The sequence below is a fragment of the Kitasatospora sp. NPDC048298 genome (assembly GCF_043201465.1).
Lineage (GTDB): Bacteria > Actinomycetota > Actinomycetes > Streptomycetales > Streptomycetaceae > Kitasatospora.
In genome coordinates this window covers 1-42234 of sequence record NZ_JBICYZ010000084.1, presented here as the reverse complement: position 1 = coordinate 42234, position 42234 = coordinate 1, and the positions used below count along the sequence as shown (strand labels likewise).

The window sequence follows — 42234 nt, the reverse complement described above, 5'->3', positions numbered from 1 at the left end:
GTGGAGCGGATGATGCGGGACGCGAAGATCACGCAGATCTACGAGGGGACCAACCAGGTCCAGCGGATCGTGATGGCCCGCAACCTCCCGTAACCGTCCCTGACCTGCTCCTACGGCCCCCGACCGCCCGTCCGCGGTCGGGGGCCGTATGTCGTCCGGCATCGAACCGTCCTGGACGCGGCGCCCGTGCCGGTGTCATAAATGATCGTCAATTCATGGGCAGCACGCGACGATTGCGAGTGATCGACGATCATGGGCAGCACTCCCGAGCAGGACCCCGCCGGCAAGGTCTGGCTGATCACCGGCGCCAACTCCGGCTTCGGCCGGGCGATCGCGAAGGTCGCGCTGGCGGCCGGCGACACCGTCGTGGCGGCCGTCCGGCGCCCCGAGACGCTGGAGGTGGCGGCCACCCGGCACCCCGGCAAGCTGTTCCCGGTCCGGCTGGACGTCACCGACCAGGAGCGGATCCCGGTCGTCGTCGAGGAGACCGTCCGGCAGCACGGCCGGATCGACGTCCTGGTGAACAACGCCGGGCGCGGGCTGATCGGCGCCGTCGAGGAGTCCACCGACCGCGAGCTGCGGGACCTGATGGAGCTGCACTTCTTCGGCCCGGCCGCCCTCACCCGGGCCGTGCTGCCGCACCTGCGGGCCCAGGGCTCGGGCGCGGTGGTGCAGATGAGCAGCATGGGCGGCCGCTTCAGCTTCCCCGGCGTGGGCGCCTACTCGGCCACCAAGTTCGCCCTGGAGGGGCTGTCCGAGGCGCTGGCCAAGGAGGTGGCCGGCTTCGGGGTCAAGGTGCTGATCGTCGAGCCCGGCGCGTTCCGCACCGGCTTCGCGGGCGGCGACGCGCTCGCCCACTCCACCCCGATCGAGGCGTACGACCCGATCGTCGGCCCGGTCCGCAGCGGGCTGCCGGACTCCGACGGCAAGCAGGCCGGGGATCCGGTGAAGGCCGCCGAGGCGATCCTGGCCGCGCTGGCCGCCGAGCGGACCCCGCTGCGGCTCGCGCTCGGCGGCGACGCGGTGGACGGCGTCCTCGGCACCCTCGACGAGGCGCGGCGGGAGACCGAGGCCTGGGCGGAGGTCGGCCGAGGCACCGACTTCCCGGCCGGGCAGTAGCCCCGGGCGGTAGCCCCGCCCGGCGGGGCGCCCGGAAAACCGTGCGACGGCGGGCGGCCGTGATCTCTAGGCTGCCCGCCATGCCGATCATGCCGCCCGCGCTCAGCCTGGCTCCCATCACCCCCGAGAACATCGACGCCGCCCTCGCGCTGCGGGTCCGCCCCGGCCAGGAGGGCCTGGTGGCGCCGGTGGTGAAGTCGCTGGCCGAGGCGTACGCGTACGGGGAGACGGCCTGGCCCCGGCTGATCCTGGACGGCGGGCGGCCGGTCGGCTTCGTGATGGCCTTCTTCGACATCACCTTCCACCCGGACCGCCCCGGCGACCTCCCCCGCTCCGGCCTGTGGCGGCTGCTGGTCGACGCCGAGCGGCAGCGCGGCGGCTACGGCCGTTTCGCCGTCGAGCAGGTCTGCGCGGAGATCCGCCGCCGCGGCGGCACCCGGGCGACGGTCACCTACCACCCCGGTCCGGACGGCCCGGCGGAGTTCTACGCCCGCCTCGGCTTCCGGCCGACCGGGGAGACCAGCGGCGACCAGGCCGTCGCCGAGCGGGACCTCCCGCCGCTCGGCTGAGGGCTCCTACGCGGCCTCGGAGGGGGCCGCCGGCTGCGCGGAGGCGGTCGGCGGCTTCCCGGCGGCGGTCGCGATCACCTCGTCCAGCACCTCGCGGGAGCGCATCAGGTCGTTGATCGTCCGGTCGATCCGTTCGCGCTGCGCGGTGAGCTCCTCGACCAGCAGCGGGGTGGCGATCTCGTTCGGGCCGCCGTCGGAGTCCCGCATGCAGGGGAGGATCTTGTAGATGGTCCGGCTGTGCAGTCCGGCCGCGAACAGCTCCTGGATGTGCACCACCCGGTCGACGGCGGCCTCCGGGTACTCCCGGTGCCCGCCCTCGGTGCGGCGGGCGGCCAGCAGGCCCTGCTGCTCGTAGTAGCGCAGCGAGCGCTCGCTCACACCCGTCCGCCGGGCCAGTTCACCGATCCGCATGCCGTCCACCCCGCCGCCCCGGTCGCCGTGCCGCGCCAAGTCCTGGATCCGGCAACGATGTTAACCTCCGCGGCGCCGGCCCGGTGGGGCGCGGGAGCCGGACCGCGCGACCGGGTGGCGCGGCCGCGCGCGGCCCCGCCCGGCCGGGGGTGCCGAGCGCCGATCAGGTGATCGTGCCATCATCGCCTGCATGTCTTCCAACGTTTTCTTCGACATCACGATCAACGACAAGCCGGCCGGCCGGATCGTCTTCAAGCTGTTCGACGAGGTCGTCCCCAAGACCGCCAAGAACTTCCGCGAGCTGGCCACCGGCCAGCACGGCTTCGGCTACGAGGGCTCCGGCTTCCACCGCGTGATCCCGGCCTTCATGCTCCAGGGCGGTGACTTCACCAACCACAACGGCACCGGCGGCAAGAGCATCTACGGCGAGAAGTTCGCGGACGAGAACTTCCAGCTCAAGCACGACCGCCCGGGCCTGCTGTCGATGGCCAACGCCGGCCGCAACACCAACGGCTCGCAGTTCTTCGTCACCACCATCGTCACCGACTGGCTGGACGGCAAGCACGTCGTCTTCGGCGAGGTCGTCGAGGGCATGGACCTGGTCAAGAAGATCGAGGGCCTCGGCTCGCAGAGCGGCCGCACCTCGGCCAAGATCACCATCGCCAAGTCCGGCGTGGTCGGCGACGTCAAGTAACGACCGCCGCCACCTGGCACGCACCGCCCCGGAGCGGGGCGTCGGAGAGTTCCGGCGCCCCGCTCCGGGGCGGTTTCGTATCCGTCCGGGTGTCCGGTCGCGCACCCGGTCCGATGCCCGCCGGTGCGGCCGGTCGCGGTGGGGCGGGCAGGGTAGCCCGGAGCGCCGCGCTCCGGGCCGGAACCGGGCAATCGGGTGGCCGTCCTCGGCCGGGGCCCTACGCTCGATTCGGACGCGGCCCCATCCGCGGCCGAACTCGACTCAGCGGCAAGGTGGTTGACCGATGATGGAGCAGGGCGCCGACGACGGCGAGGTGACCTACGAACAGGTGACGGTGGTCTCCCTGGTCGGCTGCGATCCGGTCGGCCCGGCGCGGTTCGCCGTCCGGGTCGTCCGCGAGGGCATGACCGTCAAGCGGGTGGCGGGCTACTGGGTGCGCTGGGACGAGCGGTGGGGCCCGGAGGAGGTCCGCCACCATTCCCGCTGGGTCGCGGACGAGGAGTACGTGCATCCGGACACCGGCAGCCTGGACGGCACCCTCGCGGTCATGGTCGCCGCGTACTGGACGGACCCGGCGGGCGCCCTCCCGCGCCGCCCGGGCACCGAGACCGTGGTGACCTTCCGGCCGGGCGAGACCGAGCACGAACTGGTGCTGGAGCAGCCGGCCCCGACCGCCCAGGTGACCGCCCCGCTCCGCCCGGCCGCGCTGTCGGTGCAGCTGACCCACGCGAGGTGGCTGAGCGGCGACGGGCAGCCGATCCACTACGGCTTCGCGGGCGCCACCGAGGCGGCCGGCGGCGAGGGGGAGTGGCTGGTCCGCTTCCCGGAGTGCGGCACCGGCCTGCTGCCGTTCGTCTGATCAGGTCCGCTCGGGAGGGGTCCGCCCGTCCGGGAGTGGGTCCGTCCGTCCGGGAGGGCGCCGGCCCGCTCAGGAGTGGCTCGGGGCGGGCTGGGCCGGCACCGGCGACGGCCCCCAGTCGCCCGCCCGCATCCCCACCTTCCGGGCCGGTGCGCCGGCCCAGATCTCCCCGGGCCCGGTCGAGCGGGTGAGTACCGCGTTGGCCCCGACGACGGTGCCCGCGCCGACGGTCAGCACGCCCTGTTTGCAGACCACCTTGGCGCCCGCGCACAGCACCGCCCCGTCCTCGACCACCACCCGCCGCATCGCGCTCTCCTCCTGCGGCACCCACGGGTCGGCCCGGCCGATGGTCACGCCGTTGTAGAGCGTCACGCCGGCGCCGAGGGTGGTGTACGGGTGCAGCACGGTGCCGAAGCCGCGGTGGTAGACGAGCAGCCCGGGCCCGATCTCGCAGGCGGCGGGCACCTCCATCCCGTAGAGCGCGAGCGCCTCCTGGACCAGGCGGCCCAGGAGGCGGTGGCGACGGTGGCGGATCAGTGCGGTGACGAGTGACATCCACCCATTGTGGTGGCTCGGTCACACGAGGTGGCCGACTACTTGAACTCCGGGACCGCGGTGTCGTTCTTGAAGGCGTCGAAGAGCTGCTTGGACTTGTTGGTGTCCCACAGCACGGCGGACTCGCCGGTCTTGGTCCGGAAGTCCGGGTTGCCGATCGGCACGGTCAGCGACTTGCCGTCGCCGCCGTTGACGTCCTTCATGGCGAGGAAGAGCGAGCCGAGGTCGGTCAGCCCGCAGTCCTCGTCGACGATCAGGGTGCCGAGCGCCGAGTCGACCAGCGGGTAGAAGGTGAACGGGTTCATCAGGTTGCCGGGCGAGGCGGCCTGGTGGGCCAGGGCACCGAGGAACTTCTGCTGGTTGCGCATCCGGCCGAGGTCCTGGTCGGCCATCTGGTGGCGCTGGCGGACGAAGGCCAGGGCCTGCTTGCCGCTGAGGGTCTGGTCGCCGGCCTTCAGGTCGAGGCCGGAGTCCTTGTCCTTGACGTCCTGGTCGATGTGCATCTCGACGCCGCCGATCGAGTCGACGATGCCGACGAAGCCGCCGAAGCCGATCTCGGCGTAGTGGTCGATCCGCAGGCCGGTGGTCTGCTCGACGGTCTGGACCAGCAGCCGGCCGCCGCCGTTGCCGAAGGCCGAGTTGATCTTCGCGGTGGTGCCCTTGACCGGCTTGCCGTTGCTGCCGGGGTGCTCGGGGATCGGCACCCAGGAGTCGCGCGGGATGCTCATCAGGGTGTTCCCGTTGTCCCCGACGTGCAGGATCATCATCGAGTCGCTGCGCTTGCCCTCGGTGTCGTGGCCGGTGTGCAGGTCGTCCTGCTCGGCGTCGGTGAGGCCCTGGCGGCTGTCGGAGCCGACGATCAGCCAGTTGGTGCCCTTGCCCGCGGCCGGGCGGCCGGGGTAGTCGGCGAGCACGTTCTCGTGGTTGAGCTTGGAGTCCGCCCAGAACCAGGTGGAGACGGCGGTCACCATGACGGCGATCAGCAGGCCGAAGACCGACCACTTCACGATCCGCCGCCGCGGCCAGCGCCGGGCCTGGGCGCCGGACGGGCGGCTGCCGCCGGGCCCGCCCGGACCGCCGGGACGACCGGCACCGCCCGGACCGCCGGGACCGGGACGACCCGGACCACCGGAACCATCGGGACCGCCGGGACCGCCGTGGCCTCCGGGCCCGCCCGGACGGCCGCCGGGACCGCCGGCCCCCTGCGGCGGGACCCCGCCGAGTCGGGACGGCCCGGGCTGCCCCGGCTGTCGCGGCGCGGCCGCCCCGGGCCCGCGCGGGTTCAGCGAGGGCGGCAGCGGCCGTTCACCGGCGCCGCGTCCGCCGTTGCCGCCGTTCGGGTTCCCGCCGCCCCCCGGGCGGCCCTCCTGCCACGTGTTCATGCCGACGAGGATGCCCGACCCGGGTCGGGCTGACTCCCCCCGGGGGGTCCGCCAGGCCTCTTGTAGCAGTTTTGATGCACGTACCGGATCGTTCCGCCGTAACGTCCGGACACCCGGCGTTCCGGCTGCTGAAACGTTTCTTGACCGGCTCGAACGCGGCGTGTTTGCATTCCTGGCATGGATCAGCGTTGGGCACTCACGCGTCGGCGGCACGTCGACCTGCGGCGCGGTGTGGCCTGTTCGCTCTGTCGCGGCTGACGCTCGCCCCGCTGTAACGATCCGCGCGCTCGCGTTCCCCGCGCGCTCGCGTCTCCCGTACGTCCGCGTTCCCCGCACGTCCGCCGACGTAGCGGCCCCGGTGCCGCCCCGGCACCGCTTCTCCCGGTCCCGGCCCCGCCGCAGCGCGGTCCCCACCGCACCACGCCCTGCCGCCCCGCGCCGCCCCGCTTCCAGCCAGAGGTGAACCCATGGCCGTCGTCCTGTCCGTTTCCGGCTCCCCGTCCGCCACCTCCCGCACCACCCGCCTGCTGCGCCACGTCGACGCGCGGCTGGCGGAGCGCGGCCACCGGGTCGTCCCCTTCGAGGCCCGCGGCCTGCCCGCGCACGCGCTGCTGTCGGGCGACTTCGACCACCCCGACATCGTCGCCGTCACCGAGCTGTTCGCCCGCGCCGACGGCGTCGTCATCGGCACCCCCGTCTACAAGGCCGCCTACTCGGGCCTGCTGAAGGCCCTGCTGGACGTGCTCCCGCAGTACGCGCTGGCCGGCAAGGCCGTCCTGCCGCTCGCCACCGGCGGCTCGCCCGCGCACGTCCTCGCGGTGGACTACGCGCTGCGTCCGGTGCTCAGCTCGATGGGCGCCGACCACATCACCCAGGGCTGGTTCGTGCTCGACCGCCACATCACCGCCCGGGAGGACGGCACGACCCTGGTGGAGCGCGAGACCGAGGCGCTGCTGGCCCCGGTCGTGGCGGGCTTCGCCGCGGCCCTGGAGCGGCTGGCCGCACCCGCGCTGGCGGGCTGACGCCCCGTCGCCGCGGCCCGTACGGGGCGTCCCCGAGACGGGCCGCGGCGACCCCTAGGGGGATGCGCTCCGGGGCCCGTAGAACCTTGGTTGAGAGGGGTCATTCCGGCGGATGACGAGCCGTCCGCCGCCGACTCCTAACGTGGTTCTCACATCCCCGCCCGTCAGGAAGCGGCCCGGCCATGCCGGGTCCGGTGGCCGGCTCCACCGGGAGGGTGGTGCCAACTCCAGGTCGAGGACTACCGCCTGCGCCATGTCGCGCGGCGGGCGGGCCCGCGAGGCTGGGGGCCAACGGGTGAGCGCATCTTCTGAGGAGACTCCAGTGACGACGGCACCAGCAGCCGTGTACGACCCCCAGCTTCCCGGCGGAGCGTCCGCCGTCGCCGCGTCGGCCCGTCAGGTCACCAAGGCGTACGGCTCGGGCGAGACCAGGGTGACCGCGCTCGACGCGGTCGACGTCGACATCCAGCGCGGCCGGTTCACCGCGATCATGGGCCCCTCGGGCTCCGGCAAGTCCACCCTGATGCACTGCCTGGCGGGCCTGGACACGGTCAGCACGGGGCGGATCTGGATCGGCGACACCGAGATCACCGGCCTCAGGGACAAGCAGCTCACCAGGCTCCGGCGCGACAAGATCGGCTTCATCTTCCAGGCGTTCAACCTGCTGCCCACGCTGACCGCGCTGGAGAACATCACGCTCCCGATGGACATCGCCGGGCGCAGACCCGACCGGGCCTGGCTGGACCAGGTGGTGGAGACGGTCGGCCTGTCCGGCCGGCTCAAGCACCGCCCGACCCAGCTCTCCGGCGGCCAGCAGCAGCGCGTCGCGGTGGCCCGGGCGCTGGCCGCCCGCCCCGAGATCATCTTCGGCGACGAGCCCACCGGGAACCTGGACTCCCGCTCCGGCGCCGAGGTGCTGACCTTCCTGCGCCGCTCGGTGGACGAGCTGGGCCAGACCATCGTGATGGTCACCCACGACCCGGTCGCCGCCGGCTACGCGGACCGCGTGCTCTTCCTCGCCGACGGCGTGATCGTGGACGAGATGTACGCGCCCACCGCCGACTCCGTCCTCGAACGCATGCGCCGTTTCGACGGCAAGCGCACCAGCTGAGCGGCGGGGCGACACCATCATGCTGCTCAAGACCTCACTGCGGAGCTTCTTCGCCCACAAGGGCCGGATGGCGCTCTCGCTCGTCGCCGTCGTGCTGTCGGTGGCCTTCGTCTCCGGCACCCTGGTCTTCTCCAACACGGCCACCGGCACCTTCGACAAGCTCTTCGCCGCGACCGCCTCCGACATCTCGGTCCAGCCGCCCAAGCCCTCCGACGACGAGATGCAGGCCGCCGTCAAGCCGCCGACCGTCCCGGTCGCGCTGGAACAGCGGGTCGCCGGGCTGCCCGGGGTGAAGCGCGCGGTCGGCCAGGTCCTGGTCGAGAACGCCGTGCTGATCAACCCGGCCACCAACAAGCTGGTCGGCCCGACCACCGGCGCGCCCACCCTGCTCGGCAACTGGATCGACACCCCGAGCAACCCGGTGAAGATCACCTCGGGCCGCACCCCGAGCGGCCCGACCGAGCTGGTGCTGGACGCGGACACCGCGAAGAAGGCCAAGCTCGGCCTCGGCGCCACCCTCAGGGTCGAGAACCCGCTCGGTCGGCAGGACTTCACCATCGTCGGCATCGCCACCTTCACCACCACCAACCCGGGCGCGGCGCTCGGTTTCCTGGACACCCCGACCGCCCAGCGCACGCTGCTCGGCGAGCAGGCCTTCACCACCGTCGAGGCGTACGGTGACGGCAGCCGCGGCGACGACCGGCTCAAGGCGGACGCGCTGGCCGGGCTCGGCTCCGGCTACCAGGTGAAGACGGCGGCCGAGCAGAAGGCCGACCGCAGCGAGCAGGTCGGCAAGGGCCTCGGCTTCATGAAGTACGCGATGCTCGGCTTCGCCTTCGTCTCGGCGATCGTCGGCGCCTTCCTGATCGTCAACACCTTCTCGATGCTGGTCGCCCAGCGCACCCGGGAGATCGGCCTGCTGCGCGCCATCGGCGGCAGCCGGCGGCAGGTCAACCGCTCGGTGCTGGTCGAGGCGCTGATCCTGGGCGTGCTCGGCTCGACCCTCGGGGTCGCGGCCGGCCTGGGCGTGGCGGTCGGCCTGATCAAGCTGATGACCGCGATCGGCATGGACCTCGAGGCGGCCGACCTGCAGATCGGGCCGGACGTGTTCGTCGCGGGGTACGCGCTGGGCATCGTGGTCACCCTGGCCGCGGCCTGGCTCCCGGCCCGCCGGGCGAGCCGGATCTCGCCGATGGCCGCGCTGCGCGACCACGGCACCCCGGCCGAGTCCCGGGGCAACCTGGTCCGCACCGTCCTCGGCCTGCTGCTGACGGCGGGCGGCGGCGCGGTGCTGGTGCTCGGCGCGGGGGCGGAGAAGGCCGCCACCGGCGGCCGGTACCTGGGCCTCGGCGTGGTGCTCACCCTGGTCGGCTTCGTGGTGCTCGGCCCGCTGCTGGCCTCGGCCGTCGTCCGGGTGCTCGGCGCGCTGCTGCCGGCGCTGTTCGGCCCGTCCGGCCGGCTCGCCCAGCGCAACGCGATGCGCAACCCGCGCCGCACCGGCGCCACCGCCGCCGCGCTGATGATCGGCCTGGCGCTGGTGATCGCCTCCGCGGTGTTCAGCTCCTCGGCCGTCACCTCGACCAGCGCGCAGATCGACAAGTCGGTGGGCGCGGACTACATCGTCTCCGGCGGCCGCACCGCGATCACCCCCGAGATGATGGACGCGGTCAAACGGACCCAGGGCATCGACCACATCACCATCCAGCGGTCCTTCTTCTCCGCGAAGGTCCGGCTGTCGGACGGGCAGCAGGCGAAGACCCAGCTCAGCGCCGTGCCGCCGGCCTTCTTCGGCACCGACTTCCGGCCGACCGTCGACTCCGGCGCGGTGGACTCGCTCCAGCGCGGCCAGCTGGCGATCGGCGCCGCCTTCGCCAAGGACCACGGCCTGAAGGTCGGCGACCAGGTCACCGTCGACTACGGCCAGGGCCGCACCCAGGCGCTGCCGGTCGGCGCGGTCCTCGGCAAGGGCGAACTGTTCGGCGACGGCTCCTTCGTGGCCATGGACACCATGGAGAAGGCCGTCCCGGCCGCCGAGCAGCCGCCGGTGCGGACCTTCTTCGCCAAGGCCTCCTCCGGCGCCGACGTCGAGAAGACGCTCACCGCGCTGGAGGACGGGCTCAAGGAGTACCCGCAGCTGACCATCAAGGACCGGGCCGGCTACAAGGAGCTCGCCCAGTCCCAGATCAACACCCTGCTGTACCTGATCTACGGGCTGGTCGCGCTGTCCATCACGGTCGCGGTGCTCGGCGTCGTCAACACCCTGGCGCTGTCGGTGGTCGAGCGGACCCGCGAGATCGGCCTGCTGCGGGCGATCGGGCTCTCCCGCCGCCAGCTGCGCCGGATGATCCGGCTGGAGTCCGTGGTGATCGCGGTGTTCGGCGCGGTCCTCGGCACCGGGCTGGGCCTCGCCTGGGGCGTCACCGCCCAGCGGGTGCTGCGGGACCAGGGCCTCGGGACGCTCTCCGTCCCGACCGCCACGGTGGCGATCACGCTGGTCGCCTCGGTGCTGATCGGCCTGTTCGCCGCCCTCGTCCCGGCCTTCCGGGCCGGACGGATGAACGTCCTCGCGGCCATCGCGACGGACTGACCCGGCGCCGGCGGGCGCCGGGTCCGGAGCACGGGGGAAACGGGGCGGTCCCACGGGGGAACGGGGGACGGGGACGCCCACGGGGGAAACGGGGGCACGGGGGAGCTCACGGGGGAAACGGGGGCACGGGGGACCGGGGCCGGGTGCGCGACAGCACCCGGCCCCGGTGCCGTTCCCCGCCCCCGTCCTCGCCCCCGCAGGGCGGCTCCGCCCGAGCGGCGTCCGGTCTCCGGAGGGCTGAGATGATCGTCCGATGTTCCCCTCGGACGCCCCGTCCCTCCCCAGCGCCGCGCCCCTCACCGGCGCGGCCGCCGCCCGCTGGCGAGCCGCCCGGACCGCCTGGCGGCTGGACGGCCGCTGGCTCGCGCTGGTGCCGCTCGGGTTCGTGATCCTGGCGAGCGTGGTGGAACCGGACGTGGGCCGGTGCAACGCCCAGAACATCTGCCGGGACACCTGGGGTTCGGGGCTGGCCGCCTGGTCGGCGCTGGCCGAGATCGTCCTGCTGGCCACCAGGGCCAGGATCCGGGTGTTCGTCCCGCCGGTCGTCCTGGCCCTGCTCTGGTACCTCCCGGAGGGTCTGGTCACCCCGCTCGCCCGCTGGTCGGCGGTGCTGGTCCACGTGCTGCTCGCCGCCGTCCTGCTCGGCGCCGAGGCCAGCCGCCGCCGCGCCCGCCAGCAGCTGGACGAGCTGATGGCCCCGCCCGTCCCCTACCCCTGGGCGGCCGCCGGCGCGCCCTCGCCCGTCCACCCGGACGGCCCACCCGTGCTGCGCCGCGCCCTCGGCGTCCTGCTGCTGGTGGTCGCCGCGGCCTTCCCGGTGTACGGCCTCTGGGCGCAGGCCCGGGAGACCGCCGCCGCCGACCTGGCCACCCGGGTGACCGGCACCGTGGACGGGGAGGACCGGGACGGTGTGCTCACCGTCCGCTTCCAGCCGCCCGGCGGCGGCCCCGAGCGCACCGCCGACCTGGACGTCTGGTGGCAGCACCGCCCCCGCTCCGGCGATCCCGTCCCGCTGCTGGTGAACGGCGAGTCGGTGCGCGCCCTCGGCGACGACTACGAGGTCTCCGGCCAGCTGGCCGCCGGCGGCCTGATCGCCCTGCCCGGCCTGGTGCTGCTCGGCTCGGCCGCCGCGGCGAGCGCCCGCCGGAGCAGGCCCGCCTTCGTCGGCGCCGCCCCCGCGCTCGCCGTACGGGTGCGCGCCGACGCCCGCGGCGACCTGCTGGTGCTGCCGCTGGACGGCCCGCCGGACGGCCCCGGGCTCTGGCGGCTGGTCGAACGCGACCGCTACCGCTGGGCCCGCGCCGCCGCCCCGGACGGCGAGTCCCCGGCCTGGGTGCCCGAGCACCGGGCGACCGAGGACGAGGAGGACGACTACCCCGACCCCGTCCTCGACCACGACGAGGACGAGGAGGAGGACGAGGACGAGGAACTGTTCGACCGGGCGACCCCGGCCGAGGCCGCCGAGTGGCTGGCCCGGGCCGGGCGCAGCGTGCCCGCCGTGCTCTACGTCGGCCCCGACGGCCCCGACCACCAGCTCCTCGTCCGCCCCGGCCTGCTGGACGGCGACCCGCACTGGGTGGCGGCCGTGGTCGCCCCCGCCGCCCGGGCCCCGCGCCTCGGCCGGCGCTCCGGGCGCTACCGCGAGCGCGAGCTCGCCGTCGCCGCGCTGACCGCCGAGACGGTCGCCGCCGCCCCCGAACCCGGTCCGGACACCGAGCCACTCGCCGCCCGCCGCTGGGAGATGCCGCTGCCGCTGCGGGCGGCGGCCGGGCCGCTGGCGGCGCTGCTGGTCGCCGCCGCCGTCGTGCTGCTCGACGACGACGGCTGGTGGGAGGGGCTGCTGCGCCCGCTGTGGATCGGCTCGCTGGCGATCCTCGCCTGCGCCCAGGCGCTCTCCTGGCAGCTGGTGGCCGACCGCGACGGTCTGCGGGTGGCCACCGCGCTGCGCACCCGCGACTACCGGTGGTCGGAGATCACCGCGGCGGCGGTGCACCGGGACCTGCTCACCATCCGGGTGCGCGGCGGCCGGGAGTTCTCCTTCTTCAACCGCCCGACGGTCTGGCTGGCCGCGCTCTTCGGCGGCCGGTACGACCCGGCGGCGCTGGCCAGGACCGTCGCCACCGCCGCCCACCGCCCCGACCTGCGCCCGGCGCAGGCCCTGCCGGACCGCCTCGGCGGCCCCCAGCACCTGGTCAACCGGCTCGCGCTGACCGGTTACGCGGTGTTCACCGTCGCCCACTACGCACTCTGAACCCGCCCCGGACCGACACCGGATCCACACCGCTTCCGGCCCGCCTCCGAGGGGGAGTACGGTGTTCTTGATCACAGCGCCCGTGTCGCGCCGCGAGGCGTCCCGGAAGGCCCTGACCGGGACAAGACGGGGACGTGTCCGCACCGGTACGGTTGGCCCCGATGAACACCAAGGCTGCTGAGGAGCTGCCGGCTGTTTCCGTGATCATGCCGGTGCTCAACGAGGAACGTCACCTGCGCACGGCGGTCCGCCGCATCCTGGACCAGGAGTACCCCGGGCCGATGGAGGTGGTGATCGCCCTGGGGCCGTCCACCGACCGCACCGCGGAGATCGCGGCCGAGCTGGTGGCGGAGGACCCGCGGGTGCGGACGGTGGCGAACCCCACCGGCCGGACGCCGGCCGGGCTGAACGCCGCGATCCGGGGCTCCCGGCACCCGATAGTCGTGCGCGTGGACGGTCACGGCCTGCTCACGCCGGGCTACATCACCACGGCGGTCCGGCTGCTCGGCGAGATGGACGCGGCCAACGTCGGCGGCATCATGCACGCCGAGGGCGAGACCGAGTGGGAGCACGCGGTCGCCGCCGCGATGACCTCCAAGATCGGCGTCGGGAACGCGGCCTTCCACACCGGCGGCCTGGCCGGCCCGGCGGACACCGTCTACCTCGGGGTGTTCCGGCGCGAGGTGCTGGAGAAGCTCGGCGGCTACAACGAGGAGTTCATCCGCGCCCAGGACTGGGAGCTGAACTACCGGATCCGCCAGGACGGCGGACTGGTCTGGTTCACCCCGCAGCTCAAGGTGACGTACCGGCCCCGCCCCTCGGTGCGGGCGCTGGCCAAGCAGTACAAGGACTACGGCCGCTGGCGCCGGGTGGTCACCCGCTACCACCGCGGCTCGGTCAACATGCGCTACCTCGCCCCGCCGGCCGCGCTGGCCGCGGTCGTCCTCGGGGTGGCGCTCGGCGCCGCCGTCCACCCGGCCTTCCTCGCGGTGCCCGGCGCCTACCTGCTGGGCATCCTCGGCGGTGCGGCGGTCGAGGGCCGCGGCCTGTCGTTCAAGGCCAAGGCGCTGCTGCCGGTGGCCCTCGCGACCATGCACCTCAGCTGGGGCTTCGGCTTCCTGACCTCGCCGCGCTCGCTGGCCCGCAGAGTGATCGCCAGCGTCGGCCCGTCCGCCAAGGACGTGCTCTCGAAGGCCGGCTGACCCGCACACCGCCGACCCGCACACCCGCTGATTCGTTTCGCCACCCGCTCGTGACCGGCGTCGGCCCCGCTGCCGCCGGTGCGCAGGGCGGCAGTCGACGGCGGGGTCGGCCGGGGCCGGGACCGAGCCGGGCGCGGACCTCGACGAGCGGGCCGCCGCGGCCGGCGGTGCCCCTGGACCGCCGAGTGACAGTCCCCCCCGGACCGCGGCCGACAGTGCCCCCCCCGGACCGCGGAGCGGCAGCCGGAGCAGCACGGAACCCCCGTGCTCCGGCGGCTACTTGGCGCAGACGTCGGTGTCGTCCGCCTGCACCCGCTGGAGGTCCTCGGGCGCCTCGGTGGGCACCGCCGCCGGGCCGGTCGGGGCGGCCAGCACGTCCTTGCCGAGCACCAGCAGCAGCCCGCCCTTCGGGTCCGCCTTCTCGGCCGGCCGGACGGCGTCGCCGGGCAGGCCGAGGGCCGCGGCCAGGGCCTGGGCCTCGGCCTCCCGGCCGGACGGGTAGGACACCGTCGTGGTGTCGGCGGGCGGTGCGTCGCTGCCCACCGCGGCCTTGTCGTAGCCCTTCGTCCGGAGCTTCTCCACGGTCGGCCCGGACTGCCCGCGCGTGCCGCTGCCGTTGCGCACCGTCAGCTGGACGAGCTTGGCGGGGAGGGCCGGCGCGGCGGCCGTCGTGGTGGCCGGCGCGGTGGCGGCCGGGGCCTGCGGCGCGGGCGACGCGGCGTCGGTGGCCGGGGCCTCCGTGGCGGGCGGCGCGGCGGTCTCGGTCAGCGAGCGGTCGCCCGCGATCATCGCGAACAGCTGCCCGGCGTCCGGCTGCTTGAGGATCACCCGGTCGCTGTCCTTGGGGTCGTCCAGGACGGGCGCGGTGGTGAAGGTGATGTTCTTGGTGTCCACCTTGCTGATGTCCAGCGCGAGGTCCTTGAGCTTGTCCACGCTGCCGATGCCGGAGTCCACGGTGAGCGCCTTGGTGGCGGCGTCCGCGAGCTTGTAGAGCTTGCTCGGGCTGGTCAGGGTGTCGTCGCTCTTGATCTTGCGGATCATCGAGCTGATGAACTGCTGCTGGAGCGGGATCCGGGTGAGGTCGCCGCCCTGGCCGACCGCGTGCCGGGTGCGGACGAAGGCCAGCGCCTCGTCGCCCTGGACCACGTGCCGGCCCTTGGTCATCTTGAGGTGGGAGCCGGAGTCGTTGATGTCCTTGGCCGCGCAGACCTCGACCCCGCCGACGGCGGTGGAGAGGGTCTTCACCGCCTCGAAGTTGACCTGCACGAAGTGGTCGACCCGGACGCCGGTGGTCTTCTCGACGGTCTTCCAGGTGCAGCCCGCGTCGCGCCCCTCCTGGCCGAGGCTGTTGTTGAACTCGCTCCGGGTCGAGCCCGGGATCTTCTTCCCCTGGGCGTTCTGGCACTCCGGGATCGGCACCATCAGGTCGCGCGGGAGGCTGACCACCGTCGCGTTGGAGCGGTCCTTGGCGATGTGGAACAGCAGCGTGGTGTCGGCGTGCCCGGTGCTGCCCTCGTCGCCGTACTCGCGGCCGAGGCCCTCCCGGCTGTCCGTGCCGATCACCAGGACGTTCAGCGCGTCCCCGGCGGCCGCCGGGCGCTCGGACTCGTCGCCCAGCTGGACCTTGACCGAGGTCAGGTTGTCGTTGAAGTGCCGGTACAGGTAGTACGCCCCACCGCAGCCCGCCACCATCACCAGGGCGCCCGCCCCGGCCGTCCACTTGAGCGCCCGTCGGCGCCGGCTGCGCTTGGCGAGCGCGGCCGCCCGCCGCCGGCTGTCCCGGCGGCCCTCCGTGGTCGGTGCGGTCGATGCGGTCGGTGCGGTGGGTGCCTCGGCGGCCCGGCGGCGCTGCCGGGGGACGCCGGGGGGCGGCTCCACCCGGTACCGTCCGGCTTCCGGTTGCTCCTCGTGCACGGGGTTCCCTACCTTCGACCGGTCACGGCTACGGACCGCCCGCGCGGACAGGCCGATCCGGACACACTAGACGAGCCGAACGGAGGAGTCGTTCCCGGTGTGATCTCCGCCACGTTCCGGCAGTGCGGAGCCAAATACCGCTCGCGGCCGAGCAATTGCGGAAGCGTCCGGATCGGCGGGCGGGCCGGTCCAGGGTGCCGGGCTCAGTGCGGGGCGCAGGCGTCCACGTCGGCGGTGCGTCCTTCGAAGGTGGGTGCGGTGCTCGCCGAGGGTGACGTGTCCGCCAGCGCCGCCGCGTCGGCCGTCGGCGTCGTCCCGGTGCCCGCTCCCTGGCCCGGCGCCAGGGTGGGGCCCGTCCCCGCGGCCGGGCCCGGCGAGGACACGGACGCGGGCGGCCGTACGGCGACCTGCCGGTCGTCCCGCAGTGCCGCGAACAGCTGGCCGGTCTGCGGCTGCACGAACTCGTCCCGGTCCGAGTCGTAGTGGTACGGGCGGCGCGGCGCGGTCAGGAAGACCACGTCCGCCGAGGGGACACCGCGCAGGTCCTGGGTGAGGTCGTACAGCGCGCCGAGCGAGGACAGCCCGCCGTCCGCCCGGACGGAGGAGGTGGCGGCGTTCAGCACCGGCCACAGCTTCGCCGGGTTCAGCAGCACGCCCTGCGACTGCGCCTTGCGGATCAGCGAGGCCAGGAACTGCTGCTGGCGGCCCATGCGTTGGGTGTCGCTGCCGTCGCCCAGGCTCTCCCGGACCCGGACGTAGCCGAGCGCCTGCTCGCCGTGCAGGACCTGCCGGCCGGCGGGCAGGTCGAGCCGGGCGTCCTTGTCGTGGATCGGCTGCGGCACGCACACCTCGACCCCGCCGATCGAGTCCACCATCGTCTTGAAGCCGCTGAAGTCGAGGATCACGTAGTGGTCGATCCGGATGCCGCTCAACTGTTCGACCGTGCGGATCGAACAGGCCGGACCGCCCGTCTCGAAGGCCTGGTTGAACTGCATCAGCGCCGGTCGGCTGAGGGTGCCGTCCGGCTTCTCGCAGGCGGGCACGCCGACCATGACGTCGCGCGGGACGGAGACCGCCGTCGCGTGCTTCCGGTCGGCGGCCAGGTGCAGCAGGATCGTGGTGTCCGAGCGCTGGCTGCCGGCCTCGCCGCCGTACGAGCCGTTCGCGCCGGATCGGTCGTCGCTGCCGATCAGCAGGATGTTCTCGGCGCCCCGCGCCCCGGCGGTGCGGCTCGGCCGCTCGGCCTCCAGCTTGGCGAGCAGCCGGTCGGTGGCCGAGTCGGTGCGGATGTTGCCGTCCAGCTTGCGGTAGGCGATCCAGAGCAGCGCCCCGGTGGCGACCAGCAGGAACGCGACGGCGCCGGCGGTGATCATCAGCCACCGCCGGCGCTTGCGCGGGCGTTTCGTTCCGGCCGGAGGGGTGTCCGCCGACTGGCCCTCCTGAGCGGGGCCGTTCGTCGGGGGAGTGGCGGTCGGGGGGTGCTCGGTGTCGTCCTCGGCCATGGCAGCGATCCCTACCCGCCAGGCCCGGCCCGGGGGTTAGCCGAGGCGCAGTGTCACCCGTTCGGATTCCGTCCGCTTCTCCCACTGCCCGGCGTCCAGCCCCTGCGAGTTGCGGCACAGCACCACCGAGGCGCCGGCCGCCAGCGGCGCCAGCAGACCGGCCTCCAGACCGGACCAGTCGTCGAAGGACAGGGTTGACAGGACCCGGTCACCGGGCTTCAGGCCGAGCCGGACCGCGCCCTCCCGGGCCAGTGCCACGGTCTGCTCGCCCGTCAGCTTCAGGGGCAGTCCGTCCACCGCGGTCTCCAGGGCCGGCTCGTCCGGGGCGACGGGGGAGTACGGCGCGAAGCGGTCGCCCTGGCCGGGCACCTCGGCGGCGTAGTCGAGGAAGCCGTCCGGACGCTGCGGGAAGCGGCCGCCGAGCGGGCGCAGCGCGAGCGCGACCCGCTCGCCCTCGCACGCGTGGGCGACCTCCAGCCCGTCCGGGCCGCTGACCACCAGGTCGGCGGCGGCAGGGTCGCCGCCAGGCACCGCCGTCACCCCGACGGACCAGCAGGCCAGCAGCCACACGGCGCTCTGCCAGTGGGCGGGCAGCAGCAGGGCCGCCCGGTCGCCGGGACCGGCGTTCAGCTCGTCCTGGAGGAGGTTGGCGGTCTTGGCCACCCAGTTGTCGAAGGTGCGGGCGGACAGCTCCACCCGCTCGCCGGTGGCGTCGTCGTAGAAGGTGACCAGCGGGGCCGCGGGATCGACCGAAGGGGTGCCGCCGCGCAGGAATGCGTGCAGCAGCTCGACGGGGGTGCGGGCATCGGCAGCGAAAGGCGCAGTCATGGTGCGCCCCAGCCTACGGCCTTCGGGTGGGAGGCCGGGAGGGGCGGCCGAACGGGTGCGGAGCGGCGTGGCGGGCGGTCCGTTTTGCGGCGACGATCCGTTTCATGCGCCTTTCACTACCGGCCGCCCTGCTCGCCGGCTGCACCGCTGCCCTCCTCCTCCAACCCGCCGCCACCGCGACCCCCTCGCCCCCCTCGCCCGCCCCGCAACGCCACGACTTCGCCGGCGGCGGCTCGACCACCACGCTCCCGCTGCCCGCCGGGGCCGGACTCGCCCCGCGCGACACCCCGCCGTTCGAACTCCTCGGCCTCGGCTGGGACGGCCCGGCTGACGCGCTCGCCGGCGCGGTGGCCCAGGTCCGCACCCGGGACGCGGCCACCGGCCGCTGGAGCGACTGGCGCCGGCTGAAGGCCGACGCCGGGGACGGCCCCGACCACCCGGCGCACGGCGCCACCGCCCCGCTCTGGACCGGCCGCAGTGACGGCGTCGCGGTCGAACTGCGGCCCGGGCCCGCCGGAGTGCCGCCCGGGCTGCGGGTCGACCTGGTCGACCCGGGGCCCGGCGCCGCCTCCGCCGCCGTACGGACCCTGCCCGCGGAGCCGCCCGTGGGGTCCTCCGTCGGGCCGCCTAGCGTGCTCCTCACCGGCCAGGCCTCGCGTCCGGCGATCGTCACCCGGGCCGGCTGGGGCGCCGACGAGTCACTGCGCGGGAAGGACTTCGACTACACCGGCCCGGTCCGCGCGGTCTTCATCCACCACACCGACACCGCCACCGACTACGACTGCTCCGACGCACCCCGGATGATCCGGGCGATCTACCAGTACCACGTGAAGACCAACGGCTGGCGGGACATCGGCTACAACTTCCTGGTCGACCGCTGCGGCACCGTCTACGAGGGCCGGGCCGGCGGCGTCGAGCAGCCCGTCCACGGCGCCCACACCCTCGGCTTCAACACCGACACCTCCGGCGTCGCCGCGATCGGCACCTACGTCGACGACCAGCCGCCCCAGCCCCTCCTCGACGGCCTCGCCGCCATCTCCGCCTGGAAGCTCGGCCTCACCGGCCGCGCCACCGACGGCCGCACCAAGCTCACCTCAGGTTCCAGCTCCAGCCGCTACCCCCTGGGCACCGTCGTCGAGTTCGACGCCATCTCCGGCCACCGCGACGGCGTCGCCACCGAGTGCCCCGGTGACGCCCTCTACGCCCGCCTGCCCGACCTGCGCGCGGCCGGGGCCCGGCTCCAGGCCCGCTGACCCGCCGCTCTCCCCGTCCCCCTCCGCTTCCCGCGTCCCGCCCGGGGCGCGGGACCTTCGTGCCGCGCGGCGCCCGCCGGCGCCCCTCCGGGCCTGTCCGACCCCGCGCGTATCGTTCATATCCGGAGGCGACACAGGAGGCGACGGCGGTGGAGGCAGTACGGCGCTGGCGCCCGGGCTTCCCGCTGGACGTCGCCCGCACCCTGCTCCCGCTGCGCCGAGGCCCCGCCGACCCGGTGTACCGCAGCACCGGCGACGGCGCCGTCTGGCGCGCCTCCCGCACCCCGGCCGGTGTCGGCACCCTGCGGGTGCTGCCGCGTCCGGCCACCGGCGAGGTCGAGGCGAGCGCGTGGGGTCCGGGCGCGGACTGGCTCCTCGACCGCGTCCCCGCCCTGCTCGGCGCCGAGGACGCCCCGGAGTCGCTGGTCCTGCCGCCCGGTCCGCTGCGGGACGCCCAGCGCCGTACCGCCGGGGTCCGGCTGACCAGGACGGGGCTGGTGCTTGAGTCGCTGGTACCGGCGATCCTGGAGCAGAAGGTCACCACCGACGAGGCCTACCGCGCCTGGCGTACCCTGCTGCGGGACTTCGGCACCCCGGCGCCGGGCCCGGCCGAGGGCATGCGGGTGGCGCCGTCGGCCCGCGAGTGGGCGCTGGTGCCGAGCTGGGAGTGGCACCGGGCGGGCGTGGACCCGAAGCGCTCCGCGACGGTCATCCGCGCGGTCCGGCTGGCGCCGCGGCTGGAGGAGGCCTCGGCGATGGGCCACGAGGAGGCCTTCGCCCGTCTCACCGCCGTCCCCGGCATCGGGGTCTGGACGGCCGCCGAGACGCTGCAGCGCAGCAACGGCGACCCGGACGCGGTCTCGGTCGGGGACTTCCACCTGCCCAACCTGGTCGGCTGGGCCCTGGCCGGTCGCCCCCGCAGCGACGACGCCCAGATGCTCGCCCTGCTGGAGCCCTACCGCCCCCAGCGCCACCGGCTCTGCCGCCTCCTGCTGGCCGCCGGCGCCCGGGCCCCCCGCTACGGCCCCCGCCTGGCCCCCAACGACCACCGCCGCCGCTGAGCCGGTCCGCTTCCGCTGCGACAGGCCCTACCGCACCTCGATGAAGGCGTCGGCACTGCGCTCCGGGCGGGGCTTCGGGGGTTCGGCGGGGCGACCGACGGCGATGGCGCCCATCGGGTCCCAGCCATCCGGGAGGTCCAGGGCCGCTCGTACGGTGTCGCGGCAGAACATCGTGGACGAGACCCAGGCGGAGCCGTAGCCCTCGCCGGTGAGCGCGACGAGCAGGTTCTGCACGGCGGCGCCGGCCGAGACGGTGAACATCTCCCGTTCGGCGGTGGCCCGGCGCCGGTCGGGGTAGTCGTGCGAGCCGTCCGTCACCAGGCAGGGCACCACCAGGTACGGGGCGTCGCGCAGGACGTCGCCGCGGGCGGTGCGCCGGGCGATCCGTTCCTCGTCCCAGCCGTCGAGCTCGCGCAGGTCGCGCTGCCAGGCGGCGAGCATCGCGTCGAGCAGCCGCACCCGGGTGTCCGCCGACTCCAGCAGCACGAACCGCCACGGCGTGGTGTGGTGCGGGGCGGGCGCGGTGACGGCGGCGGCGACGGCCCGCCGGACGGCGCCCGGGTCGACCGGCTCCGCCGTGAAGGAGCGGACGGTGCGCCGCAGGGTGACGGCCTGGCGCAGCGCCTCGGAGGTGCCGAGCCGGAACATGTCGTCCGCGGAGGGCCGCACCAGCGGCCGGACGCCCTCGCCGTCCTCGGCGGTGACGAGGTGTCCGAGTCCGCGCACCACCGCCACCGGGACGCCGGTCGTCTTGCCCTTCACCAGGTCGGCGGCGGCGGCGAGTTCGTCGGCCGTCGCGATGACGGTCGACTCCAGCGTGTTGCCGTGGCCGTCGACGCGCCCCCGGTGGTCGTCCAGGACGCCGAGCCCGGCGGCGCCGATCGCGACGTCGGTCAGCCCGTCGCGCCAGGGCCGTCCGAAGGTGTCGGTGACGAGGACGGCGAGCCGGCGGCCGGTGAGCTGCCGGAGCCGGGCCCGCAGCGCCCTCGCGGAGGCGTCCGGGTCCTCGGGCAGCAGCAGCACGGTGCCGGGGGCGGTGTTGGAGGCGTCGACGCCGGCGGCGGCCATGACGAAGCCGTTGCGGTTCTCCACGATCCGGATCGGCCCGCGCCGGGCGACCAGCCGGACGCTCTCGGCGTCGATCGCGGCCTCGCGGTCGGCGGCGTGCAGCAGCCGGCCCTCGGCCTTGCTGACGATCTTCGAGGTGACCAGCAGGATGTCGCCGTCCTGGTACGTCCCCGCCTTGGCGATGAGCTCGCCCAGGTCCGCCCCGGCCGTGACCTCCGGGATGCCGTCGACTCCGAGGATCTCCAGCGTCACTTGCGCACCTGCTCCGCCAGGGCCAGCGCGGCGCGCGCCATCTCGGCGGTCGCCTCGACGTCGGTCATCAGCAGCGGGACGGCCCGGCAGGCGATCCCGCCGGCCTCGACGGCGGCCACCGAGGCCTGGTCCACGGTGTCCACCAGCCACCCGTCGATCAGGGCGGAGCCGTAGTTCAGCGCCACGGCGTCCGCGGTGGCCTCGACGCCGACCGCCGCGAGCACCTTGTCGGCCATGCCGCGCACCGGCGCCCCGCCGACGATCGGGGAGAGCCCGACCACCGGGGCGGGCGCGGCGGCCACGGCCTCCCGGATGCCGGGGACGGCGAGGATGGTGCCGATCGAGACCACCGGGTTGGACGGCGGGAAGAGGATGACGTCCGCCTCGGCGATCGCCTCCAGCACGCCGGGCGCGGGCTTGGCGGTGTCCGCGCCGACCGCGACGATCGCCTCGGCGTCCACCGCGGCGTGCAGCTTGACCCAGTACTCCTGGAAGTGGATCGCCCGGGTGCCCTGCTCGTCGGTGATCCGCACGTGGGTCTCGACCCGGTCGTCGCTCATCGGCAGCAGCCGCACGCCCGGCTTCCAGCGCACGCACAGCGCCTCGGTGACCTGGCTGAGGCTGTACCCGGCGGTGAGCATCTGGCTGCGCACGAGGTGGGTGGCGAAGTCCCGGTCGCCGAGCCCGAACCACTCGGGGCCGACGCCGTACTCCTTCATCTCGGCCTTGATGGACCAGGTCTCGTCGGTCCGGCCCCAGCCCTGCTCCTCGTTGATGCCGCCGCCGAGGGTGTACATCACGGTGTCGAGGTCGGGGCAGACCTTGAGGCCGTAGAGGTGGATGTCGTCGCCGGTGTTGCCGATGACGGTGATCTCGTCCTGCGGTCCGACTGCCGCGCGGAGCCCGCGCAGGAAGCGCGCTCCGCCGATTCCGCCTGCCAGTGCCACGATGCGCATGGGGCTCATCCTGCCACGGTCGGACTTTCCGTCAGCCGGGATCAGTGCGATCCGGCCTGCGCCTGCCGCTCCGGGTGCTGCTCGGGGACGGCGGTGGCGCCGTACTGGTTCATCTCGGTCAGGCCCGGGGTGTAGAGGTGGATGGAGACGGCGGGTTCGAGTGCGCCGTTGACGACCTCGTGCAGGTACCCGGCGGAGAACACCCTCTGCCCGCCCGGTCGCAGCTCCCGGGTCTTCTCACCCGTCGGGGTGAGGGAGCGCTCGACCAGCTCGCCCCGGACGACGCTCATCACGCCGGAGGACTCGCCGTGGTCGTGGAAGCCGCTGGACTGGCCGGGCAGCCAGCTGAGCAGCCAGACCTCGTAGCCGGGGCCGGTCTCCAGCCGGGCGTACCAGCGGGTCAGCGCGTCGTAGCGGACCAGCGGCTCCCAGCGGGCGCGGTCGGCGGCGATCTCGCGCACCAGCCGGGCGTACTCGGCGACGCTGGTGGGGTGGGCCGGCAGGTCGGTGCGGGCCAGGTGCGGGAAGGCGAGCGGGTCGCCCGCGATGGAGACGTCGCTGAGGCCGTCGGCCCACTGGCGGGTCCGGGCGTCGGCGGGGGTGCCGGTGCGGACGGTGGCGGGGCTGCGGCGGGCGAGCTTGTTGCGGTCGCGGTTCCGCTCGCGGATGCGGATCATGCGCACGGGAGTCGTCCTCGGAGGAGTCGGCTGGTGTGTCGGGATCAGCCGGATCCGGGATGTCCGTGGGACGGGAATCGCGGGCGGCCTCTGTGCTTCCTGGGGGCGGCGCGCGGTGGGACGCGGGCGCCTAGATACAGCAGGAACAGAGGCGACAACAGGAGTTCACGGCACGGCGGAGGGTGGAACCGCTCCGGGGGCTGGCGAACTCTGACATAGCAGCAAGGACACCGCATCCGTAGGGCCGGTGTCAAACGCAATGATGCGGCATTCGAGTGGGTTAGGTCCGGATCTTTCCCTGATGGGGTGATTCATCACTCTCTATGTTTCGATGGGAAGATCGCCGGGAAGGCAGGCCGATGACCGGCCTTGTGGCGGTGATCGTGCGTCACCCGGCGAGTGGTTGCGGATGGTTCGGCACCGTTCAGGACCTTGAGGCGGATGGTCCGATGTGTCCGGATATGTACACTATTCGTAACGGCTTGGTGCCAGGGAGTGAATCCCGGCCCCAATACCAGAGCTCGGCTTGACTGGGCCAGAGTGACGCAACTGTAATTTCACTCGTGTCGTCAGCCGCAGGAGGCAACGGCAACCACGGGGACGCCAAGTAGGGGCAGAGGAGGCGCGCCACATGAGCGAGCTCTTTGAGCTGTTGATCGGGGACGGCATCGCGGAGGACGAGGAGGAACTCGGTTGGCAGGAGCGGGCGTTGTGCGCGCAGACCGACCCCGAGTCCTTCTTCCCCGAGAAGGGTGGCTCGACCCGCGAGGCGAAGAAGGTCTGCCTCGCTTGCGAGGTCCGCTCGGAGTGCCTGGAGTACGCCCTCGCCAATGACGAGCGCTTCGGCATCTGGGGCGGTCTCTCCGAGCGCGAGCGCCGTCGGCTCAAGAAGAGCGCGGTCTGACCGGACGCCCCCGGTCCCGCTGACCCTTCGACAACGAGGGACAACCGCACAGCTGTACGGGCGCCTCACCGCGGTGGTGGGGCGCTTTCGCGTTCCCGGAGCCCCTTTCACCGTCCCCGCACGCACACCCCGGACGAAGCGGTCACCAGGAGCCGTTAGTGTGGTGCGCCATCCGGTTGCCGTTCACCGGCTGTGTCCACCGAGAACTGGGGCCCGCGCACTCGATGACCGTCTACAGCCACCAGAGCGGCTTCACCGCTTCCCGGCCGCCCGCCTACCCGCGCCACCTGGTCACCGCCGTGGTCGTCTCGCACGACGGCGCCCGCTGGCTCCCGCAGGCCCTGGCCGGCCTGCTCGGTCAGGACCGCCAGGTCCAGCGGATCCTCGCGGTCGACACCGGATCCACCGACAACTCTCCGCAACTGCTCGCGGACACCCTCGCCGACTGGCTGCCCGAGAGCGGCCCGCTGGTCCTCGGCCGCCGGGCCGGCTTCGGCACCGCCGTCGCCGAGGCCGTGGCCGGCAGCGCGCCCCTGCGCCCGGAGGATCTGCCGTACCGGCTCGACCCCTCCGGCTACGACCCGGTCACCGGCGGCTGGGACGACTTCGGCGACCCGCTCGCCCAGGAGGACGACCTCGGCCGCGGCGGCCCGCGCGAGACCCGGCCGGTCGAGTGGCTCTGGCTGCTGCACGACGACTGCGAGCCGCAGACCGACGCGCTGCGCCGACTGCTCCAGGTCGCCGACTCCACCCCCAGCGCCGCCGTGGTCGGCCCCAAGCTGCGCAGCTGGTACGACCGCCGCCAGCTCCTGGAGGTCGGCGTCACCATCGCCCGCTCCGGCCGCCGCTGGACCGGCCTCGACCGCCGCGAGCAGGACCAGGGCCAGCACGACCAGGTCCGCCCGGTGCTCGCCGTCTCCAGCGCCGGCATGCTGGTGCGCCGGGACGTCTTCGAGGAGCTCGGCGGCTTCGACCGGGCCCTCCCGCTGATGCGGGACGACACCGACTTCTGCTGGCGGGTCAACGCCGCCGGCCACCGGGTGGTGGTCGCCCCCGACGCCGTGCTGCGGCACGCCGAGGCGGCCGCCCGCGAGCGCCGGGCGATCGACTGCGGCCCCTCCCACCCGCACCGGGTGGACAAGGCCGGCGCCGTCTACACCCTGCTCGCCAACAGCAAGGGCGCGCTCTTCCCCTACGTCCTGCTGCGGCTGGTGCTCGGCACCCTGGTGCGGGCCGTCACCAACCTGCTCGGCAAGGACCCGCGTCAGGCGTTCGACGAACTCGCCGGCCTCGGCCACGAACTCGTCCGCCTCCCACGGCTGTTGGCCGCGCGCAAGCGCCGCGCCAAGTCCCGGTCGGCGGACGCCCTGGACGACCGCACGCTCTTCCCGGCCCCCGGCGCCACCACCCGGCTGGCGGTCGAGGGCGTCATCGGCTCGCTCGGGATCGGGGGCGGCGACGACACCGGCGGCCGACACGGCTCGGCCGAGGCCGGCGGCGACGAGGACGCCGAGGACCTGGTCGTCGAGCAGTTCACGCTGCTCAAGAAGCTCGCCCGGCGCCCGGCGCCGGTGCTGTTCGCGGCCCTGCTGGTGTTCGCCCTGATCGCCTGCCGCGGCCTGCTCGCCGGCGGGGAACTGTTCGGTGGCGCCCTGCTGCCCGCGGCCGACGGGGCCGGCGGCCTCTGGTCGATGTACGCGGACTCCTGGCACCCGGTCGGCACCGGCTCCACCGCCGCCGCACCGCCGTACCTCGGCGTGCTCGCGGTGCTCTCCTGGCTGCTGTTCGACCACGCCGACCTCGCGCTCACCCTGCTCGTGGTGCTCGCCGTCCCGCTGTCCGCGGTCAGCGCCTACCTGGTGTCCCGGCCGCTGCTGGACTCCAAGCTGGTCCGCGCCTGGGCCAGCGCCACCTACGCGCTGCTGCCCGCCGCGACCGGCGCGCTCGCCCAGGGCCGGATCGGCACCGCCGTGCTCGCCGTGCTGCTGCCGCCGCTGGCCCGCGCCGCCGCCATCGCGGCCGGCCTCGGCATCCGCGACGAGAGCGCCGCCAAGGGCGCCCGCCCGGGCTGGCGCCCGGTCTGGATGACCGTCCTGCTGCTCACCCTGGCCACCGCGTTCGTCCCGATAACGTGGGCGCTCGCGGTGCCGCTCTGCCTGGCGATGCTGGTCGTCGCGGTGGTGCGCGGCGGCGCCTTCGGATCCGGCGGCGCTGCGCTGCGGCTGCTCGGCCTGCGCGTCCTGGTGATCCTGGCGGTGCCGGTCGCGGTGCTGGCCCCGTGGTCGCTCAAGGTGCTGTCGCACCCGCAGTGGCTGCTGCTGGAGGCCGGGCTGCCCGGCCTGCACGGCACCGGCGCGAGCGCGCCCGGCCTGCTGCTGGTCAACCCGGGCGGCGCCGGAGTGCCGCCGATCTGGCTCTCGGCGGGTGTCGTGCTGGCCGCGCTGGCCGCGCTGCTGCGCGCCGACCGCCGCCGCGCGGTGCTCGTGGCCTGGGGCGCGGCCGGCGCCGGCCTGGTCTTCGCGGTCGCGGTGGCGGGCACCTCCGTCACCCCGGCCTCCGGCGGCCCTGCGGTGCCCGCCTGGGCCGGCCCTGCCACCCTGATCGCCGGGATCGCCCTGCTGGCCGCCGCCGCGATCGGCGCCGACGGCGCCAACGCCCGCGTCGCCGGGATCGCCTTCGGCTGGCGCCAGCCGGTGGCCGCCCTGGTGGTGGCCGCGGCCGTCCTGGCCCCGCTCGGCACCGGCCTGTGGTGGGCGCTGACCGGCGCCGGCGGTCCGCTGCACCGCGGCCAGGCCGACCAGGTCCCCGCCTTCATCGCCGAGGAGGCCGGCACCACCGACCGGGCCCGCACCCTCGTCGTCACCGGCGACAGGAACGGCGGAGCGGTCCGCTACACCGTGCTGCGCGGCGCCGGTCTGACGCTCGGCCAGGCCGAGTCCACCGTCGACCCGGCGACCGGCACCCAGGACGGCCTGAACCGGATGGTCGGCAGCCTGCTGGCCGGCTCCGGCGCCGACCAGGCGAGCGCCCTGGCCGGCTACGGCATCGCCTACGTGCTGGTCCAGCAGCCGGTGATCGACGTCTACAAGGACGTCCTGGACACCACCCCCGGCCTGGTCAAGGCCAACCAGGACGGCGCCGCCGCGCTCTGGCAGGTCAACGGCGCCCCCGCGGTCCGCGCGGTGATCACCGCCCCGGGCGCCACCCCGGTGGTCGTCCCGTCCGGCACCCGCGACCTGTCCACCACCGTCCCGGCCGGCCCGGACGGCCGGGTGCTGCGACTCGCCGAGTCCGCCGCCCCGGAGTGGAAGGCCACCGTGGACGGCACCGCGCTGGAGCCCACCACGGTCGACGGCTGGGCGCAGGGCTTCAAGCTCCCGGCCGCCGGCGGCAAGCTGGCCGTCACCCGGGAGGGCGGCGCCGCCCACACCGGCTGGATCTGGGCCCAGGTGCTGCTCGGCCTCACCATCCTGGTGCTGGCCCTGCCCGGCCGCCGCAGCCACAAGGACGACGACCTGCCCGAGGAGGTGGTCGCCGCCGCCGCGCTGGCCGCCGCCCAGACGCAGGCCCCCGCGCCCGGCAGCCGCCGGGCCCGCCGGATGGCCGAGCGCGGCGAGGCCGGCGAGGGCACCGAGGGCGGCGCCGAGGAGTCCGGGGTGTACGACAGGCCGGGCGCGATCCCGGCCCAGCCGACCGCCGAGCCGCTGACCGGAGCCGTCCAGGCGGCCGCCGCCGTCCAGGACGCCGAGCAGTACAGCGACCCGTACCAGGCGTACCAGCAGGCCGACCCGTACAGCTACGACCAGTACGCGGCCCAGCAGCCGGTCGCCGCACCGTACGGCGGGCAGACGTACGACGGCTACCAGCAACAGCAGCAGGGCTACGAGCAGTCGTACCAGCCCGAGCAGCAGCCGTACGGCTACGACGCCCACGGGTACCAGGGTCACCAGCCGCAGCCGGACGGGCAGCCCTGGGGGCCCGGCGGGCAGCAGCCCGAGCCCTACTACGACCCGAACGACCCCAACGGCCCCGGCCGGTACCCGCACCAGCACGGATCGGGGAGCTGACCCGCGATGAAGAAGCCCGCGATGAAGAAGCCCGCGTTCAGGAAGAAGTCCGGCGCCGACGCGGCCGCCGAGCAGGCCGGGCCCGCCTTCGCGGCGGAGCCGTCCGGGCCGGCCCCGGCGGCCCGTCCGGGCCGCAGCCGGTTCGCCGCCGGGGCCGGCGGCGCGGCCAGGACCACCCCGTCGCTGCTCGCCGCGGCCGTGGTGCTCGCGGCGGTGTTCGGGATCGCCGAGGTGCGCCCGCCGGCCGCTCCGGCCAAGGCGGCCGCCGGCGTGGCGCCGACCACCGCGCAGGTGGAGCGGACGTCCGCGGTCTGCCCGCAGCCGCTCCAGGGCCTGACCGGCTCGACCACGCTCACCGCCTACACCCCGCCCGGGACGGGCTCCGCCACCGGCGGGGCCGGCTGGCTCTCCGACGCGGCCGCGCCCGCCGCGCCCACCGCCCAGCCGACCACCGCTCCGGCGGCGCCCGCCACCCCGGCGCCGACCGGCTCGGGCGCCCCCGCCGCCCCGGCCCAGGACAGGAACGCGGCACCCGCCGACGCCCGGCTGACCGTGCCCAAGCCCGGCACCCCGGCCACCGGCCCGGCCGCCAACGGCGACGCCGCGCCCGGCACCGGGGCCGTCGCCACCGGCGTCCTCGCCCCCGGCTTCACCGTCACCCAGAGCACGGTGGTCACCGAGCCACGCGGCCTCGGCCTGTCCGGCCTCACCTGCACCCCGGCCGGGACCGGCTTCTGGTTCGCCGGGGCCAGCACCGCCGCCGACCGGGTCGACTACGTCAGCCTGGTCAACACCGAGTCCTCCGCCGCGGTGGTGGACATCAAGCTGTACGGCGACAAGGGCCTGATCGACAACGACGCCGCCAACGGGATCACCGTCCCGCCCGGCAGCTCCCAGGCCATCCTGCTGTCGACCATCAGCAAGGGCGCGGTCGCCGACCTCGCGGTGCACGTGGTGGCGCGCTCCGGGCGGGTCGGGGCCGCGCTGCACGCCGCCGACAGCGGCAAGGGCGCCGACTGGGTCCCGGCCTCGGCCGACCCGGCCCCCGTCCAGGTACTGCCCGGCCTGCCCGCCGACACCGCCTCGGCCCGCCTGGTGGTCTGGGCGCCGCCGGAGGACGACGCCGACCTGAAGATCCAGCTGTCCGGCAAGAACGGCTGGTTCAGCCCGGCCGGCAACGAGTCGATCCACGTCAAGGCGGGCATGGTGGCCGCCGTCGACCTCGGCAAGGTCACCCGGGACGAGGTCGCCGGGCTGCGGCTGTCGCCCAGCGACGACAAGCACCGCACCCCGATCGTGGCCGGACTGCGGGTCGACCGGGCGGCGGCCAACGGCAAGACCGACGCGGCCTGGCTGGCCGGCAGCAACCCGGTCGGCGCCCGCGCCACCGTCGCCGACAACCGGGCCGGCGCCTCCACGCTCTACCTGACCTCCAGCGGCGACGCCGCCACCGTCCGGGTCACCGCCTCGGCCGGCAGCGGCGGCGGCACCCCGGCCACCAAGGAGGTCCAGGTCCCGGCCGGCGGCACGGTCGCCCTCCCGGCACCCGAGCCCGCCGGGCTGAACGGGACCTTCGCGCTCACCGTGGAGACCGTCTCCGGCGGCCCCGTGGTGGCCGCCCGGATGCTGTCCCTGCCGACGAAGGACGTGCCGATGTTCACCGTCCAGGCGCTGCGCGACGACCGCAGCACCGTCAAGGTCCCGCAGGCCGGTCAGGACCCGGGCGTCGTCCTGCGCTGAGCCGTCCCGCTCAGGGCGGACGACGGGGGCGGCACCACCGGGTGCCGCCCCCGTCGGGGTTCAGTCCTCGTCGTAGCGCGGGTCGATGGCGTCCGGCGACAGCCCCAGCAGCTCGGCGACCTGCTCGATCAGGATCTCGTGCACCAGCGCCGCGCGGTCCTCCCGGGTCTTCGCCCGGATCTCCACCGGCCGCCGGTACACCACGATCTGGCTCTTGCGCCCCTGCCCGCCCGGCGACACCCGCCCGAGCGGCACGCCGTCCTCGGGGTCGGCGCCGTCCGGCTCGTGCAGCGGCACCTCCTGCACGGCGAACTCCACCTCGATCAGCTGCGGCCAACGCCGCTCGAGGCGCTCCACCGACTCGCGCACGTAGTCGTCGAACAGTTCGGAGCGGGTGAGCGAGATCGGCACCTGGGGCGGCGCCAGCGGGCCGCGCAGGCCCCGCCCGTGCCGGTCGCGGTGCCGGGGGCGGCGCGCCGGGCCTGTCGATGACTGCGGTGCGGAGCTGTCCATATCACTGCCGAGGGTAGTCCTTGGACGGTCGGAAGTGGACCACTCCGACGGGGAATCACACGGGGCGCCGGATCCGCGGCCCCGGCGCCCGGAGGGCGACACGGCACCCCCTCCGGGCAGCCGGTCTTCGCTCCCCGGCGGGGAGTGCGGTACCGTCCACCCTCGTGAGCTCTGTACGTCGTTGTTCGCGGACCGCGTGCGGCCGGCCGGCCGTCGCGACGCTGACGTACGTCTACGCGGACTCCACCGCCGTCCTCGGCCCGCTCGCCACCTACGCCGAGCCGCACTGCTACGACCTGTGCGCCGAGCACGCCGAGCGCCTCACCGCCCCGCGCGGCTGGGAGGTCGTCCGGCTCGCCGCGGAGGCCGGGCCGCTGCGCCGCAGCAGCGACGACCTGGAGGCGCTGGCCAACGCCGTGCGCGAGGCCGCCCGCCCGCAGACCCACCGTCAGGGCCGGTTCCCCGAGGGCGAGTCCACCGAGGGCGGCCGCCGCGGCCACCTCCGGGTCCTGCGCTCGCCCGACAACTGATCCCTCACCCGGCACGGGGCGTTCGTCCGGCCCGGGTACGCTGCCCGTCTACCGTCACCGCGCCCGTCGACCGGACGCGCGGTGGCCCAGACGTATCGTGATCGGTCCTAAGACCAGGGTGGAGCCGCAGTGCGCGACCTCAAGCAGCTCGTGAAGGCGTACGACGTCCGGGGCGTCGTCCCGGACCAGTGGGACGAGAGCCTGTCCCGGGCCTTCGGTGCCGCGTTCGTGCAGGTCACCGGCGCGTCCGCGATCGTGGTCGGGCACGACATGCGGCCCTCCTCCCCGTCGCTGAGCCTGGCCTTCGCCGAGGGTGCGGCGGCCTACGGCGCCGACGTGGTGCAGATCGGGCTGTGCTCCACCGACCAGCTGTACTACGCCAGCGGCAAGCTCGACCTGCCCGGCGCGATGTTCACCGCCAGCCACAACCCGGCGCAGTACAACGGCATCAAGCTGTGCCGGGCCGGCGCCGCCCCGGTCGGCCAGGACACCGGCCTGGCCGAGATCCGCGAGCTGGTCGAGTCCTGGACCGCCGAGGACGACACCGTCACCGTCCCGGTCAAGGACGTGAAGCCGGGCGCGCTGTCCGCCCAGGACACCCTGCGCGGCTACGCCGACCACCTGCTGGGCCTGGTCGACCTCACCGGGATCCGCCCGCTCAAGGTCGCGGTGGACGCCGGCAACGGCATGGGCGGCCACACCGTGCCGACCGTCTTCGACGGCCTGCCGATCGAGCTCGTCCCGATGTACTTCGAGCTGGACGGCACCTTCCCGAACCACGAGGCGAACCCGCTCGACCCGAAGAACCTGGTCGACCTCCAGGCCAAGGTCCGCGAGGTCGGCGCCGACGTGGGCCTGGCCTTCGACGGCGACGCCGACCGCTGCTTCGTCGTGGACGAGCGCGGCGAGCCGGTCTCCCCGTCGGCGATCACCGCCCTGGTGGCCGTCCGCGAGGTCGCCCGCGCCAAGGCCGCCGGCGAGGCCGAGCCGACGGTCATCCACAACCTGATCACCTCCTGGACCGTCCCCGAGGTGGTCCGCGAGCTCGGCGCCAAGCCGGTGCGCACCCGGGTCGGCCACTCCTTCATCAAGCAGGAGATGGCCGAGACCGACGCCGTCTTCGGCGGCGAGCACTCCGCCCACTACTACTTCCGCGACTTCTGGCGCGCCGACACCGGCATGCTCGCCGCGCTGCACGTGCTGGCCGCGCTCGGCGGGCAGCCGGGCACGCTGTCCGCGCTCACCGCCGAGTACGACCGCTACGCCGCCTCCGGCGAGATCAACAGCACGGTGGCCGACCAGGCCGCCAGCACCGCCGCCGTCCGCGCCGCCTTCGCCGGCGGCGAGGGCACCACGGTGGACGAGCTGGACGGCCTGACCGTGGCCGGCCCGGACTGGTGGTTCAACCTGCGCGCCTCCAACACGGAGCCGCTGCTGCGCCTGAACGTCGAGGCCAAGGACCCGGCGAAGATGGCCGAGCTGCGCGACGGCGTGCTCGCCGTCGTCCGCGGCTGAGCCCCGAGGCCCGGGGGCCACGGTCCGAGCCCCGCGCCTGACCACGGGCCCCGGTGCCCCGGCCGGTAGGGTTTCCTATCGGCCGGGGCACCTCCGTGCCACCCCCGAACTTTGGAGAGCCCCATGAAGCTCGAATCCTTCCTGCTGGAGATCCTGGTCTGCCCGCAGTGCCGGGCCGCGCTCGCCGAGGGCGGCACCGAGGAGCAGCCCGAGCTGGTCTGCACCGGTGCGGACTGCGGCCTCGCGTACCCGGTCCGCGAGGGCATTCCGGTCCTCCTGGTGGACGAGGCCCGCCGCCCGGCGTGATCCTGGGGGCGAAGCCCCACCCCGACCGCCCGGCGCGCAGCGGAGCGCGCGCCCAGAGGACCGCAGCCGGAGGTTCGCCGCATGCTCGACGACACCCTGCTCGACGACCCGGCCGCGCTCCAGCGCGCCGACCACGACCGCGCCCTGCTGGCCCTGGCCGGCGCCGGCGCGCGGGTCCGCACCGCGTTGCGGCAGGCCGAGTCGGCCGGCCTCGACCGGCTGCGTCCGGACGGCCGTCCGCGCGCCGTCCTGGTCGCCGGGCACGGCAGCGCGCTGACCGCCGCCGAGATGCTGTCCGCGCTGGCCGGCACGGGCTCCCTGGTCACGGCGCTGCCGCCGACCGAGGCGGCCGCCCCGCGCGCCGACCGGGCCGGCGCCCGGCCCGCCTTCACCGCCGGGCTCGGCTGGCAGCTGCCCGGCTGGGCCGGCCCGCTGGACCTGCTGGTGATCAGCTCCGCCGACGGCGGTGAGCAGGGCCTGGTCAGCCTCGCCGAGCAGGCGTACGCGCGCGGCTGCGCGATCGTCGTCACCGCCCCGGCCGGCAGCGCGCTGGCCGAGGCCGCGCTGCAGGTGCGCGCGCTGCCGCTGCCGTTCACGGCCTCGGTGCTGTCCGAGGACCTCGCGCCCGTGCCGGCCGCCGAGCCGGACCTGCCGGCCGAGGACCCGGCGGCGCTCTGGTCCCACCTCACCCCGATGCTGGCGCTGGCCCAGAAGATCGGCCTCACCCAGCTCCCGTACGACGCGCTGCCGGCCGTCGCCGACCTGCTGGACGCCGCCGCGGTGCGCTGCCGCCCGGACGCCGCCGCGTACACCAACCCGGCGAAGGGCCTGGCCGCCCGGCTGGCCGGGACGGTCCCGCTGCTGTGGGCCGAGGGCCCGATCGCCGGGGCGGCCGCCGCCCGGTTCGCCGCCCAGCTGGCCGACCGGGCCGGGCGCCCGGCGTTGGCCGGGCCGCTGCCGCAGGTGCTCACCGCCCACCGCGGCATGTTCACCGGGCAGTTGGGCGCGGGCGCCGACCCGGACGACTTCTTCCGCGACCGGGTCGAGGAGCCGGACCCGCTGCACCTGCAGGTCCTGCTGCTGCGGCACGTCCCGGGCGCGGCCGGCCCGGTGGCGGAGGAGGGGCGGGACGGCCCGGTCGAGGTGCCGGAGGAGGACGCCGGGCCGCGCAGCTTCGGCGTCACCCGGGCGCACCGGCTGGCCGCCGCCCACGACGTCCGGCTGACCGAGTACGCGAGCACCCGGCCGGACGCGCTGCACGCGCTGGCCGACCTGGTCGCGCTGACCGACTTCGCCGCCGTCTACCTGGGGCTCGCGGCCGCGCAGTCCTGAGGTGGTCGGTCGGACGGGACTTCCCGGCCGGTACGGTAAGCGCTCGACGACGCTGACCGACCCGTGAGGAAGAAGAGGCATGAGTACCGAAGGCGGCACCAAGGCACTGATCGCGGCACTGTCCGCGAACCTGGCGATCGCGGCGGCCAAGTTCACCGCCTTCGGCTTCACCGGCTCCTCCTCGATGCTCGCCGAGGGCGTGCACTCGGTGGCCGACTCCGGCAACCAGGTGCTGCTGCTGATCGGCGGCAAGCGGGCGCGCCGGGAGGCCGACGAGGAGCACCCCTTCGGGTACGGCCGCGAGCGCTACGTGTACGGATTCCTGGTGGCCATCGTGCTGTTCAGCGTCGGTGGCCTGTTCGCGATCTACGAGGGCTGGCACAAGATCAGCCACCCGGAGGCGCTGGACGCCTGGGGCTGGGCGATCGGCGTGCTGATCTTCGCGATCGGCATGGAGGGCTGGTCCTTCCTGACGGCGATGCGGGAGTCGGAGAAGGCCAAGGGCAAGCAGAGCTGGACCCAGTTCATCCGCACCGCCAAGGCGCCGGAGCTGCCGGTGGTGCTGCTGGAGGACGCCGGCGCGCTGATCGGCCTGGTGCTGGCGCTGTTCGGCGTCGGGCTCACCGTGATCACCGGTGACGGCGTCTGGGACGGCATCGGCACCCTGTGCATCGGCGTCCTGCTGGTGGTGATCGCCGTGGTGCTCGCCCTGGAGACCAAGTCGCTGCTGCTCGGCGAGTCGGCGAACAAGGATTCGGTGCGCCGGATCCGGGAGGCGCTGGTGGACGGCGAGACCGTCACCGGGGTGATCCACATGCGCACCCTGCACCTCGGCCCCGAGGAGCTGCTGGTCGCCGCCAAGATCGCCGTCAACGCCGAGGACAGCGCCGCCCGGGTCGCGGAGGCGATCGACGCGGCCGAGGAGCGGGTGCGAGCGGTCGTCCCGATCGCCCGGGCGATCTACCTGGAGCCCGACGTCTACAGCGCCGAGAAGGCCGCGGCGGGCGACGACCCGGCCGCCACGCCCGGCGGCCCGGGCCCCGGCGGCGAGCACTGAGCCGTCCCCCGGCCACGGCCGGGGGACCGTCACGGGCCCGGCTCGGGCCCGGTCGGACCGCAGGCCGAAATCGGTCATCGGCGGACGGCCGACGGGGCCGTCGGTGTAGATTCGTCACCAGAGCCAGAACGTCGCTGCTGATGGCGGTCGATCGGCGGTCCGCACCCGTAGGGTGTGCGCCGGTCGAGGGAGAGAGGTCCTCCGACGGTTTGTGCTGCGCAACGGGAGGCCGGTCCGGCGCGGATCCGGCGGTCCCGGCGTGGCCGTGCACCCGTACGGCCTGACGCGCGCGAAGCACGCCCGGACCTTTGGCCCCACCCCATCAGCGAGGAGCAGACGCATGTCGACCGACATCACCGGTGACTTCAAGGTCGCCGACCTTTCCCTGGCGCCGTTCGGCCGCAAGGAGATCCAGCTGGCCGAGCACGAGATGCCCGGCCTGATGGCGATCCGCGCCGAGTACGCCGAGTCGCAGCCGCTGGCCGGCGCCCGCATCACCGGCTCGCTGCACATGACCGTGCAGACCGCCGTCCTGATCGAGACCCTGACGGCGCTCGGTGCCGAGGTCCGCTGGTGCTCCTGCAACATCTTCTCCACCCAGGACCACGCGGCCGCGGCCATCGCCGTCGGCCCGGAGGGCACCCCGGAGAACCCGCAGGGCGTGCCGGTCTTCGCCTGGAAGGGCGAGACCCTGGACGAGTACTGGTGGTGCACCGAGCAGGCCCTGACCTGGCCTGACGGCAAGACCCCGAACATGATCCTGGACGACGGCGGCGACGCCACCCTGCTGATCCACAAGGGCGTCGAGTTCGAGAAGGCCGGTGCCGCTCCGGACCCGTCCACCGCGGACAACGACGAGTTCCGGATCATCCTGGAGCTGCTCAACCGCACCCTCAAGGACACCCCGAACAAGTGGACCGAGGTCGCCTCCACGATCAAGGGCGTGACCGAGGAGACCACCACCGGTGTCCACCGCCTGTACGAGATGCACCGTGACGGCAAGCTGCTGTTCCCGGCCATCAACGTCAACGACGCCGTCACCAAGTCGAAGTTCGACAACAAGTACGGCTGCCGCCACTCGCTGATCGACGGCATCAACCGCGCCACCGACGTCCTGATCGGCGGCAAGGTCGCGGTCGTCTGCGGCTACGGCGACGTCGGCAAGGGCTGCGCCGAGTCGCTGCGCGGCCAGGGCGCCCGCGTGATCATCACCGAGATCGACCCGATCTGCGCGCTCCAGGCCGCGATGGACGGCTACCAGGTGACCACCCTGGAGGACGTCGTCTCGATCGCCGACATCTTCATCACCACCACGGGCAACAAGGACATCATCCTTGCCTCGCACATGGAGCAGATGAAGCACCAGGCGATCGTCGGCAACATCGGTCACTTCGACAACGAGATCGACATCGCGGGCCTGGCGAAGCTGCCCGGCATCGTGAAGACCGAGGTCAAGCCGCAGGTCCACGAGTGGCGCTTCGCCGACGGCCACACCATCATCATGCTGTCCGAGGGCCGCCTGCTGAACCTGGGCAACGCGACCGGCCACCCGTCCTTCGTGATGTCCAACTCCTTCGCCAACCAGACGATCGCCCAGATCGAGCTGTTCACGAAGACCGAGCAGTACCCGATCGGCGTCTACGTGCTGCCGAAGCACCTGGACGAGAAGGTCGCCCGCCTGCACCTCGACGCGCTGGGCGTGAAGCTGACCACCCTGACCCAGGAGCAGGCCGACTACATCGGCGTTCCGGTCGAGGGCCCGTACAAGGCCGAGCAGTACCGCTACTGACCGGTTGACGGTCCGACGGCCGGCGCCTCCTCTCCGGGGGCGCCGGCCGTCGGCGTGTGCGGGGCGCGTCAGCGGGCCCAGGACGCCTCGTCCGCGCCGAGCACGTCGAACCGTTCGAGCAGGCCGGCGAGCCCGCCGGCCGCCTGGACGGAAGCGGCCTGTGCCGCGGTGCCGTTGGCGCAGAGCCGGACGCCCTTCGCGACCCGGCACACCGGGGTGCCGCCGTTCGGCCGGCCGTCCGCGAACGTCCCGAAGCCGTCCGGCTGGATCGTGACGCTCAGCCACTTGTCGTCGACGGTGTACGACAGGATGGCGCTCCACTTGGGCTCGGAGTCCTTGCTGGGCCGGTGGACCTCGGCGGTCCGCAGCCTGAGGTCGGCGGGCACGCCGGTCGGCCGCACCGGGAACGGGACGTCCGAGGTGCCGAACCGGACGTCGGCGGCGACCCGGAGCAGGTCGTCCTGGATCTTCGACCCCAGCCACACCGTGGCGCGCAGTTCGGCCCAGCGGCCGGATTCGGTCAGCCAGCGCAGGCCGGTCGTGGTTCCCGACGCGTCGGTGACCAGCCAGCGGGCCTCCCGGCCGGCGACCGCGGGCGCGGTGACGGTGTGCGTACCGGGGGCGACGGACTCGCCGGGGCCGCGCAGCAGTTCCAGCTTCAGGTCGGGGACCGCGTTGAGGACGGCGGTCGTGGTGGCCGCGGTCGCGACGGACCGGCCGTCGCTGTTCGCGTAGCCGACGGCCGGGTGGGCCAGCCACTGCGGAAGCCAGCCGAAGCGGACCTCCGTGCTCAGCGGACCGGTGGCGGCCGCCGGGGTCGGTGCGGCGGTCGGGGACGGCGTGATCGAGGCCGGTGCGGTGGGCGCGGGGACGGCCGGTGCGGGCGGGCCCCCGGCCGGGCGCAGCAGCAGCACCCCGGCCAGGACGGCGGCGGTCGACCCGGCCACCACGCCGATCATGGCCTGCCGGCGGCGGCGCAGCCGGACCCGCCCGCGGGCGATCACGGCCGAGGCGTCGAGTGCGGGGGGCGGCGCCGGGGCCTCGGCGAGGGCGCTCAGCCGGGCGGTCAGATCACGCTGCTCGTGCGTCCTCATGGCGTCCTCTCGGCGGTGGTGGGACGAGGGGTGAGGGTCGTCCGGAGGGTGGCGAGAGCGCGTGAGGTCTGGCTCTTCACATTGCCCGAGGAGCAGCTCATCGCATCGGCGGTCTGATCGACCGTGAGATCGCAGTAGTACCGGAGCACCACGGTGGCCCGCTGCCTGGGCGGCAGCGCGGCCAGCGCCTCGCGCAGGTCGAGGTTGGCGTCGAGGTCGGCGGCCACCGACGCGACGTCCACCGGCGTCGCGGTCCGCGAGATCCGCCGCCACCAGGAGGTGCGCTGCTCGGCGAGGAAGGTGTTGACCAGCACCCTGCGGGCGTAGCCGTCCAGGTTCTCCACCCGGCCGGCCCGTGACCAGTTCACGTACAGCTTGGTCGCGCACTCCTGCACCAGGTCGTCGGCCCGGTGCCAGTCCCCGCACAGCAGATAGGCGACCTTGCGCAGCCAGCCGCTCCTGGAGGCCACGTACTCCGTGAACTCCACGTCGCGCGTCTGCTTCGCCATCCGCACCCCCTCTCGTCGTGGTGGCGACGCGCCGCCGCGCCGTCCGCCGCTCTAATGCGGGCGCCGGCCGGAAGGTTGCACGCGGAGCGCGCACGCGGCGCACGTAGGCTTTCCGGCATGCCCAACGGCCGGTACTCGCTCCATGACCCTCATGACCACGTCCTGCTCGGGGAGGAGCGCTTCAGCTGCGCCCCCGGGGCGGCCGGCTGGCGGTACGTCTCCAAGACCTACGCGCCGGACGGCCGGGTGCTCGGCAGCACCGACCTCACGCTGGACTCGCGGGCCCGGCCGCTGCGGATGGAACTGCGGGCCGGCGGCTGGCAGGTGCGCGGCGGGGCGGTGGACGGGGTGGCCTGGGTCCGTACCGACGCGGCCGACCCCGGCGGCGAGCACGCGGTGGAGGGCCACGACCGGGCGCACGCCTTCACCGGCCGCTCGCCGGGCTTCCTCGTCGCCACCGCCCGGCTGCTGCGGCTGCGGGAGGGGGCGAGCGCGCGGGTGCGGCTGGTGGCCTTCACCGAGCCGGTGCTGGCGCCGCGCACCCTCGACCAGGGGTGGCTGCTGGAGGGCGTCGACACCCACGAGACGGATTCGGGGCCGCTGCTGGTCGAGCGGTACCAGGTGGCGGACCTGGAGACGGGCGAGCAGCAGGTCGTGCACCTGGCGGGGGACGTGGTGCTGGCGGCGGAGGGGATCGAGCTGGAGGAGCTGGAGTCGCCGCCGAACGCCTGGCGGGTGGGGGCAGAGGAGGAGTAGCGGGCCCGTACGGGCGTGGTGGCCGGGCTTCAGGCGGGCGGACCTCAGGCGGGCCGGCTTCAGGCGGGCGGGCCTTAGGCGGGCCGGCTTCAGGCGGGCGGGGCAAAGCCGGTGTCGGCGGCGGGCTTGTCGAGGGACGGGGCCGGCGGTGCGGCGGGCGGGGCCGGCGCGGCCGGGGCCGCGGGTACGGCCGGCGGCATGGGAGCGGGCTGCTGCTGCGGCGGCAGACCGAGGACCCGGGTGGGCCGACCGGCCGGGACCGTCGGAGCCGGCACAGGAGCCGGCGCCTGGGCGGGGACCGGCTGAGCGGGTACCGCCCCGGCGGGTATCGGCCCGGCCGCCCACTGCTGTTCCCGGGCCCGCGTCCACTCGCGCCGCTGGCGCTCGGTGAGCACCGCGCCCAGGTACGCCGCCGGGTGCAGCCCCGGCGCGACCGGGTGGCCGATCTTGGCGGACAGGCCCCCGGCCAGCCGGGTGGACATCTGGTTCATCACCGCGGGGTCCAACTGGCCCACCCGGCCGAGCAGTTGGCGGATGGCAAGCCAGAGCGGCTCCGGCACGGCGGACAGGTCCATCGCGACCAGCTCGTGGCCCATCGCCTGCAGCAGCTGCGGGTGCACGGGCGGCAGCGAGGCGGCGGAACCGCCCGCACCCGGGGTGCGCTCGCGGACGACCACCGTCCCGGCGAAGATGTCGCCGAGCCGCTTGCCGTCCGAGTGCACCGCCGAGGTGATCACGGCCGGGGCGCCGGTCAGCACGATCATCTCGAAGAAGCCGACCAGTCCGCGCACCAGCGAGTGCCGGAACCGCACCGGCCCGCCGTCGGTGCGCACCACCCGCAGACCGAGCGCGGCCTTGCCGAGCGAGCGGCCGCGGGTGAGGGTCTCGATCATCACCGGCACGGCCACCATGAAGAACACCGTCAGGCCGATCATCGTGGCGGCCAGCGCGGCGTTGTCGAGGCCGATCAGGGCGACGCTCAGCACCAGCGTGAACACCAGCAGGGCGGCGAACTCCACCAACAGGTCGATCACGATCGCCAGGGCCCTGCTCGGAAGCTTCGCCGTCTGGAGGCCGAGAACGACCGCCTCACCCGTCACCAGGTCGCTCAAGACACCTGTCCGTTCACGTTCTTGGAGCCCGTACGGCTCGCCCATGGAGATCCACCCCTGGGACAACGGCTGCACCCGGGGGAGGCAGTCACCCCGGACCGGCTCCCCCCGTGACCCGCTCTCCGCAGTCTGATCCGCAGCCGCCAACATACGGGGCCCGGCGGGCGCACGGGAAGTGAGATCCCGACGGCCCGGGCGGCAGTCCCTGCTGGCATGCTGGGCCGCACGCGTCCGCCCGGACCCGCCGGCCCGGACCGCCAGCCTGGACCCACCCGCCCGCCCGCGCACGTCCGCGCCCGCCGCCGATCATGGAGCCGCCGAAATGGACCTGGACGTCTTCGTCGCCACCCACCAGGGGGAGTGGGCCCGGCTGGACGCCCTCGCCCGGCGGCGCCGGCTCAGCGGCGAGGAGGCCGACGAGCTGGTCACGCTCTACCAGCGCGCCACCGGACACCTCGCCAAGGTCCAGGCCGCCGCGCCCGAACCGGCCCTGGTGAGCCGGCTGACCGGCCTGGTCTCCCGCGCCCGCAGTGCGGTGACCGGAGCCCGGACCAACGGCTGGCAGGACGTCGCCCGCTACTACACGGTGAGCTTCCCGGCCGCGCTGTACCGCGCGCGCCGCTGGTGGGTGCCGGTGGCGATCGTCTCGATGGTCGCCACCGTCCTGCTCGCGTGGTGGGTCGCCACCCACCCGGAGGTCCGCAACAGCCTGGTCGCACCCGAGCACCTCCAGGAGCTGACCCGCCCCGGCGGCCAGTACGAGACGTACTACTCGGACCGGCCGGCCAGCTCCTTCGCGGCGCAGGTCTGGACGAACAACGCCTGGATCGCCGTGCAGTGCCTGCTGTTCGGGATCGCGCTGGGCATTCCGGTGCTCTACGTGATGTGGACCAACGCGGTGAACCTCGGCGTCGGCGTCGGGCTGATGGCCTCCGCCGGTCGCCTCGACGTCTTCCTCGGCCTGCTCATCCCGCACGGCCTGCTGGAGCTGACCGCGGTCTTCGTGGCCGGCGGCCTCGGCCTGCGCCTCGGCTGGACCGTCATCGACCCCGGCCCGCGGACCCGCTCGGTGGCACTGGCGGAACAGGGCCGCGCGATCATCGGCATGTCGATCGGCCTGGCGACGGTACTGGCGGTCTCCGGCGTCCTCGAAGCCTTCGTGACCCCGTCCGTCCTGCCGACCTGGGCCCGCATCTCCATCGGCGTGCTCGCCGAGGCGGCCTTCCTCGTCTACGCCCTGGTGCTGGGCCGAAAGGCCGCCGAGGACGGCGAGTCCGGTGATCTGGACGCGGCCGACCGGGCGGACCTCCAGCCCGTCGCGGCCTGAGCCGATGTGATCAACAGGCTCCTGACCTGCTACTCTTCTTCTCACCCCGACCAAACCATTGACGTGGTGTGGGTGGGCTAGTAGATTTGAACGGTTGGGACTGACTGGACAACAGTCGGGCCCGGGCGTTAGTGTCTACGACACCGCCGAATCGAGGCGAGCGCGTTTCACGAAATGCGCGCCCTCCGACGAAGCAAATCCCACGGACTGAGCACTCCGAAAGCCTTGATAGGCTTCGGAACGAAGTTCGCAGGAAATCCCGCCAGCGGGAATCGGATGAATGAAGTCCCGGTAAACGGAGCGGAAAACATCTGGTAAGCTGGAAACACGAAAGAACGAAGCCCGGAGGGCCTGCTGGAAGGCAGTCCGAAGGAAGCGTCCGTTCCTTGAGAACTCAACAGCGTGCCAAA

At 74.3% G+C, this 42234-nt stretch carries 37 protein-coding genes; 23 read left to right on the top strand and 14 right to left on the bottom strand.

Annotated features, from left to right (window positions below; all coding sequences use genetic code 11):
* The 3 genes from ACGF0D_RS38550 to ACGF0D_RS38540 form a co-directional block, all read left to right on the top strand.
* The coding region (locus tag ACGF0D_RS38550) for an acyl-CoA dehydrogenase family protein (protein ID WP_132919430.1) at positions 1–93 on the top strand (93 nt) is incomplete at its 5' end.
* 159 nt (positions 94–252) lie between these two features.
* Positions 253–1119 carry an oxidoreductase gene (locus ACGF0D_RS38545; protein ID WP_392924571.1) on the top strand — a complete coding sequence of 289 codons (867 nt, stop codon included), beginning with the start codon at positions 253–255 and terminating at the stop codon, positions 1117–1119.
* An 89-nt stretch (positions 1120–1208) separates the two neighbouring features.
* A complete protein-coding gene (locus ACGF0D_RS38540; protein WP_392884477.1) occupies positions 1209–1688 on the top strand; it encodes a GNAT family N-acetyltransferase in 480 nt (159 codons plus the stop codon).
* Between the two features lie 6 nt (positions 1689–1694).
* Here the strand turns inward: ACGF0D_RS38540 and ACGF0D_RS38535 are convergent, their stop codons facing one another.
* Positions 1695–2099, bottom strand: coding sequence for a MerR family transcriptional regulator (locus tag ACGF0D_RS38535; protein ID WP_392924574.1), 405 nt, complete (start codon positions 2097–2099; stop codon positions 1695–1697).
* A 190-nt stretch (positions 2100–2289) separates the two neighbouring features.
* On the opposite strand from ACGF0D_RS38535, the gene ACGF0D_RS38530 reads away from it, so the two are divergent.
* Together ACGF0D_RS38530 and ACGF0D_RS38525 are read left to right on the top strand one after the other, a co-directional pair.
* Positions 2290–2793 carry a peptidylprolyl isomerase gene (locus ACGF0D_RS38530; RefSeq protein WP_392884430.1) on the top strand — a complete coding sequence of 168 codons (504 nt, stop codon included), beginning with the start codon at positions 2290–2292 and terminating at the stop codon, positions 2791–2793.
* A 283-nt stretch (positions 2794–3076) separates the two neighbouring features.
* Positions 3077–3652 carry a hypothetical protein gene (locus ACGF0D_RS38525; protein WP_392884432.1) on the top strand — a complete coding sequence of 192 codons (576 nt, stop codon included), beginning with the start codon at positions 3077–3079 and terminating at the stop codon, positions 3650–3652.
* A 69-nt stretch (positions 3653–3721) separates the two neighbouring features.
* Here the strand turns inward: ACGF0D_RS38525 and ACGF0D_RS38520 are convergent, their stop codons facing one another.
* Together ACGF0D_RS38520 and ACGF0D_RS38515 are read right to left on the bottom strand one after the other, a co-directional pair.
* Positions 3722–4207 carry a hypothetical protein gene (locus ACGF0D_RS38520; RefSeq protein WP_392924568.1) on the bottom strand — a complete coding sequence of 162 codons (486 nt, stop codon included), beginning with the start codon at positions 4205–4207 and terminating at the stop codon, positions 3722–3724.
* Positions 4208–4245: 38 nt separating this feature from the next.
* On the bottom strand, positions 4246–5214 hold the full coding sequence (locus tag ACGF0D_RS38515; protein WP_392884434.1) for an LCP family protein: 969 nt from the start codon (positions 5212–5214) through the stop codon (positions 4246–4248).
* Positions 5215–6056: 842 nt separating this feature from the next.
* Here ACGF0D_RS38515 and ssuE point away from each other — a divergent pair.
* The 5 genes from ssuE (at position 6057) to ACGF0D_RS38490 (ending at position 13762) form a co-directional block, all read left to right on the top strand.
* Complete coding sequence (gene ssuE, locus ACGF0D_RS38510; protein WP_392924565.1) at positions 6057–6611, top strand: NADPH-dependent FMN reductase; 555 nt, start codon at positions 6057–6059, stop codon at positions 6609–6611.
* A 322-nt stretch (positions 6612–6933) separates the two neighbouring features.
* Positions 6934–7722 carry an ABC transporter ATP-binding protein gene (locus tag ACGF0D_RS38505; protein WP_392924562.1) on the top strand — a complete coding sequence of 263 codons (789 nt, stop codon included), beginning with the start codon at positions 6934–6936 and terminating at the stop codon, positions 7720–7722.
* Between the two features lie 19 nt (positions 7723–7741).
* On the top strand, positions 7742–10309 hold the full coding sequence (locus ACGF0D_RS38500) for an ABC transporter permease (RefSeq protein ID WP_392924560.1): 2568 nt from the start codon (positions 7742–7744) through the stop codon (positions 10307–10309).
* 253 nt (positions 10310–10562) lie between these two features.
* Positions 10563–12560: a hypothetical protein gene (locus tag ACGF0D_RS38495; protein WP_392924557.1), complete on the top strand. Its 1998-nt coding sequence runs from the start codon at positions 10563–10565 to the stop codon at positions 12558–12560.
* Positions 12561–12721: 161 nt separating this feature from the next.
* Positions 12722–13762, top strand: coding sequence for a glycosyltransferase family 2 protein (locus ACGF0D_RS38490; RefSeq protein ID WP_392884441.1), 1041 nt, complete (start codon positions 12722–12724; stop codon positions 13760–13762).
* A 276-nt stretch (positions 13763–14038) separates the two neighbouring features.
* Here ACGF0D_RS38490 and ACGF0D_RS38485 read toward each other — a convergent pair whose 3' ends face one another.
* The 3 genes from ACGF0D_RS38485 to ACGF0D_RS38475 all read right to left on the bottom strand — a co-directional run bounded on the left by ACGF0D_RS38485 (position 14039) and on the right by ACGF0D_RS38475 (position 18006).
* Complete coding sequence (locus tag ACGF0D_RS38485) at positions 14039–15676, bottom strand: LCP family protein (RefSeq protein ID WP_392924554.1); 1638 nt, start codon at positions 15674–15676, stop codon at positions 14039–14041.
* A 203-nt stretch (positions 15677–15879) separates the two neighbouring features.
* A complete protein-coding gene (locus ACGF0D_RS38480; protein ID WP_392924551.1) occupies positions 15880–17178 on the bottom strand; it encodes an LCP family protein in 1299 nt (432 codons plus the stop codon).
* Positions 17179–17214: 36 nt separating this feature from the next.
* Entirely contained in the window at positions 17215–18006 is a 792-nt protein-coding gene (locus ACGF0D_RS38475) for a TIGR03089 family protein (RefSeq protein ID WP_392884445.1), read from the bottom strand.
* Positions 18007–18110: 104 nt separating this feature from the next.
* On the opposite strand from ACGF0D_RS38475, the gene ACGF0D_RS38470 reads away from it, so the two are divergent.
* Together ACGF0D_RS38470 and ACGF0D_RS38465 are read left to right on the top strand one after the other, a co-directional pair.
* Positions 18111–19259 (top strand): peptidoglycan recognition protein, encoded by a 1149-nt coding sequence (locus ACGF0D_RS38470; RefSeq protein WP_392884447.1) that lies wholly within the window; start codon positions 18111–18113, stop codon positions 19257–19259.
* Between the two features lie 149 nt (positions 19260–19408).
* Positions 19409–20320 (top strand): DNA-3-methyladenine glycosylase family protein, encoded by a 912-nt coding sequence (locus tag ACGF0D_RS38465; RefSeq protein ID WP_392924549.1) that lies wholly within the window; start codon positions 19409–19411, stop codon positions 20318–20320.
* 27 nt (positions 20321–20347) lie between these two features.
* Here the strand turns inward: ACGF0D_RS38465 and ACGF0D_RS38460 are convergent, their stop codons facing one another.
* From ACGF0D_RS38460 to ACGF0D_RS38450, 3 genes are read right to left on the bottom strand one after another with little or no spacing between them, the layout of a single operon-like run.
* Positions 20348–21640: a coenzyme F420-0:L-glutamate ligase gene (locus ACGF0D_RS38460; RefSeq protein ID WP_392924546.1), complete on the bottom strand. Its 1293-nt coding sequence runs from the start codon at positions 21638–21640 to the stop codon at positions 20348–20350.
* Positions 21637–22596 (bottom strand): 2-phospho-L-lactate transferase, encoded by a 960-nt coding sequence (gene cofD / locus ACGF0D_RS38455; RefSeq protein ID WP_392924544.1) that lies wholly within the window; start codon positions 22594–22596, stop codon positions 21637–21639. Before cofD ends, ACGF0D_RS38460 begins: the two co-directional genes overlap by 4 nt.
* A gap of 41 nt (positions 22597–22637) precedes the next feature.
* The gene (locus ACGF0D_RS38450; RefSeq protein WP_392884454.1) at positions 22638–23279 is read right to left on the bottom strand and encodes a cysteine dioxygenase; all 642 of its coding nucleotides are present in this window, start codon (positions 23277–23279) and stop codon (positions 22638–22640) included.
* A gap of 625 nt (positions 23280–23904) precedes the next feature.
* Here ACGF0D_RS38450 and ACGF0D_RS38445 point away from each other — a divergent pair.
* The 3 genes from ACGF0D_RS38445 (at position 23905) to ACGF0D_RS38435 (ending at position 29984) form a co-directional block, all read left to right on the top strand.
* Positions 23905–24177 (top strand): WhiB family transcriptional regulator, encoded by a 273-nt coding sequence (locus tag ACGF0D_RS38445; RefSeq protein WP_030062195.1) that lies wholly within the window; start codon positions 23905–23907, stop codon positions 24175–24177.
* A gap of 158 nt (positions 24178–24335) precedes the next feature.
* On the top strand, positions 24336–28244 hold the full coding sequence (locus tag ACGF0D_RS38440; protein WP_392924541.1) for a glycosyltransferase family 2 protein: 3909 nt from the start codon (positions 24336–24338) through the stop codon (positions 28242–28244).
* A gap of 6 nt (positions 28245–28250) precedes the next feature.
* Positions 28251–29984: a DUF5719 family protein gene (locus ACGF0D_RS38435; protein ID WP_392924538.1), complete on the top strand. Its 1734-nt coding sequence runs from the start codon at positions 28251–28253 to the stop codon at positions 29982–29984.
* 60 nt (positions 29985–30044) lie between these two features.
* Here the strand turns inward: ACGF0D_RS38435 and ACGF0D_RS38430 are convergent, their stop codons facing one another.
* Entirely contained in the window at positions 30045–30497 is a 453-nt protein-coding gene (locus ACGF0D_RS38430) for a metallopeptidase family protein (RefSeq protein WP_392884459.1), read from the bottom strand.
* Between the two features lie 164 nt (positions 30498–30661).
* On the opposite strand from ACGF0D_RS38430, the gene ACGF0D_RS38425 reads away from it, so the two are divergent.
* From ACGF0D_RS38425 to ahcY, 6 genes are all read left to right on the top strand, one after another.
* Entirely contained in the window at positions 30662–31027 is a 366-nt protein-coding gene (locus ACGF0D_RS38425; protein WP_392884460.1) for a DUF3499 domain-containing protein, read from the top strand.
* A gap of 129 nt (positions 31028–31156) precedes the next feature.
* A complete protein-coding gene (locus ACGF0D_RS38420) occupies positions 31157–32542 on the top strand; it encodes a phosphomannomutase/phosphoglucomutase (protein ID WP_392924535.1) in 1386 nt (461 codons plus the stop codon).
* Positions 32543–32665: 123 nt separating this feature from the next.
* On the top strand, positions 32666–32848 hold the full coding sequence (locus ACGF0D_RS38415; RefSeq protein ID WP_224284587.1) for a Trm112 family protein: 183 nt from the start codon (positions 32666–32668) through the stop codon (positions 32846–32848).
* Positions 32849–32929: 81 nt separating this feature from the next.
* Positions 32930–34180, top strand: a complete 1251-nt coding sequence (locus tag ACGF0D_RS38410; RefSeq protein ID WP_392924532.1) for an SIS domain-containing protein — start codon at positions 32930–32932, stop codon at positions 34178–34180.
* 79 nt (positions 34181–34259) lie between these two features.
* The gene (locus ACGF0D_RS38405; protein ID WP_392924530.1) at positions 34260–35237 is read left to right on the top strand and encodes a cation diffusion facilitator family transporter; all 978 of its coding nucleotides are present in this window, start codon (positions 34260–34262) and stop codon (positions 35235–35237) included.
* Between the two features lie 340 nt (positions 35238–35577).
* A complete protein-coding gene (gene ahcY / locus ACGF0D_RS38400) occupies positions 35578–37026 on the top strand; it encodes an adenosylhomocysteinase (protein ID WP_392884466.1) in 1449 nt (482 codons plus the stop codon).
* Positions 37027–37094: 68 nt separating this feature from the next.
* Here the strand turns inward: ahcY and ACGF0D_RS38395 are convergent, their stop codons facing one another.
* Both ACGF0D_RS38395 and ACGF0D_RS38390 read right to left on the bottom strand, forming a co-directional pair.
* Positions 37095–38120, bottom strand: a complete 1026-nt coding sequence (locus ACGF0D_RS38395; RefSeq protein WP_392924527.1) for a hypothetical protein — start codon at positions 38118–38120, stop codon at positions 37095–37097.
* Positions 38117–38629 (bottom strand): SigE family RNA polymerase sigma factor, encoded by a 513-nt coding sequence (locus ACGF0D_RS38390; protein WP_392884469.1) that lies wholly within the window; start codon positions 38627–38629, stop codon positions 38117–38119. Before ACGF0D_RS38390 ends, ACGF0D_RS38395 begins: the two co-directional genes overlap by 4 nt.
* Before the next feature lie 117 nt (positions 38630–38746).
* On the opposite strand from ACGF0D_RS38390, the gene ACGF0D_RS38385 reads away from it, so the two are divergent.
* Positions 38747–39385: a hypothetical protein gene (locus ACGF0D_RS38385; RefSeq protein WP_392924524.1), complete on the top strand. Its 639-nt coding sequence runs from the start codon at positions 38747–38749 to the stop codon at positions 39383–39385.
* 89 nt (positions 39386–39474) lie between these two features.
* On the opposite strand, the gene ACGF0D_RS38380 is transcribed toward ACGF0D_RS38385, so the two are convergent.
* Positions 39475–40497 carry an RDD family protein gene (locus ACGF0D_RS38380; RefSeq protein WP_392924521.1) on the bottom strand — a complete coding sequence of 341 codons (1023 nt, stop codon included), beginning with the start codon at positions 40495–40497 and terminating at the stop codon, positions 39475–39477.
* Positions 40498–40819: 322 nt separating this feature from the next.
* Here ACGF0D_RS38380 and ACGF0D_RS38375 point away from each other — a divergent pair, with 322 nt between their 5' ends.
* A complete protein-coding gene (locus ACGF0D_RS38375) occupies positions 40820–41824 on the top strand; it encodes a stage II sporulation protein M (protein WP_392924518.1) in 1005 nt (334 codons plus the stop codon).
* Between the two features lie 135 nt (positions 41825–41959).
* Here ACGF0D_RS38375 and ACGF0D_RS38370 read toward each other — a convergent pair.
* The coding region (locus tag ACGF0D_RS38370) for a hypothetical protein (RefSeq protein WP_392924516.1) at positions 41960–42234 on the bottom strand (275 nt) is incomplete at its 5' end.

Bases quoted from the DNA above. Each gene is read 5' to 3' on its own strand.
- ACGF0D_RS38545 (WP_392924571.1), top strand. From the start codon at position 253: ATGGGCAGCACTCCCGAGCAGGACCCCGCCGGCAAGGTCTGGCTGATC.
- ACGF0D_RS38540 (WP_392884477.1), top strand. From the start codon at position 1,209: ATGCCGCCCGCGCTCAGCCTGGCTCCCATCACCCCCGAGAACATCGAC.
- ACGF0D_RS38535 (WP_392924574.1), bottom strand. From the start codon at position 2,099: ATGCGGATCGGTGAACTGGCCCGGCGGACGGGTGTGAGCGAGCGCTCG.
- ACGF0D_RS38530 (WP_392884430.1), top strand. From the start codon at position 2,290: ATGTCTTCCAACGTTTTCTTCGACATCACGATCAACGACAAGCCGGCC.
- ACGF0D_RS38525 (WP_392884432.1), top strand. From the start codon at position 3,077: ATGATGGAGCAGGGCGCCGACGACGGCGAGGTGACCTACGAACAGGTG.
- ACGF0D_RS38520 (WP_392924568.1), bottom strand. From the start codon at position 4,207: ATGTCACTCGTCACCGCACTGATCCGCCACCGTCGCCACCGCCTCCTG.
- ssuE (WP_392924565.1), top strand. From the start codon at position 6,057: ATGGCCGTCGTCCTGTCCGTTTCCGGCTCCCCGTCCGCCACCTCCCGC.
- ACGF0D_RS38500 (WP_392924560.1), top strand. From the start codon at position 7,742: ATGCTGCTCAAGACCTCACTGCGGAGCTTCTTCGCCCACAAGGGCCGG.
- ACGF0D_RS38495 (WP_392924557.1), top strand. From the start codon at position 10,563: ATGTTCCCCTCGGACGCCCCGTCCCTCCCCAGCGCCGCGCCCCTCACC.
- ACGF0D_RS38490 (WP_392884441.1), top strand. From the start codon at position 12,722: ATGAACACCAAGGCTGCTGAGGAGCTGCCGGCTGTTTCCGTGATCATG.
- ACGF0D_RS38480 (WP_392924551.1), bottom strand. From the start codon at position 17,178: ATGGCCGAGGACGACACCGAGCACCCCCCGACCGCCACTCCCCCGACG.
- ACGF0D_RS38475 (WP_392884445.1), bottom strand. From the start codon at position 18,006: ATGACTGCGCCTTTCGCTGCCGATGCCCGCACCCCCGTCGAGCTGCTG.
- ACGF0D_RS38470 (WP_392884447.1), top strand. From the start codon at position 18,111: ATGCGCCTTTCACTACCGGCCGCCCTGCTCGCCGGCTGCACCGCTGCC.
- cofD (WP_392924544.1), bottom strand. From the start codon at position 22,596: ATGCGCATCGTGGCACTGGCAGGCGGAATCGGCGGAGCGCGCTTCCTG.
- ACGF0D_RS38445 (WP_030062195.1), top strand. From the start codon at position 23,905: ATGAGCGAGCTCTTTGAGCTGTTGATCGGGGACGGCATCGCGGAGGAC.
- ACGF0D_RS38435 (WP_392924538.1), top strand. From the start codon at position 28,251: ATGAAGAAGCCCGCGATGAAGAAGCCCGCGTTCAGGAAGAAGTCCGGC.
- ACGF0D_RS38430 (WP_392884459.1), bottom strand. From the start codon at position 30,497: ATGGACAGCTCCGCACCGCAGTCATCGACAGGCCCGGCGCGCCGCCCC.
- ACGF0D_RS38415 (WP_224284587.1), top strand. From the start codon at position 32,666: ATGAAGCTCGAATCCTTCCTGCTGGAGATCCTGGTCTGCCCGCAGTGC.
- ACGF0D_RS38410 (WP_392924532.1), top strand. From the start codon at position 32,930: ATGCTCGACGACACCCTGCTCGACGACCCGGCCGCGCTCCAGCGCGCC.
- ACGF0D_RS38405 (WP_392924530.1), top strand. From the start codon at position 34,260: ATGAGTACCGAAGGCGGCACCAAGGCACTGATCGCGGCACTGTCCGCG.
- ahcY (WP_392884466.1), top strand. From the start codon at position 35,578: ATGTCGACCGACATCACCGGTGACTTCAAGGTCGCCGACCTTTCCCTG.
- ACGF0D_RS38395 (WP_392924527.1), bottom strand. From the start codon at position 38,120: ATGAGGACGCACGAGCAGCGTGATCTGACCGCCCGGCTGAGCGCCCTC.
- ACGF0D_RS38390 (WP_392884469.1), bottom strand. From the start codon at position 38,629: ATGGCGAAGCAGACGCGCGACGTGGAGTTCACGGAGTACGTGGCCTCC.
- ACGF0D_RS38385 (WP_392924524.1), top strand. From the start codon at position 38,747: ATGCCCAACGGCCGGTACTCGCTCCATGACCCTCATGACCACGTCCTG.
- ACGF0D_RS38375 (WP_392924518.1), top strand. From the start codon at position 40,820: ATGGACCTGGACGTCTTCGTCGCCACCCACCAGGGGGAGTGGGCCCGG.